We start from the raw sequence: 57,671 nt of genomic DNA on the forward strand, positions 1-57,671 counted from the left end.
ATACGCATCTCAAGAGGAACCCGTGAGTCTGGAATCAGGGTTAAATCCTGTGATGAGCGCTGAGAAATCTCCTGTGCCAAAGCACGGAGTGGATCTAAACTGCGCTTAATTCCAATCCATAGGTAAAAACTAATCATGAAAATTAGTAAAATCTGAGGTATGACTATCGACAAGATGATGTGTTTTATCATCGTATGTCGTTTATTAACGGTCTCAGCCACTACAACCAACACTTCTTCTGAGGTATGGGCTAGAGTTACCCCTATAGAAACGACTCTCACTTTTTCACCCCCCATCTGGCTATTGAAATAAAAAGGATGTTTTAAGCTCAATATTGAAAACGGAGGATTGGGTACTGCTTTATCTCCCGCTATAAAACCAGTACGCAGAGATTCTATTTTAAAAAAAGTCTTATCCACATTGTCCCACTGAAAAATTCTTAAGGCAGCAGGCGGTAGATCAAAAGCAATTTCTCCCTGTTGAGACTTAATTTCCTGAACTAAAGAATGGGCTGAATCCAAAAGCCAGTCATCATAGGTGGTACTCACATAATGTACCGTGACGTAATAAGAAATCAGGCCGTCCAAAATAACCATTAACAATAATGGAAGTATCAAACGTAGCAGGAGCTGAGATCGAAGGCTCTGAGTCTCATACACCGATTTTCTTCTCCAATAGATACCCCAATCCCCGTACAGTTCTAATCCCAATACCCCATGACTCAACTCGCCTACGCAATCGATATACGTAGATCTCGATCGCATTATCGCTTAATGTTTCTCCTCGCGTTGATAATCTCTGGGCAATTTTATCCTTACTCACCACTTTTCCTGAGCGAAGCAAGAGAATCTCAAGCACCGCATATTCCCGAGAGGAAAAATTAACGGGATCGTTATCTACGCGTATTTGGCGATTTAACGTATCGAGAGTCAGTCGACCTATCACAATATCATGGCTAAAACCTCCATAGCTACGGCGAATTAGGGCACGAATTCGCGCTTCTAACTCTCTTAGATTAAAGGGTTTAATCATATAATCATCTGCCCCGCACTCAAGGCTATTAACCCTATCATTAAGGCCATCACGGGCAGTCAACACCAAAACTGGCACTGGATTGTTCCGGCTTCTTAGTTTTTGCAAAACTTCACGACCATTCAACCCAGGTAAATTTAAATCAAGAATGACCAGCTCAAAATCTTGAGTGCGTAGGGCACAATCAGCGTAGATACCCGTCATCGCACAGGTTATTTCATAACCAGATTGGCTTAGCGTTTGTGTTAACCCATCTGCAAGAATGGCATCATCTTCCACGAGCAAAATCCTCATAAACCCTATCCTGAATGAAATTGAAAGGTTTTTGAAAGGTTCAAAGATTAAACTTTAGAATTAAGATTCTAATGGGCAAGAAATTTTTATTATCCCTTAATACTGATCTATCTATGGTTAAAGAAAATTTGGGACTACATTCTATTATTCCAGTGATTTTATGGATTTGGTTCACTACCTCTATCCTTAGCATTGCCTTAGCCGAGGAAGTGGTAATCACTGAGCAGCAAGCCATTGGCCTATTTTATCAGCGCAATTTAGATATCATCGCTGCAAAATATGACCTTGAGCAAGCTAAGGCAGAGGAAATTATCGCCGCCGCTATTCCCAATCCTACCCTTAACCTAAGTTCGCTAGAAATAGCTGATCACTATCCAGATCACGCAACACCTGCCGCTAACGTACAAATTGATCAGCTGATTGAATTAGGCGGAAAGCGTAGGTTGCGCAAAGAAAGCAGCCGATTAGGCACGCAAGCGGCAGAGAGCGATCTTCAAGATACTATCCGGATATTTAGTAATGCAGTGCGTCACGCCTTTTATGAACTTTTGCTAAGCCAAGAATCGGTAGCCATTGCCCAAGAGGCTATCAACAGTTATCAAAAAATACTACAGGCTAGTGAGCTGCGGTTAAAAGCAGGTGACATTGCCAAACGGGATTTTACCCGTATTGAAGTAGAAGCGCTTAACGCTCAATCAGATTTAGATAAAACATTAGCTCATCTTACTGAAGCTCGCACTAAACTTGCTGCACTTCTGAATTGGCCAGAAGAAGCGGGACGATTTGCCGCTGAAAATCGCTGGCCTGAAATTAAGAAATTTTATTACCCGCTTAACGATGAAGAAGCCCTCATTAACCAAGCTATTCTCCAACGCCCCGATATCAGAGCAGCACAGCTACGTATCGATCAGGCTAATAAGGATCTCAAACTCGCCCACAGTCTTCGGATTCCAGATATTACGGTAAGTGCGGGTTATGCCCATGATTTTGGAAATATTGTGGTCGATAGTGCCATGGTAGGTTTAAGTGTACCTCTACCTATATTTTATCAACACAAAGGTGAAATCGATAAAGCAAAAGTGGCGCTCAACAATACGGAGCTACAGATCCGTCAGGTAAGGCAAAAAATTCGTGGAGAGATTGTAAGCGCAGTAGCCACCTGGAATGCTACGACTACCATGGTAAAACGATACCAAAGCGGAGTTCTTCATCGGATTGCTCAAGTACAAGACTCAGCTGAATTTGCTTACAATCATGGTAGCACTGATATTATCGATTTGATAGAAGCTAGGCGCAACTACAAAGCAAAAATGCTTGAATATTACGATACATTAGCCAATCGAAGCTTTGCTTATGCCGATCTATTAAGCGCATTAGGCGAACATGTCATCGATCTTAATTCCACTCCCTCAGCTTCAACCACCCCGTTAGAGATTAGTAAGCGCTAACTCATGTTTACTATGAATAATACATTCATCCTAACTTTGTCTCCAATCTTATGGTGTTACCTCGCAAAAATGTATTTATGGCGAAAAATCTAGCTGGCTGGCTATTGGTAGTAGCTGTAGTACTGGTAGGCTGTCGTCACAATGCTCTACCGGATCAACCAGAGATTCGGCCGCAGGTTAAAGGTAGCCAAATTATCTTTCCTGAAGATAACGATACCCTTAAAGCCCTATCGACTGTTGCTGTTCTGGCAGATACCCAACGCTCTCTACAAATACCTGGGCGTTTAGTATGGAATGAGGATCAGACGGTAAGAATATTTAGCCCTTTTAACGGCCTAGTGATAGACATTTTAGTGAATACGGGACAACAGGTACAAACTGGGCAATCGCTTACGGCTATCCAATCACCGGATTTCAATGTGGTGCAATCAGAATACTATAAAGCGATAAGTGATATCGCCTTTGCCAAAAAGAAACTCGCGCGACAACAAGAACTCTATCAGCATGGAGTCTCTGCTCGGAAGGAGTTAGAAGAAGCAGAAGCCAATTATGCTAATGCCGAAGCTGATTTAAAACGGGCTCAAGCACGACTGAAACCTTACGGTAACCCGGATAAACCCACGGAATTGTTTTATCTGAAAAGTCCTTTAACTGGCGTGGTAGTTCAAAAAGCTATCAACCCTGGCCAAGAACTTGCTTTTGGGCAAGATACCGGACCTTTATTTATCATCACTAACCCCTCCTCTTTATGGGCACAACTAGATGCCGCTGAGGACGATCTAGCTAATTTAAGCCCAAATGAAACCTTCAAAATCATTAGTCATTCCTATCCTAAAGAAAATTTTCCTGGCACCATTACCCATATATCTGATTATGTGGATCCGGTCACCAGAACAGTAAAAGTACTTGCTGAAGTACCTAACTCTGAACGAAAACTTAAGGCCCAGATGTATATCACCGCAAACTTCTCGCTCTATGCAAAACCGCAATTACGAGTACCTAGCAAAGCTGTCATATTAGATAAAGACAATTTCTATGTGTTTATCAGTAAAGGCAACAGAACTTATATACGCACTCAAATTGAAGTGGGCGCTGAAAATCAAGGTATGGTACCCGTACTCTCTGGCTTAAACCTAGAAGATAAAGTAGTCGTTGAAGGCGCAATCTATCTCAATCATCTTATCCAAGCTGCCCGCCATCAGTCATGATTAAACGTATTGTTTCTTTTAGTCTTAACGAGCCTGTTTTTATCTGGCTAGGATTGATTCTTTTTATCGGTAGCGGGTTAGCCGCCTTTCATTCTTTGTCTATTGAGGCATTCCCTGATGTCTCTGATACTCAAGTTTCTGTGATCACCCTTTATCCTGGGCAAGCGGCTGAGGAAATTGAGAAGCAAGTGACCATCCCCCTAGAAATTGGGTTGGCTGGATTACCCAGCGCTGTTCGTATGTTCTCCCATACAATGTTCGGGCTCTCTTACCTGATCATCACTTTTGATGATAGGGTTGATCCCTATTTTGCTCGCCAGCGGGTATTAGAGCGACTGCAAACTATCGATATGCCGTTAGGCGTAAATCCAGAAATGGGACCCTTAGCCACAGCTATTGGCGAAATTTATCGCTATAAACTAGAGGCCAAAGATATGAGCGCCATGGATTTACGTATTCTTCAAGATTGGGTGGTATCACGCCAGCTCAAACAAATACCTGGGGTTGCAGAAGTCGCCTCCATAGGGGGGCCCATCAAAGAGTATCAAGTTCATCCTAATTTAGCCAAAATGCGTGATTATCAGGTAAGCCTCGATGATTTATTTAGTGCTATTGAGCGAGCCAATGCCAATGCAGGCGGAGGCCCAGTAGAACTAGGGAGTCAACGGTTCCTGCTACGGGGAATCGGCTTACTTAAGTCTAGCGCTGATATTGGTAAAATCGTTGTTGCAGAAAATCAAGGGGTTCCCGTTCTAGTACAGAATATAGCAGAGATTGAGATCAGTAGTCCCCCTCGTCAAGGCATTATAGGGGAGAGAGAGAATGATGATGTTATCTCTGGAATCATTATGATGCGGAAAGGAGAAAATCCTTCGGTAGTACTAGCTGCCATTAAAGAAAAAGTAACCGCCCTTAACCAATCTGGGCTACCTAAAGGGGTTACTATTGTCCCCTACTATGATCGCTCCTGGCTGATTGGTAAGACTCTCCATACAGTATTTGGTAATCTCTTAGAAGGGGCGATACTGGTGACTGGGGTATTATTTTTATTTCTAGGTAATTTGCGCGCTGCTAGCATTGTAGCCATTATTATTCCACTCGCATTACTCGCTACCTTTCTTGGTCTAACTTGGATAGGCATTCCAGCAAATCTATTATCTCTTGGAGGTATGGATTTTGGTATGATTGTGGATGGTGCAGTTATCGTAGTAGAAAATGTTTTTCGCAAACTGGGGGAAAATAAACATACTTATACTGCTAACGAGCGGCGACAGAAGGTTTTAGAAGCGGTTACCGAAGTCGGGCGTCCCACTTTATTTTCCATGCTCATTATTATCTGCGCTCATATCCCTATTTTCACCCTACAACGCCATGAAGGTCGGATTTTTTCCCCTATGGCCTATTCAGTAACCTCTGCACTAACTGGCGCACTGATTCTCTCACTTACTTTAGTGCCCCTACTCTGCTACTACCTGCTCCGTAAAGATCTACCTCACAAAGATAATTGGCTGCTTATTGGATGCAAAGCAATGTACCAGCCTCTGCTGCTATGGTCGCTGCAACATAAAAAAACCGTCATTATGATTGCCCTAACTGCTTTACTGAGTAGCCTTGGGGTCGCGCGACACTTGGGCACTGAGTTTCTTCCTGAGTTAGATGAAGGCACCATCTGGATTAATATACCCTTACCTCCCGGTATTTCCACATCTGAGACTCAAGCAGCCACCAGACGAATCCGTGCCGCGATTCAGGCCATACCGGAAATTGATTCAGTGATTTCCAAAGCCGGTCGAGATGATGAGGGGACCGACCCCAAGCTCTTAAATAATACCGAGTACCTCATCAACCTAAAACCTGAATCTAAATGGCGCCAAGGCTATACTAAAGAAAGGCTTATTAAGGAGATGGATCGTATTTTATCATCTATGCCTGGGATAGAACCGTCTTTCTCTCAGCCGATACGGGATAACGTATTAGAAAGTATTTCTCAAATTAAAGGGCAAATTGTCATTAAAATATTTGGTGAGGATCCGCAAGTGCTTAAAACACAAGCACGGCAAGTACTCCAGTTGATCAATGATGTTCCTGGGGTAGCTCAGGCGTTCATTGATCAAGAAGGAGAGTTACCACAATACTTGATTGAAATAGATCGAGAAGCGGCAGCTCGGTACGGATTAAATGTCGCTGATCTACAGGACCTCGTGGAAATTGCATTAGGCGGTAAGGCTGCCACTGAGTTCTGGGATGGTGAGCGTCATTTTAGTATTGTAGTACGGCTTAAGGAATCGAAACGATCCCCAGCACAATTGAAAAATACCTTAATCAATACTCCCCACGGAGGACCCATCCCTATTTCTGAAGTAGTAGAATTTCGTGCAGTCAGCGGTGCGTTGGATATTAGCCGAGAAAATGGACGACCTGTTAAAGCAATTAGTATTTTTATTCGTGACCGGGATATGGGTAGTGTAGTTTCTGATATGCAACAACGTGTAGAGGAAAACATCACTCTACCCGAGCGTTATGAGATCACTTGGTCTGGGGAGTTTGAAAGCCAAGAACGCGCTATGAAACGGCTGATACTCGTCGTACCTCTGTCAATTTTGCTCATTTTTATTTTATTATTCAATGCCTTTAACTCATTTAAGGATTCCTTTTTAATCATTGCCGATATTCCGTTTGCTTTAATCGGAGGAGTCTTAGCCCTTTATTTTACGGGGTTTCCCCTTTCAGTTTCTGCAGCTGTCGGTTTTATCTCCCTATTTGGCCTATCAGTTTTAGATGGGGTGGTTATGCTGACCTATTTTAACCAACTGCGTAGCGAGGGAAAAACCCCCTTAGAAGCCGCTATTGAAGGATCCCTATTGCGCCTTCGCCCCGTACTCATGACCGCGCTATTAGCTATGCTGGGTCTATTGCCTATGGCCTTATCTACCGATATTGGCGCTCAAGTCCAGCGCCCTCTAGCCATAGTCATTATTGGTGGGTTAATTTCAGCCACACTACTGACATTAATTGTTCTACCCACCCTTTACTTAATTTTTTCAACTTCCGGTTCTCTATTAAATCAAGAAAATAAGATTCTCTCTCAATAGAAACAAAACCCATGATAATCCCTGCTGATCACCCGAAACGAATACTTGTAAACCATGAGCTCCATGCTCGGCTACCAGAGCCTTTGGTACCCCCGGAGCAAGTCTCTCACCTATTACTCACTTCGGATATTAGCATGGGGCCGCTGGAGCGAAAAAAGCTTACCGAGCTATGCGCTCAATTCGGCCACACAATCTATATCCCGGAAGAGAATCATTTTCGCATTGATCTGGGGCCATTTCGCCTCAAGTGGGAAAAACATACTGAGGTCAGTAGTTACACCTTTTTTCGACAAGGTCCCTTCCGTGAGCCTTTCGTCGATACCATCATCAAAGGCATACCCCAGCGCTGGCTAGCAGAGTTACCTGGAAAAACCTTAGCAGCTACCCATCTTGCTATTTACTCTACACCTGAAAGGCTATACAACCCCAACGAATTAGCTACACTATTTGAAGGAGATGCCTTAACCGGTGCCTATATTGGTGAGGGATCAGGAATTGCCTATGCCGATTTTCATATTCATGGAGACGGCTTTAGTCGATTCATCGTTAAAGATATAAGCCTGAACTCACGTCAGGCTGGAAGGGTAGTCCAACGACTATTGGAGATTGAATCTTACCTCATTCAGGCACTGCTCACCTATCCTGAAGCCCGTAAAGTAATGCCAATGCTAAAGCAGGCTGAACAAGATTTAGCCAAGATTACCGAATCAATCTCATCCGCGACTACTGAAGAAGAACCCGCATTACTTCATGAGCTTACGAAATTAGCCGCTACTATTGAAAGCGTGGCATCCTTAATTCAATATCGAGTTACTGCCGCTCAAGCCTATTACAAGCTAGTACGGCAGCGTATTATCGAGCTACGGGAATTACGGATCGAAGGCACGCAGACTTTTCACGAGTTCTGCGAACGGCGTGCCGGACCTGCAATAAGTACTTGCGAAACAGTACTTCAATTACAGGAGAGCTTATCTCAGCGTATCAGTCGTGCCAGCGAATTATTACGTACGCGAGTAGATATATCTCTTGAGCATCAGAATCAGCAAATTCTCTCCTCCATGGCAAAACGCGCTGAGATTCAGCTTCGCTTACAAGAAACAGTAGAAGGATTATCAGTCGCTGCCATTACCTATTACTTAGTGGGTCTTATAGGATATCTTGCTAAGGCTGCGAAAGCGATTGATTTACCGCTTAATCCTGATCTTATTATTGGTGCTGCAATCCCGGTAACTGCTGTATTAGTGGCACTGGGAGTACGGCAGGTGAGACGCTTGGTTTCTGAAGAGCAGCAGAAGCTAGACTAATGAATAATCTTATTTCCCTGATTTTCTACGGTTATCTTCACGGCAAAGTATTTGGCAATTATTCAGCTCTGTTTTTCCCCCTTCACACCATGGGGTGATAAGGTTAAAAGGCTAGGGTTATTATAGAGGAACTAAGGCGTAACCCTGCTGTTGTAAATCAATAATGGTTGTTATTCCCGATAATGCAATTTTAACCTGAGGGTCAATCCAATCGTATTGATAGTGATTCCCAGCGACTGCTTGACCGCAGACAAGAATTTCAACGCCCGCCTCTGTTAGTTTTTTAATCATTGGCAAATTTGGGTTATCTATCCCGTATTGTTTTTTATAATGAACATTATCTAAGACGGTGGCAGTTGCAGGTCCAGAGATAATAGCAACAAATTTTAGCTGACCTAATGGAACTCCGGCGCTAGCATATAAGTTAACTGCCCGAGCTACACTTTCCAAAGCAAGATTCACTTGTTTAAGCTCTTTAGCTTTAGTTAACCAAAATATAGCTTTATGGGTTTCATTTTTGCTTGGCTGGTAACTAGACTGGGGTAAGGGGTGCATTTTACCAAACCCCTCAATAGCAGGTGTTTGCCAAAAATTATTATCATCCGCAATAACATTATGGTAAATAAAAACAAGACTTAATAAAGCTACTATGCTGCTATAATTCATACTACCTCCTCTTCACCCCACGCTATTGGGTATTTCTGGTATCTTCAAGACCCACTAACGCTACTTTCAAATAACCCGTAGCTTGCAGATTATTCATAACACCCATCAGCGTGCCATAAGCTACCGTCTTGTCAGCCCGTAAAAACACACGCTTTGTCTTATCTCCTCCGGTTGCTTGATTCAGCGTTAATTCAAGTAACTCAGGCGTAACCGACACGTCACCTACTAGCAGCGTAAGATCAGCCCGTATCGTTAGATAGAGCGGTTTATCAGATTGAGGCTGAGGTTTAGCGGTAGAAACAGGTAAATCAACGGGAATATTAACCGTTGTTAACGGTGCAACTACCATAAAAATAATGAGCAGTACCAACATCACATCAATAAAGGGCGTGACATTAATCTCATGCATCTCAGCAAGAGAATCTTCATCTAAATCAGATTGAATACCCATAGATTCCTACTCCACCATGTTCAGTAATAGCTGCTGTGACTGAGTTGATAGGGCACCTGAGGCGCATCGTTGATCTAAATCCCGACTGACTAATTGTAGTATTTCACTTGAAATGTCAGCTAATAGGGCACGATATCCAGCCACTGAGCGAGCAAAGAAATTGTATATTACTACCGCAGGAACTGCTGTAATTAAGCCAATCGCAGTCACCAAAAGGGATTCGGCAATGCCAGGAGAAACTACTGCAAGGCTAGTAATCTGAGCTTTAGAGATACCAATAAAACTATCCATAATCCCCCATACTGTCCCAAATAAACCAACAAAAGGCGCAGTTGATCCGATGCTGGCCAAAATACCAATACCCCTAGCCATGTCCCGTCCTACTGCCGCTTCAAGCCGTCCTAAACGTAGCGCAATACGCTCCTTAATGCCTTCTGGAGAAAAACTAGTTGATGACAAATAAAGCTCCCGCTCAAGGGCTTGAGCAAATAGCTCTGGGACACCTTGGCCATTATATAAATGTCGAATCCCTTCTGTTAGGGTACTCACCTCATTTAATCCCTCTAACGCCCTTTGCAAATTGCGTTTTTCCGTGCCCAGCTCTAAATTCTTGGCTAACCCAATAGCCCAAGTCATAATTGATGCAAAAATAAGGCCAATAATCACCACCTTTACCACAGGATCAGCATTTAAAAACATTCCCCATGGGGAAAAATTATAAGGTAATGTTGCGGTACCAATGATAGGCACCTCTGTAGAGGTATCCGCAAATACCTGTTTAGAAAAAAATATTTCTTGAAAGAAAAAAACGATAAACCCGCTCCAGACTACATAGCACCTATAAAACAGCGTACACACAATATTCGTAGCAATAGTCTTCATTTTATTGTTGAATTTACTAACAACCTTCTTTGTTAGAAAAACTATTAAATTTATTCAGCTGTAACATCATCCGGTCCAACGGGTAACGAACTCTTAGATATGGAGAGCTGGGGCGTAAATAAAGCATATAATACCGGAACTAATAATAAGGTCATTAAAGTAGCACTAAATAAACCCCACACAATTACAGTAGCCAGTGGGCGTTGCACGTCTGATCCTAATCCAGTGGCTAGGGAAGCGGGCACTAGACCTAAAATAGCGACTAATGAAGCAATTAGCACTGGGCGTAAACAACGCACAGCCCCATTTAAAATGGCCGCCTCTAGTCCTTTTCCTGTTAGTCGCAGATCAGTAATCGTTCGCACCATCAGCACTCCGTTCATGATCGACACCCCAAATACCGCCGCAAAACCTACTCCAGCAGGAACATTTAAATTCATACCTCGTAGATACAACGCACTTGCTCCTCCCGCTAAAGCAAATGGAATTGCCAGTAATAGGATCATCGCCGCCCGCTGTGAGGAAAACATAGCCAGAAGTAACAGGTAAATAATGCCAATAGTCACAGGTACTAGCAACGCAAAATGCTTGCCTACTCGCTCCAGATTCTCAAACATACCAATCCAAGTCACGTGATAACCTAGCGGAATTTTAATTTCTTGCGTCAATCGATGCTGAGCATCAGCGACAAATCCTCCTTGATCACGACCCACAATATCACTACGAACAGTTAGATGGCGACGCCCATCTGCTCGAGCAATCATGGTTTGGCCATCAATAATTTTAATCCAAGCCACTTGAGATAAAGGAATGGGGACTCCATCTGGATTATATACTGGTAATCGGCCAATCGCTTCAGGGGAACGTAAATACTCCGGGGCAAAGCGCGTTTTAATATCAAACCGACGTTCTCCCTCAAATAAGGTACCAATGGGCGCCCCCCCGATAGCTGTATCAATCAGATAAATAACATCCTCAATACGGACATTATAACGGGCACATAAGGAACGATCCGGCTGAATAACCAATTGTGGCTGAGGACCTTCTTGTTCAATATAAACATCAACTGCTCCAGGCACTTCTTTCAACAAAGACTCAGCACGCCGGGCTAGATCCAGCAAAATATCTAGGTCCGCGCCAGAAAACTCAATTGCCATACTGGCTGAGGTGCCATTACTATCTTCAGTAACACTGTCAATAATAGGCTGAGTAAAGTTAAAACGGACGGTAGGAAACTCATTCCGAAATCGATCCCCTAACGCAGCCACTAACTCAGATTTACGTTGGAACTGGATCCAAGTATCCCGAGGCTTTGGTCCTATCATCATCTCAAGACGGCTAGGGGGAAAGGGATCAGTACCACTATCACTACGCCCGGTTTGAACAGTCACAAATTGAATATCTGAGAACTCAAGGGCAATCCCCCGAAGATCTCGACCAAAGCGGGAAGCTTGCTGAAGAGACGTACCTTCAGGAAAATTAGCCCGTACCCAAATTACCCCCTCATCCATATAGGGGAGAAACTCTGTACCAAGACGGGGCATAATTAAAATAAGTAAACCGATGAGAGCGCCAGTAACACTTGTTATAACCAGATGACGATGGTGAATAAACCCACCCAGTAAAATTCCATAGTAGGTGGATAGCTTTTTTAATACAGGATTTTCCCACTCTCGATACCCCTTTTGAAATAATAGAGTGGCAAGTACCGGCACCACAAATAGAGCAAATAATGCCGCCCCCGCTAAAGAGAATATAATTGTCAGCGCCATAGGTCGAAACAGAAGACCTTCAATGTGGGTCAAGGTAAGCAGAGGAAAAAAAGCGCTAAAAATTATTAAAAAAGAAAAAAATACCGGCCGCTCCACCTCAAGAGTAGCGGCCAGTATAACTTGAGCTACACTTGATCCCTCCAGCCCTTGATGTCTTGCCTCATCCAATCGATGGGCAATGTTTTCCGCTATAATAACTACCCCATCCACAATGATACCAAAATCAATCGCCCCAATTGAAAGGAGCCCAATGGGAATCCCAACGCTATACATCATCACTAAAGCAAATAGTAGTGCAAAAGGAATAGTTAATGCTACTAAAAGTGCTAACGATACTCGTCCAAGCAAAGCAAGTAACACTAAAACCACAAAACCAATACCCAGCAAGACGCTATGACTCACGGTATGAAGGGTGCTCTCAATCAACTGAGTACGATCATAAAAAGGCACCACTTGCACACCTTCAGGCAATCCTTCCTCGTTGAGTTCATTCACTACAGCCTGTGCCCTAGCCAATACCTCGGATGGATTCTCACCTTTACGCATAAGCACAATACCTTCAACGGCCTCATCCGTTAAGTTTTTACTGAAGATTCCAGTAGGTGTTTTTGAATCCAGCTTTACCTTTGCGACATCATGGACATAAATAGGGGTACCACCAATGGATTTAATAAAAATTGAACCAATTTCATCCTTGTTCTGCAGTACACCCCGGCCTCGGATGACAAAAGACATACTCCCGCGCGAAAGCACATTACCACCGGCACTGGCGCTGTTAGTTTGAACAGCATTTACTACATCATTAAGGGATAACCCAAAACGTAGCAGCTGAGCTGGATCCAACAATATCGCGTACTGTTTAGCGTAGCCACCAAAATTAGCCACTTCTGCTACGCCAGCAGCGCGAAGAAGATGGGGGATCACTACCCAGTCATTAAGCGTACGTAACTCCATTAAGTCATAGGAACCATCTGACACCAGCTCATAGCGCAGCACTTCACCATAGGCCGTTGCTAAAGGCCCAAGCTCAGTTGCTGCGCCTACTGGCAAATCAAGGCTAGAGAGTTTTTCTTGCACTCGTTGCCGTGCCCAATAGCCCTCAGTACCTTCCTCAAAAATGAGCTGAGTTACGGAAAGACCAAAGATAGCTCGTGAACGAATAGTCGCTACCTTGGGTACATTTTGCATAGCGATTTCAATAGGGATGGTAATCTGTTGCTCTACCTCTTCAGGAGCACGCCCCGGATAGGTCGTGATCACTTGCACCATTTGCGCCGAGATATCTGGATAGGCATCAATTTTCATCTGGATAAAAGACCAAATACCCAACATCATCACTACAACAGTGGTGATCAATACCCCTACACGGTAGCGCAACGCCACCTGAATCAGCTTAGGAATCATTACAATTTTGCTTGGTTTTTTATTTTTTTAACGCTTGTACCAGCAAAGGTTTTAGCAGAATGGCTCCATTACCAATAAGGCGCTCCCCTTCGTCCACGCCATGTAGGATTTCCACCCGCTGATCTACCTGCTCTCCCACTTGAACCTTAGTAATTTTCCATAAGCCCTCACCACTATCAGTGAGCACATAATCCGACTCAGTGATATGTAATACCCCATCAGCGGGTACTAAGATAACCTGCCTTGGATCTGTACCTAAACCAATTTCCGCATACATACCAGGCTTTAATTGGTTATCTTGATCATCAAGTTCAAAGAAGACTCTTAGTGTTCTTCGCTCTGAAGATAACGCTGGGGCTAAGCTACTGACAACGCCATGAAATAGCTGGTTAGGCAAACCGTAAAACCGAGCTTCAAATCTCTGTCCTACGGCCACTAAACTGATTTTAGTCTCTGGAACATCAGCCATCACCAGCGCTGCATCAGCTGACGCTTTTTCCAGTTGGGCTGGATCAATTCCTGCTTGTAATAAATCCCGTTCCAGATTAGTACGGCTGTGAATAGCTTGAGTAAGCGCGCTCTCCACCTCAAAAACTGCCTTCTGACCCTCCAGCTGAATCTGCAGCAAACTTGCTTCAGCAGAAGCTAAATCTCGAGGCGCTTCAGTCCCAGTGGCTACTAGTTTCCTAAGTCGCTCCACAAGATGGCTGTGTGAATGAATTTGAGCAGCAGCAAGCTCTTTAGTTTTTTCTAGTTGTCGAGTGGCAAATTTTATCTCTGTACGTACTCGCTGCCAGTTGGTATAAATACCCGATAATTCAAGGCTACTGAACTGCCAACTCTCCTCTCTATCACCATGACCCGATCGAAGGCGCGCCATCACTGCCCCAGTGGCTGATAATAAGGGGGTCGTAAGAATCTCCTTGTGGGCTACCGAAAATTGCAGTTTTTGCTCTAAAAGACTCCCTAGCTGTATAAAAATAAGATCAGAGCCTGCTAAGGCCGTCACAGCCGTTTTTTCCGAAATAATAGGTATTGCACCTAAAGGTCGATATTTCCAAGCCGTAATAGCCAACAACGATATGACTATTATCAAAAATCCAAAAAATATCACTATACGTTTAGTAAGCCTTGACCGATCCCGCACCGATGGTGCTAAAGAGGAGGTAATCATTTCAGCACCTGTTTGCCAATGGCTGCGTTAAGCGCATACAAAGAATGCCAATAACCGGATCGGCTAGCAATATGAATCCGATAGGTTTCCAGATAGGTCCGTCGCGCATCCAAAACTTCAATAAGGGATTTACCTCCTAATTTATAAGAGGCTTGAATTTTATCACGCACATCCCGTGCTGCCTTAAGTTGGCCAGGATCCTCCGTCGTGATGATTTGATAAATAGTTCGGTAATTTCGTACAGATTGATCAATCTCGGCTCGCAGCGCCACAAGCTGAGCTTTGAAATTAAGCTTAGACTGTATTAAAGCCGATTTCATCTTCGCGATATTTCCCTGATTACGATCAAACAAGGGCATTTCCATTTGGATACCAAAATTCCAAGAATTAGCATCTGGAACCCCCATGGCCTGCTGTTGAAACTGTCGGCTATAGCCTAAAAATGGGGATATTTCTGGGTATGCCTGCTTCTTCTCAGATTTTACTTTAGCGGCTACCTCAACGATCTGCCGCTGCTTAGCTATGAAATCAGGACGATTTTCTTCCGCAAGTGCTATTGCCACTTCAGTGGAAATTGGAGCTGCCGGATGAGTAACTTTTAGATCCCCTCGTACCCTCAAGGGTATTGGATCTTCGAATCCTAGAAAAACACACAAACGATTACGAGCTGCCGCTAAAACTAGCCCTACTGCCTGAAGCTCCCGTTGGCTACTAAAAATAGATAAACGGATACGATCCAATTCAATGGTAGCGATACCCCCAATTTTAACTCGGTTAGTAATGATTGTTTTCATTTTGGAAAGATTACTTAAATCTTCCTTAGCTAACTCCACCATTGCTTCAGCCTCTAGCACATCATAGAAGGCAGTGATAGTCCCAGAAATACGCTGACGAATAAGCTCAGCAAAATCTGCAGCAGCCACATCCACTCCCCGTTGAGCGGCAACTACAGCAGCCGCACGTTTGCCAAATAAAAACCAATCAACTGGAAATTGTACTAATGCATTAAGCTGAGGAGGCCCGCCTTCATGTGTTGGGGAGAATGGTCGACTGAAAGGTACCGGAACAAGCTCCTCGTTAGCATAAAAGTTTGGATTAGGGACTAATCCTGCGGTCATAAGATCCGCTTTAGCTTGGTGGATATTTTCAAGACCTGCTTGAATTTGTGGATCGGCTTTAAGCGCCCACTGTATTGCGGTATCCAGCGTAAACTCTTGCCCTGCTATAGACTCTTCTTTATCTTCCTGAGCAGATGAAGCTTTTGATGTCACAGGATTCTCAATTGTAGTAGGCATTAATATAGAGTTCGAATCGGGTACAAACGCGGGTACGGGTGTTGGTAAATACTCCTGCACCGCACCACAATCCGCTAACGCTAATAGCACTATGCTACACACTAATATTCCAGAAATACCATTAACCATCATTCGTCTGTCTTCTAGATAACTGCTATAACATTAGTCTTTTGGTAAAACTGAAATTATAGTTGCCGAATCTTGCAAAAACCTTTCAACCTTATTCAAGCTGAGGCTTATAAGCGTTTTACTCAGATAGCCCGCATCATACCCTAATATATTTAATTATTAACCCCAGCAAATAAACTCAATGGGTTATACGGTAAAAATTAAGGCTAACCTTAAATAGCGTCACTATATTATTAGATTCTTAATAAACATAATCACTGTCATAATTAAAAATAAATTGACAAACTAATTTTTATCATTAATAATAATTAATATCATTATTATTAATGATATTTGCTTTAAATCACTTAATTGCTACCTTTAAATAGCAAAATTTTTCTCCACCTGGCGTATTGGCGTACGGCTCAATTTAACAATTGAGCCGTTTTTTTATTAATACTCCTTATTTTTAATTCCAAAATAAGGTGCATATACATAGTCCCACCCTAACTGATAGCATAAGCCAATAAAAACCAGCATCCAAGCAATGAATGCAATTACTATGGTGGAGCTTGAGATCCATACAAACAGTTTAATATCAATCACTTGTGCCAATTGAAACGTACAAGCAGTATACATCCCAAGGGGAAATACTATACTCCAGTACTGTATGTTATAGCGTAATATTGGAACTTGATGAACAATATGCCGCCAAACTCCAAGTAATAACAACAAAGGAAACCACCAATTACTTATTGCCCAGAAAGTTAATGTCATTCCCTTAAGAAAGGGTTTAATCTCCTCTAAAAATGACCAGCCTACTGTATTTATGATCAGAGTTGCTCCTGCTAAGGTAGCGATAGCTTCCACTCCCATGTTAATCCAATAGGGTGGAGATAACACAATTGGACTAAAAGGAAAAAAAAAGAACCGATAAAACATGAGTGTGATAATAAAAATATAAAGCATTGATCCCATTAAAAAGGCGGTTAGAGCAATAAATAACAATATTTTTCTCACTGCGGGTAGATGCACAGCCAGTAACGCGCTCAGTATAGCAATACCAAAGGTAGCCACTACTGGGATTGACCAAGTACCCGTCAATCCTTCACCAAGAGAGGGTTTAGAAGCGGCTATGGTCATAGCATAAAAGAAACCGTACATAATTATCATCCAACTAATAGTACTTATCCCCCATAGTATGACCCCGCCTTGAATAAACTTTGAAAGCAAAATTACTTGGCTGCCAAGGACGCAACTCCCAGCTGGGATAGTAAAAAAAGTTGGACCTAACTCATAAGAGCAAAAGTCTTTTAATAATGCGCTTGGAAAAAATACGATCCGCCCTAAAGTTAAAACCCACAACGCTCCGTAGGCCACAATATTGATTTTAAATAGCCCGTAGGCGATCTTATTAAAGTCTAAATAGTAAGCAGCAATAGAAACAATGCCCGTAGCCATGACTAAAGAAAAATAGCCAGGGTTAAGATGATGGATATCCTGCATCAGTCTAACGAAAAGCTTACTTCTCCTATCCATAATACCCTCTCTCTTTCGTGACTATTCTTATAGCAATAAAAATTGCTTGCCAATATGCTTAACAATATCCTAAGCTTTAAAAAAGTGCAGGAAGCACAACGACCTTCTAGCAACAATGCGCAATGTAATAGCGTACGAAGCACGAGGGCGGAGGAAGTGAGCAGCTTGGCAGAAACCAAGTCGGTGAATACACATAAGCCGATAATTGCAACACGTAAATAGTTAACTTCGAGCCACGGTGGATATCATCATGACCTATACTGTAACATTATTAATGGCTGAGTTTGTCACCCACGATGTCAAGCGTTTTATCATTGAAAAGCCATCGCTCCTTAATTACCAGCCGGGACAGGGGGTCGAGCTGATTATCAATCAGCCTCAATGGAAAGATAAAGGACGGGCTTTTACACCCACTTCCTTAAAAGAAGATAAGGTTTTAGAATTTATTATTAAAAAATACCCAGACCATCATGGTGTAACAGAAAAACTACACTCTTTACAACCCGGAGCAGAGTTACTTATCTCCGATCCCTTTGGTACTATTACCTATCAGGGGCCAGGGGTTTTCATTGCAGGTGGAGCCGGAATAACACCTTTTATGGCCATTATCCGTGAACTGGCTCGTAATCATCAGCTTGCCAAACACAGCCTAATTTTCTCCAACAAAACGCCTGCAGATATTATTTGCGAGCAAGAGTTTCGTTTTTATTTTGGTGAACGCTGCCTCCTCACTTGTACTGAAACCAGTGGGTCAAGCTATGATAACCGCCTTATCACTAAGGAATTTTTACAAGCAGAAATTAATGATTTTAATCAGCGCTTTTATACTTGTGGTCCACCCCAATTTGTAAGAGATATTAACCAAGCTTTAATAGCCCTTGGCGCTAAACCTAACACTTTAGTATTTGAGCAATAGATTTAATTTCCCAAGATCTCATAAAACACTGCTAGTAGTACTGATAACTATTAGCAGTGCCCCATTACCGCTAACCTTTGTTCTCTTTGCAAGACAAAATATAATCTAGCCACTGAGCGGCTAATCTATCTGGAAGGCGGTTTTGAACTTGACGAGCAGCTAAATTATCTAAATCAATCCAAGCTAAAGGCTGTTCCTGTTCAGCGCAAGAGAAAACTGCTCGCGTGCGTTTCCCTGTTTCTGGATCAATCTGCCACTGCAAACATTGGCCACAGACTCCCTTTAACATACATTGCATAGGACTTCCGACCATACCAATTGCTTTAAGATTGGAGTTAAAAACCCCTCTTAGCCTATCCTTCAGAGCTGATTGAAACCCGCGCAATAATCCGGTAGACCCCATGACAAGAAGCCTATCTACCGCGGCTAAAGAAATACGTATATGATTAGCACTATAGCCCTGTAATAGTGTAATCATATCTGTTTCAACCACGCTTAAATCCTGCAGTCGCTGCGGGGTAATTTTAGGCTCCTGAGACGTACACCAGATAATCTGATCAGTCGCCGCTTCAAGCTCCTCTCGATGATCCAGCTCAGAGGCTGAATTAAAGGCAGCCACATATAAAACCCGATTACCCGCTGCTTTTAAGGCTGGACCAATATCCAGCATTACAGCGGCTCCCCAGCGACCTGCGACTACTAATACAGTCTCCTCGCTAGGGATTTCAGTCGGTACCCCGGTCGGGCCCATTAATACCAAAGGATCTCCCAGTTTTAGCTGCTCTACTAAACGCGGTCCTGCCCCCCACTGTAATACCATTAGTCGAATTTGATCATCTCGCACCCCCGTGCCGCTTATAGTTAACAGAGGTATCTGTAAGCGTGTACCTTCTATCTGACGACTATTAGACTCAAAGCTTTGCAGGCGAAAAAATTGCCCTGGGCGAAAATTACGCGCTGCAAGCGGAGAGCGCACCCAAATCTCCACTATAGAGGGATTATTTCGATTAATACGACTAACTTGTGCAATTAATAAATCTCTCATCCGCTTTTGGAAAGCTTTATAATTATCACTAACAGATGAACGCAGCGTTAAAGCTGCCATCACCTGAGGATAGCTACGCTTACTTGAAGCAATCGCTTTAACCACACTGCCATGAAACGCAGGATGAGTATCCCCGACAAAAGTGACCATACGCCCCTCACGCTGATAAGAAGTAAAGGGGCCAAATTCCGGTGATTTACAATGCTCAGCTGCTTGGACAGGCTGAAGCCCATCAGGATGCTCTACATGGGGCAGAAAATGATTTGATTCTAACTCAAAGCTGTTCCCATGCTCATGAGCATAAATGGTATTAGGTTGAGTACCTGCAGCAATAAATACGGCACGGGCGGGTAGGGTTACCTCTCCATGAATCCCTAACCAACGCCCGCCTTCTAGTCGCATGCGCCGACATACCAAAGATTTGACGTGATCATAGTTATCCAACTCTACTCGCAACGGCTCTAGACCATCTGCATAATAAAGCCCCTCTTCCATGGCTTTAATAATTTCCTCATGGTTACGCTGATAAGCTGGCGAAGCATTCAACCCCTTACGATAAGCAATGGTTACCCCCCCCCAAGCTTGAAGTAGCGCAATAAAATTTGGGGCTTCTCCTTTTTGAGCAGCTCGCTGACGCTCATCCCTAACCAACCGTCCATGGGTCAAAAATTCTTCTAAAATCCCTTGATCTTCTTCATTAAAATCAGCCCACACGGCTTCCTTGCCTTGAACCTTCACTATCTTTTCATAACGATCAAGGGTTTTTTCTACTTGCTTAATATAATAAGCTTGAATTTCAGTCGCTGTATCAATAGCCGTTAAGCCCCCACCAATTACTACAGCAGGTAACCGTACTTGCAAACTAGCTAAACTGCTTTCTTTGCCCGCTCCGGTAAGCTGTAGCGCCATCAGAAAATCACTGGCTTGGCGCATTCCTCGAGCTAAACTATTACCCATAGGAATAACCCGAGGTAACCCAGCTCCAGTAGCCATACAGAGATGATCAAATCCTAGCTCCCAAGCTCCTTCTATAGTGATTGTCCCTCCTAGACGAACCCCACCGAAGGCTTGGAACAAAGGACGGCGAAGCAGGCTTAGGTAGATAAGCTTTAAAAAATTCTTATCCCAACGGACAGTAATACCGTACTCAGCGACCCCTCCAAATCCCAGCAAAATACGTTCATCTAGAGACTCCTGAAGATCTGACCAACCTTGAATAGGCTGCCGTAGAAGATCCTCTGGTAGAGGCTCCATCTTCAGGCCATCAATACCGACGACTATGCACCCTTCCATAGTTAAGTGGTGAGCCATGGTAAAACCAGCCGGCCCCATTCCTGCAACTAATACCTTATAACCATTATAAGGTTGAGGTAAAAATTGTCGCTGCCGCAAGGGGTTCCATCGGGTGAGTAAATCATAAATCTCTACTCCCCATGGTAAATCAAGGACATCGGTCAGTACCCGGGTTTCAATTTGAGGAATATTAACAGGCTCCTGCTTTTGATAAATACAGGATTTCATACAGTCATTACAGATACGATGCCCGGTAGCTGGTACCATAGGGTTATCCACCATAGCAACCGCTAAGGCGGCGATAGTACGCCCCGCTCGCTTTAGGGCGTGCATCTCAGAGATTTTTTCCTCTACGGGACATCCGGTCAGAATAACGCCCAAAGGATCGGTTTTAAAACCTAGCTCGGGTTGTTTTTTCTTCTCTGGGAAACCTTTGGAACAAAAATCCCCATTATGCTCATGGCAGTAAATACAATAATGGACTTCTCCTTGAACCGCCCGTGCCGACATTCTAGGATCCGTCAACTTAAATCCATCACGCTGACGAAACGTTGTAGGATCGGCCTGAAGACGATGAGATGATTCGCTTTTTTCATACTTTAGAGGAACTAACTGAGCATGATCAATCTTTTGCGGTAGATGAAAACTAGCCCAGCCAGATACTGCCCGTTGTCCCTCTGGGTCAATCAACGCTAAAACACACCATTGGGTGAGCGCTGTAATAAGATCTATATTAATCAATTCATCTTGCTGCAAATACTGCGCCCATTGAGCAGTAGCCAACTCTCGATCAACTGTTACCCATTGAGTCCCTGTTAACTGTCTACTCAACCAAGAGTCCAGTGCCGAAAAAGACTCATGAATAGGTTGTCGATAACGTCGAGCTCGACCTAATACCCACTCCTTTTTAAAAGCCAGTACCTCCTCATGGCTTAAGGTGGATTCACAGCTGGTAGCCAGCTCCGCTTCAATTCCAAATAATTGGGCTAAAAACTCCTCAAAATAAGGCGCTACAGTTAATAGCAGTTCGCTCTCTTCTACGGGGGGTAGAGAGTTATCCCCCTGGCGATAACTTATTATCCGATGATAAAGCGTAGGATTCTTATCTTTTACCTGAGTTAAAAATCGCTTATCCAGCGTTTTTAAACCCTCAATCTGAAACAGCTCAGAAAAACTGATATCTTTCAGTACCAGTCCACTACCTGATGCCATTATCTCTCCTGAAATTCATAGATTAGCTACCTTAGCCCTAGAGAATAATATATAAAAGCTGCAAACTTATCGCTTGCAGCTTCTCTACAACTCAGTCTTAAGTTAAGTAAAATAAATAGATAGGCGCAAGGCCATCAAAAGAAAATCCTACGATGATGAGGATCCAAGCTCAATTTCAACCTGTCTTTTTTGCTCACCCCGAAATACCTGAACTTTAATTCGCTCACCCGCTTTTCGCCGTTCTAGCGCCAATATTAAATCATTAGAGTCCCGTATAGGCTGGCCCTCCACCGCGGTAATAATATCCCCTAGATGAATTCTCCCCATAGAATCACGTTGAACTCCCCGTAAACCTGCCCGATCCGCGCCACTGCCTGGGACTACACGCAGAATGATGACTCCTTCCATTTGTATGTTGGCGGCAGCCTGTGCCGGCAATAGTATAATCCCTAGCGTAGGTTGAACTATTTTACCTTTGACAATCAACTCGGGTATGACCCAATTGACTGTATCTACAGGAATAGCAAAACCAATTCCAGCATAAGCGCCTGAAGGACTATAAATCGCCGTATTTACCCCAATTAAACGGCCACTACTATCTAATAAAGGCCCACCTGAATTCCCTGGATTAATCGCCGCGTCTGTTTGAATCACATTACGAATAGGTACTCTGGTCACTGATTCTATTTCTCGCCCTAAAGCACTGATTACCCCCGTAGTTAACGTTTGATCTAAACCAAAAGGATTACCTATGGCAAATGCTTTTTGCCCCACCCGAAGATCATCTGATCTTCCTATAGGGATAGGTTGAAGCTTATTGTGTGGGGCTTGAATCTGTAGCACTGCTAAATCTTCTTGAGGAGCCGTACCAATCAACTTGGCATCCCAAGTAGAGTGATCATATAGGGTTACTTTGGCCGCATTTGATCCTTGAATCACATGAAAATTAGTCACAATTCGACCTTTATCATCCCAAATAAAGCCCGATCCAGTGCCTTGGGGAATTTCTTGTACATTCAGGCTAAACCAATCTCTACGCAAAGATAAGGTAGTAATAAAAACTACCGAAGGAGAGGTTTCCCGAAAGAGGCGGATGGTAGCCTCCTCATCGGCGGCAAAATTTCCTCGTTCTAAAACAGGCCGCGGCCTAATTTCAGCCTCAGCTTCAAGTAATTGTTTTCCTGATCGTCCCCATCCTACACCGATAACAAATACAATTAATAATAGCAACGCTAGCAAAATGATAGAGGTATTATTTCGCTGTAACACAGTAACCCCACACTTAATCTATTTATACTGACAGCTATTATTCTACCTGTTTTTATCATTCATCTGAAAAACTAGCTTATTAAAAATGCTATAAAATTTTATTTTCTATTTGTAAATATAATCATTCGCATTATAATTAAATATTATAAATATTATTTAGGGGATCTTATTCATGGAAAAATACCGACGGCTTGCGCCGCTGGCGATAGGGCTTTGTTGTGCATGGGCATCGTGTGGCGTACTGGCCGATTCAGATCAGGAGCCTGTTAAAAGCACCTATAAAGATAAAAAAGATAAATATGAAGATAGACAGGAAGAAGAATCTCAACCGGCTAGACCAAGTGTTTTCTCTGGCTCTTACGGCCCCAATGCTACGGAATTAGGAACGGTCACGGTGACAGGGAATCAGCTATCCACCTATCATGTGGATAGTAACACAGCACTAGGAACTGAAACCCGGCTTCTCGATACCCCCTTCTCAATCACTCCTATTCCTAGAAAAGTTTTAACCGATCAAGCCTCCCAATCCCTAGAACAAGCCGTACGTAACTCTCCTGGCGTTACAGTGAATCTAGGTGAAGGTAACCAAGATCAGCTCGTCATTCGTGGGGTCAGTACAGCTTTTGATTTTTTCATGAATGGGATGCGGGATGATGCGCCATACTTTCGCCCTCTCTATAACGTGGATCATATTGACGTCCTAAAAGGCCCAGCCGCACTTCAGTTTGGTCGAGGGGGCGCGGGAGGTCTTGTCAATTTTGTTACTAAAAAAGCCGAACGTCGAGAAATCCGTCATATTATGGTAGAAGGCGGAGGGGGCGCAGATGGATCTCCTTGGGGTCATTTTCGGGGGCAAATGGATTTCGGTACCTCCATAAGTGATTTTGGTGCCTTCCGTTTTATGGGCATGGGTCAAGATTCAGGGACTTTCCGTGATTTTGGTTTTATTAGGCGCTATGCAGCTAATCCAGTATTTCACTTTGATATCAATGATCGCACCCAAATGGATCTGACCCTATCCTATCTAAATGATACCCGGCTTGCCGATCGGGGTATCCCTTCACAGAACGGTTTACCGGTGGATGTCGGTCGCAGTCAGTTCTTTGGCTCTCCGCAGCAAAACCGGTTTGATGCCCAAGTCACCACTGCCCAGCTGATGATCACCCATGAGGTTAACGATGACTTGAAGCTGATGGCTAACTTCCGCGCTTTCCAGAATAATCATCACTATGACAACCTCTATCCAGGGAGTTCCGTAAATAAGGATGATATGTTTGCATTTAAGGGCTACGATCATTCAAGCGAGCGGATAAATTATCAACAACGCCTTCAAGCTATTTTTGATTTCGATACCGGAAAAGTACATCATAAACTGCTAGGGGGCGGTGATTACACTTGGCAGCGGGACTTTGATATCCAATTTATTCCTGGAAAATCCAAGGATCTTCCTGGGTTGTTCGCCCTAGACAATTCAGTAGTTGGTCCAGTTGCAATGACCTCTTTAGATCGACATAACAATGTCCACGCCGATGAAATTGGGGTTTATCTTCAAGATCAAATTACCTTTGATGAACACTGGATGGCGCTAGCCGGTGTTCGCTTTGATCGGTTTGCTACCGATGCGCGCTATCTCAAAATAAATGCTAGAACCCAACGGATTGACGACACCTGGTCACCCCGAGCAGCGCTGATGTACAAACCGGTTGAAAATGATACCTTGTACTTTAGCTTTAGTCGAAACTTTATCCCATCAGGGGCCAATGTTGCCGCTTCCCTCAAAGACCCAAACGGCGCTAATCTTGCTCCAGAAAGATCTGATCAATATGAATTTGGTAATAAATTTGAGTTATTTGATGGCAATATGGTGTTTAATATTGCTTTCTTTCAAATTGATTTAACCAATATGCCGGCTGCTGATCCTAATGGGGATAGTCAGCTACTCACTATCGGTAGGCAACGAAATCGGGGAATCGAACTTTCTGCTAATGGCAGTATTACCGAAAAATGGAATATTTTTGCCAATTACACCTATATGATGGAAGCCAAAAATATGGTGGCGGTTCAAGGCACTGCAGCAGGGGCTCGAGCTGGGTTAGTCCCTCGCAACCAGTTCTCTGTTTGGTCTACTTATGACATTAACGAGCATTGGGGGTTTGGCGGCGGCGTTCACGGCCAATCCATGAGATACGCATCATTTACTGATAAAGTCCAGTTACCGGCCTACGCCATAGGCGATCTCATGGCCTATTACCAGCTGAAAGGATATCGCTTCCAAGTCAATCTTAATAACGTCTCAGATGAAACCTATTACGCGACTGCTTCAGGGGATAACCAGATCATGCCCGGAATTCCACGCAGTGTGTTTGCCAGCGTGAACATGGACTTTTAAAGCAGCCCAAGTTTCCATAAGCAAGCCGATAACCTCTCTTATCATTAATTGATAACTCGCTTAAATTAATAATAAGAATTATCTCTATTGATAAATAATAATTATTAGTATTAAAATTTATTAACATAATAATAATGAGATCATTAATTAATGAGAAAACATCAATGGCTTGCGCCACTGGCAATAGGGCTTTGTTGCGCATGGGCATCTTGGGGCGTGCTGGCCGATTCAGATCAGGAGTCACTTAAGGGCACCTATAAAGATAAAACAGATAGAAATGAAGACAAACAGGAAGAAGAATCTCAGTTCGCTATTCCAAGAGTTTTATCCAGTGCTAAAGCTACAGAATTAGGAACAGTCACAGTGACAGGAAGCCAGCTATCCGCCTATCATGTGGATAGTAACACGGCATTAGGAACCGATACCTCGGTGCTCGATACCCCTTTCTCTATCACCCCTATTCCTAGAAAAGTCTTAACCGATCAAGCCTCTCAATCCCTAGAGCAAGCCGTACGTAACAGCCCAGGGGTCTCAATTAGTCTGGGCGAGGGCAATCAAGATCAGCTCGTCATCCGGGGAGTTGTAACAAGTTCATCCTTTTTCATGAATGGGATGCGGGATGATGGCCTATACTTTCGCCCTCTCTATAACGTGGATCATATTGACGTCCTAAAAGGCCCAGCCGCACTTCAGTTTGGTCGAGGGGGCGCCGGAGGAGGTATTATCAATTTTGTCACTAAAAAAGCCGAACGTCGAGAAATCCGTCATATTATGGTAGAAGGCGGAGGGGGCGCAGATGGATCTCCTTGGGGTCATTTTCGGGGGCAAATGGATTTCGGTACCTCCATAAGTGATTTTGGTGCCTTCCGTTTTATGGGCATGGGTCAAGATTCAGGGACTTTCCGTGATTTTGGTTTTATTAGGCGCTATGCAGCTAATCCAGTATTTCACTTTGATATCAACGATCGCACCCAAATAGATTTGACCCTATCCTATCTAAATGATACCCGGCTTGCCGATCGGGGTATCCCTTCACAGAACGGCTTACCGGTGAATGTCAGTCGTAGTCAGTTTTTTGGCTCTCCCACACAGAACCGGTTTTATTCAGAAGTTACCACCGCCCAACTGATAATCAATCATGAAGTCAATGACGACTTAAAGCTAATAGCTAACTTCCGAACATTTCAGGATAATCACCATTATATCAACCTCTATCCAGGGAGTGCAGTAAGTGATGATGGAACCTTTGAATTTGCAGGCTATGATCACCCCTCCGAGCGAATAAGTTATCAACAACGTCTTCAAGCCATTTTTGATTTCGATACCGGTAAAGTACATCACAAAATGCTAGGGGGCGGTGATTACACTTGGCAACGGGATTTTGATACTGAACTTCGTCCTGGAGAATCCAAAAATATCCCTGGACTATTCACCCTAAACAATACGGCAATCGCCCCACTCCCAGTGGATACTATCGTATCTCGGCATAACAATATTCACGCCGATGAAATTGGGGTTTTCCTTCAAGATCAAATTACTTTCGATGAACATTGGATGGCGCTAGCCGGCGTTCGCTTTGATCGGTTCGCGACCGATGCGCGCTTTCTCGAAATAAATGCTAGAACCCTGCAAATTAACGATACTTGGTCGCCCCGGGCAGCGTTAATGTACAAACCCGTTACAAATGACACTATGTACTTTAGCTTCAGTCGCAACTACACACCAGCGGGCGCTCAGCTTGCGGAGTCTCTTGACGACCCAAATGGCGCTAATCTATCCCCAGAAAAAGTCGATCAATATGAATTTGGCAATAAGCTAGAGTTACTTGACGGCAATATGGCAATTAATATTGCTTTCTTTCAGATTGACTTAACAAACATACCCTCTGCTCAACCAAACGGTGATAGCCAACTGCTTTCCATTGGCAGGCAACGGAATCGGGGAATTGAGCTTTCTGCCAATGGCAGTATTACGGATAAATGGAATATTTTTGCCAATTACACCTATATGATGGAAGCTAAAAATCTAGTAGCCGTCCAAGATACTGCGGCAGGTTCTCAAGCTGGATTAGTTCCCCGCAACCAGTTCTCCGTCTGGTCCACTTATGACATTAATGAGCATTGGGGCTTTGGTGGCGGCGTTCACGGCCAATCCATGAGATACACCTCTTTTACTAATGAGGTCCAGCTGCCAGCTTTCGTTGTAGGCGATCTCATGGCCTATTACCAGCTGAAAGGATATCGCTTCCAAGTCAATCTTAATAACGTCTCAGATGAAACCTATTACGCGACTGCTTCAGGGGATAACCAGATCATGCCTGGCATGCCCCGTACTGTATATGCCAGTGTAAATATGGATTTTTGATATATCAATTGATAAATAATAATTATTAGTATTAAAATTTAAAAAGCTATTAAAATAATGAAAATCTTATCAATGCTTAAAAACAGTGAGATCTTTACCCATGAGAAGCTATCAATGGTTTGCGCCGCTGATTATAGGGTTTTGTTGCGTATGGACATCGCAGAGCGTATTAGCTGCTTCAGATCAGGAACCCATTAAAAGTACCTATAAAAATAAAAAAGATAGGCATGAAGGCAAAAAGACGGAGGAGAAGCAGTCGGCAACACCGGCTGCCTCCTTCAGCCCCAATACTATGGAATTAGGAACAGTCACCGTAACGGGTAATCGATTATCTGCATATAGAGTGGATACTGACACCGCACTGGGAACTGATACCTCAGTGCTCGATACTCCCTTTACCATCACCCCTATTCCTAGAAAAGTCTTAACCGATCAGGCTTCCCAATCCCTAGAGCAAGCCGTACGTAACTCTCCAGGGGTCACAGTTAATCTAGGTGAGGGTAACCGAGATCAGCTTATCATCCGGGGAGTTGTAACAAGCTCAGCCTTTTTCATGAACAGTATGCGAGATGATGCTCAATATTTTCGCCCCCTCTATAATGTCGATCACATAGACATCCTAAAAGGCCCCGCTGCAAGTCGGTTTGGTCGCGGCAATGCCAGCGGTATTGTCAATTTTGTCACTAAAAAAGCGGAACGCCGAGAGATACGCCATATCATGGTGGAAGGCGGTGGAGGCGACAATGGCTCCCCCTGGGGTCATTTCCGGGGCCAGCTTGATTTTGGCACCTCCATGGGGGATTCCAGCGCCTTTCGTTTTATGGGCATGGGAGAAAACACTGGAAGTTTTCGTAATTTCTACTTTCTCAATCGCTATGCAGTGAATCCAGTATTTCACTTTGAGCCTGATGATCGCACTAAAATCGATTTCACCCTCTCCTATCTCAATGATGCCCGTCTTGATGATCGAGGTATCCCCTCACAAAACGGTTTACCAGTAGATGTCAGTCGTAGTCAATTCTTTGGCTCTCCCACACAAAACCGATTTTATTCTCAAGTTACCGCAGGCTCTCTTTTTCTTGAGCATGAATTTGATGATCATTTAAAGCTGCGTAATAGATTTTATGTATTTGATAATATCCATAATTTTAATAATTTCGCTCCTGCTACTTCCGTCAATGAGGACGGTATGTTTCAACTTCTTGGCTATCAAAGTCTGACCCAGCGGATAAGTTATCAGGATCGGGTTGAAATTGTTGCTGATGTTAATACTGGGAGCGTGAATCATAAAATACTGGGGGGCGCGGGCTACACCTGGCAGCGGGATTGGGCTAGCGTAACCTCCCCCCAAGGAGGATTCGATCTCCCGCAATTCTTCTCTCTAAACAACTCACTGCTTACCACTCAGGTACCCTTTACTAGCTTAAGCCGAAATAACCATATTGTTGCGGATGAAATCGGCGTTTTCCTACAGGATCAAATTGCTTTTAATGAACACTGGTCCATATTATTAGGAGCCCGTTACGATCGATTTACGGTGAGTACTCAGTTTCTAGCAATAAACGCCAGCCAACAGCAAGTTAATGACACTTGGTCACCCCAAGCAGCACTGATGTATAAACCCGTTGAAAATGACACTATGTACTTCAGCTTCAGCCGCAACTATATTCCAACTGGTGCCAATCTTTCCTCTTCGATCTCAACCCCAGGAACTAACATAACACCAGAAAGATCCGATCAATATGAATTTGGTAATAAACTAAGCTTGCTTGACGATCAGCTACTGCTTGCGATTGCTTTTTTCCAGATCAATTTGACGGATATACCCGGCGAGCTTCCCAACGGTAGCCCCCAAGCGATCTCCATCGGCAAGCAACAGATGCGTGGAATTGAATGGTCTACTAACGGCAGTATTACTGACAAATGGAATATTTTTGCTAATTACACTTATATGCCAGAGGCCAATAATCTGGTAGCGGTTCTAGGTACTGCCGCCGGTGCCCGGGTGGGTCTAGTACCAAGAAACCAGTTTTCTATTTGGTCCACTTATGACATTAACGAGCATTGGGGGTTTGGCGCTGGCGTTCATGGCGAATCTAACCGATTTGCCACATTTACTGATCAGGTTGTACTCCCTACTTACGCCGTAGGTGATCTCATGGCTTACTATCAAATGAAGGGCTATCGTTTCCAAGTCAATCTTAATAATGTCTCAGATCAGACTTACTATGCAACGGCTCAATCCGATAACCAGATTATGCCTGGCCTGCCCCGTACTGTATTTGCTAGCGTAAATATAGATTTCTAACATATACATAAAAAATACAAAGGCTAAACGTCGTTACATTCTAGGGCTGAGGTTAGAAATGTTAGATTTAATTTATTTAAGCCAGATTACTCAGAAAGGTAATAACGGGCTGTTTGCTGAAAAGAATGATCTAATTCAAATATTAAAGGGATACCCGTTGGGATCTCAAGTTCCATGACCTCCTCATCAGATAACCCTCCAAGATGCTTACATAATGCACGTAGAGAATTACCATGGGCCACAATAATCAGCTCCTTACCTGCCGTAATATCAGGTAAGATCTCCCGTTGCCAGCAGGTAAGCACCCGATTAAGGGTTTTCTCAAGGGACTCTACTGCTGGAAGGTGCTCAGCCCCTAAATGAGCATAGCGTCTATCAAACCGGGGATGCCGTGGATCATCACTCTCTAAGGAAGGTGGCTCAATGGCATATCCACGGCGCCATTGGTGCACTAGTTCTTCGCCATATTTTTGAGCTATTTCTGCTTTATTTAGCCCCTGTAAGCTACCGTAATGACGTTCATTCAATTCCCAATGCTTCTCCACCGGTAGCCACATCAAATCCATCACCTCTTCAACAATCCAAAGCGTACGGATTGCTCGCTTTAGTACGGAAGTATAAGCTTTATCAAATTGATACCCCGTTTTTTTCAGCATTAAACCCGCATGGCGAGCCTCTTCGATACCATTAGCAGAGAGATCAACATCAGTCCAGCCAGTAAATCGATTTTCTGAATTCCATACACTCTCACCATGACGGAGTAAAGTCACTCTACTCATTCATAATCTCCTTTTCATCAAAACTTTTTAATCCCTACTTGGATAGCTAAATACTGTTTAGCATGTTAGAAGTATATTCTTAAAATCATGCTCATTTTTGCTATCATCCCTCTTTATTTATTTTAAAGATATCCGATAATACAGCAGCAGGAAATTTTCACATTTTCTGCTGTTACGCTAATACAATTACTATTAACAACCCTTTACTTGAGCCATGAATACACCACAGCTGGGATCTATTATTATTGGTGATGAACTACTCAACGGAAAGCGGCATGATAAACATTTTTCCCATCTTATTGAAGCTTTAGCTAAACGAGGACTAGAGTTAGCTTGGTGTAATATTATTGGTGATAATACCAGTATCATAACTAAAACCTTACGCTATAGCCTAAATTCTATTGACATTGTTTTTTGCTTTGGCGGAATTGGAGCCACCCCCGATGATCGCACCCGGCATTGCGCGGCAGAGGCCATAGGGGTTTCTCTTTATCCACACCCTGAGGCTATTGCAGAAATTAAAGCTCAATATGGAGAACGCGCTTATCCTTATCGTATCCGTATGGCTGATCTTCCTCAAGGAAGCCGTATTATCCCAAATCCACTTAATCGAGTCCCAGGGTTTTCCTTGAAATCACATTATTTTTTACCTGGGTTTCCAGAAATGGCTTGGCCCATGATGGAATGGGTATTGGATACTTATTATCCAAATTTACAGAATTTGGCCCCTGAAGCCGAGCAACAACTTCAAGTACTCGGGGTCGGTGAAAGTGATTTACTCCCTACTTTGGAAGATTTTGTATCTCGCTACCCGAGGATACGTCTCTCCTGTCTTCCTCAAATCAGCACTAGTAAGCCCGCCCTTGAGTTAGGGCTACGGGGAAATGCTCAAGAGGTTAACCAAGCTATGGACGAACTTAAACATAATTTAGATAACATAAATATACGCTGGTACTCGCTTTAAAAAACAAAACAATAATCGCCGATGATTATCTTATCTTAAATTAAAATAGGTCAGTTTAACTAAAGCCAAATGCCTATATTCAAAAACAATAGCCAATTCAATCACCATAACTCAAACCCGCTATCCGTTTAATACACTCCCTATGGCATTGGTAGTAATATTTCCGGCCGTCTTTTACATATTTAAGGATCCCTAATTATGGAATTTAAAGACTATCTAACAATATTTACGATTTATGATGGCTCCGATATTTATCTAAGCGCTGGAGCACCTCCTTGCGCTAAATTTCATGGTCATTTAAAGCCTATTGAAAACAAAACCATGACTCCTGATGAAATCAAAGAAATCGCTTATAGCCTAATGAATCAAGAGCAAATTGCTGAATTTGAGCGCAAGCTAGAAATGAATCTCGCTATTTCTAAACCAGGTATTGGGCGCTTTCGAGTGAATATCTTTAAACAACGTAGCACCATCTCAATGGTGATCCGAAATATTAAAACTGAAATTCCAGATATTGATCATCTTGGTTTACCCTCAATATTAAAAGAAATTGCGTTGGCTAAAAATGGGCTTATCCTATTTATAGGGGCTACTGGATCTGGTAAATCAACCTCCCTTGCGGCCTTTATTGATTACCGTAATCGTAATAGTGCCGGCCACATCATCACCATTGAAGATCCCATTGAGTATTTATATACCCATAAAAAATCCATCGTCAGCCAACGTGAAGTGGGGGTGGATACCAATAACTATGAAGATGCCCTTAAAAATGCCCTTCGCCAAGCCCCAGATGTTATTCTTATCGGAGAAATCCGCGATCGGAACACGATGGAACATGCGCTTACTTTTTCCGAAACAGGCCACTTATGCCTATCTACCTTACATGCTAATAATGCTAATCAAGCTCTTGACCGAATTATTAATTTTTTTCCTGAAGATCGTCGATCACAAATTTTATTGGATTTATCACTAAACTTACGTGCTTTTATTTCTCAACGCCTTATTCCTACTGTTGATGGTAAACGTATTGCAGCCATTGAAATCCTACTCGATACCCCGCTAGTTCGCGATCTTATCCAACGAGGTGAAATTTATGCCATTAAAGAAATCATGGAAAAGTCAGAAAATTTAGGGATGCAAACCTTTGATAACGCTTTATATAGGCTATATAAGGCAGGGCATATCCGCATTGAAGAGGCGCTACATTATGCCGACTCTCCCAATAATTTGCGGCTTAAAATTAACTTATCCAATAAAACGTTAGATCAGATTAATGAGGCCACTAAAAAAGAACTTTCTCTAGATAAAATCGCTGAAAAGAGCATAAAAACATCAAAATCAGATGATCTAACTCTCAATCTTGTAAAAGAGGGAAAATGAGTATCTTAAGTATCAGTTTGAGCCTATTTTTATGCTATTCTATAGTCTCTTGGGTTGATTAATATTAATTTTACACTAAGAGGCTAACCCCATAGCATATATGCAGAGAACTCAGGTTATCTATTCTATATTTATGGCTATAATTCCGCTTTATTAAGGAGCATACAGCCACTTACGAGGAATATAAAAATGCATGGCTGGCTACCTTTAATGCTTGCTATTTCGCTAGAAGTTACTGGAACCATCTGTATGAAATTGTCTATGGGTTTCTCGCGTCTAGTACCTTCAATATTTACCTTTATCTTTTACGGCCTTGCTTTCATCGCCTTAACCTTTAGTCTTAAAAAGGTAGATCTTAGTATTGCCTACGCCGTATGGTCAGGTATTGGAACAACCCTGATCGCTATTATTGGATTTATCTACTTCAATGAGCAAATGACATCCTTAAAGATTACCAGTATTGTACTTATTATCTTAGGAGTAATAGGGCTTAATCTAAGCAGCCTAAAGCATTAAACAATGAAGACGCTAATTAAATCACTCACGTGATTACTTTAGGCTTTTCTATCAAAATTTAATATTTTTACTGCTAGAGGAATACCATGACAGCGCTCAAAAAAAGACTCCTCACCTACCTATTTGGCCTTATATTTTGTATTAGTCCCATTAGTTTTCCTAATCTAGCTAATGCAGCTGGTTCTTCTATGCAAGACTATGACCAAACACTTGGCGTAGTACCTGATGCGCAAAAGGAAGAGCAAAATTTTTTTGCAATGATCGGAGATTTTTTAATTGCGCGCCCACTGTTAATAGGGGCAACTGCGGTAGGCACGGCTATGTTCGTTGCAAGCTTACCCTTTACCGCCTTAGGTGGAAATGTAAAAGAAGCTGAAAATGCGTTGGTTGCCAAGCCCTCTCAAGCCACATTTACACGCTGCTTGGGTTGTCGCATGAACGCTCCAAAATCTAAAAAACCTCCCAGAAAAAAACAAAAACCTGTAACAGCAAAGGAAAACACTAAAACAAAGCTATCATCAAACGACTAGTTACAACCCATTAAGATTTTTAATTTATTGATTTAATATTTAGTTAAATTATCTGTTTACAGGCCAATCTACTATGTGATCCTCCAGATCTTCAGCCTGAGATTCCATCATAGCGCGACCTCGTACCGAAATACCAGCTAAGTGCACCGTTTCAGCATTACCAGAAATTAATGGATGCCAATTAAATAGCGCTTTACCCTCGTTTATCAAACGATAGGCGCAAGTAGTAGGTAGCCATTTCAATGCCTCTTTTAACTCCTTTCGTAGCTTCAGACAATCTACTACCTTATAGGTGCGATTGTGATAATTCGAGCAGCGACAGCTATGTAAATCTAAAAGTCGACAAGCCACATTTGTATAGAAAATTTCTCCAGTATCTTCATCCTCTAGCTTATGCAAGCAACATTTACCGCAACCATCGCATAAAGCTTCCCACTCCTCTGTAGACATTTCTGCTAAATTCTTATATTTCCAAAAATCAGGATCAATCATTATTTTAAGATCAACCTAATCAGATAAGAGGAGCACAGCTTACAGATTCCTAGCTTCTACTAAACAATAACATAGCCAAACTCTATAGCCTTTATAGTAAAGACTATTAACTTAGAATCAGGATTTCTCATCCTTTTGTCCTTTCTCCTTCCATACTGTTGTTCCTAATATTGCTCCAAATGCTACATGAATCATCCCACCAGATGTTAGCGTTATTGGAGACCATTGTGTTAATGGCATCTTTAATTTTAACTGTACCAATATCCACGCAGTGGGAAAAATTATAAAATCAAAAACGCAGATTGTTAAATAGATTACTGCCGTTATAATTTTCCAATGCATTATTAAATTTATTTTTTGTTCTTCTAATTTTTGTTCTTCCGCTTTTTCTAAATCAGCCATCCCTATCTCCTAAAATTTAGTTTGCTTCTTAATTAAAGGCTAAACCTATTTAGTTCAAGATGTCTTTACTATCCCTGCGTATATCCCAATCCTGAAAAATAGAGCTAAGATTAATTATTAGGCCCTTAAAGTTAGAAAGCCTTATTAATATTATTTCCCATATGATCTAATTTAGAAGATAAAAAGGGCAAAACCTATCTAACTACTACCTGAGCTTTACCTCAAATTCTAACGTTTTATCTTTATCCTGATCCGCCTTACGGCTTGCTTTGACAAGAACCTGATCACCCGGTTTTTTATCCCACATAATTTTCTGAACATCAGACATTTTAGAGACGAAGTGGCCGTTTAAGGCAAGGATCTTGTCTTTTTCTTTCATACCGGCGACCTTAGCCGGACTATCTTCGGAAAAATCACTGATCTCAAGTGATCCGGTTGATATATCTAGTATCACCCCTAAAAAACCTGCCTTTGGTAGTTCTTTTTCTTTTGAAAGTAATAAATAATCGGCAATCTCTGGATTAATAGCCCTATCCCAGTCATTTAATATAATAACTGTGCTTATTTTACTAAGGCGGCGCTTAAATCGATCCGGGATACCCGCTCCATAAGCTAGATGGCCGTTACCTGCTAAAACAACCATATGAGTATTGGGATGGCTTTTAAGATAGCGAGCCGCGCTTTCAGCCATAGCTTCATCCCACACAAGCTGAGCCTCATAAAAAGTCTTAAATTTTCCAAAATACTGAGGATGATCTTTAAATACTTTTTTGAGGCGATCCTCATATCTCTTATTGGAGTAGTCAATATCAGCAGGAATTTGCGCTCTTTCTTTTTTAGAAAGTCCTTTTAACCCCTCTCGACCTACCTTTTCAATAATTTCAGTCGGCACATTAAGTGCAACTATTGGAATATGATTATTCCGGGCAAATTCTAAAATCGGAGCATACAAACGAAAATCATAACGCCAGCGATCATAGTATTCTGTTTTATCTAATAACCCATCCGTACTTAAGTTACCAGCAATATAGCGATCCAAATACTGCTGAAAAGGTTGTTGAAAAAATTCAACCCCAATCGCTAAGTTAGCATATCTGGCATAAAGACCCTGAATAATTGCAAGCTGATTTAAATGATGATCAAAACGGGGATGCTGCTCACCCACAAAAACGGCTTGATAATAAGATAATTCAGGAATAAGTTTTGCTATCTCAGGTAATTTTTTCAAATTTATGGCCTTAACGGATGAGTTAATTTCAAACCTACCCGGATCTTGACCCTCAACCCTTACCCCCTCAGCGGCCTGGACAACAGCGTGAAAAAAAACAGTAACCGTTAACAGCAAAAAAACGGGAATAGCCATTTTAGTTTGCATTTCTGGAGATCCAAAAATTAAGATGTTTTTATAAATAAAATTAACAGTATAGAAATATTTTCCATCATAGCTTTATTATAGCCTACTTACTCTTGTATTTATCTTTACAATCTTGCCACGATGGCAATAGTCAATATTTTAAGTAATCTACCCCAATCTCTATGGAAGCAGGCACCACAGTCAATTTACAGGTTATCTAAAAATCGAAAAACTACCTAGAAAAATCCCTATAAACTATTCTAAGGGAATATCAGCTACAATACTAAAAGAGATTATCAATCTACGGAAAGCGATAATATATAGAACGCTGAACTCTAATCCCAAGGCAGGTCTAATTAATGTCTAAAGTCTAGCGAGAATTAAATAGGTTTCTCTTATGGCTAATCAAGATTATTTACATCGTTTCTTGTTTGAAAATTCTAAGATTCGTGGAGAATGGGTGCAGCTTAATACAAGCTGGCAAACTGTCCTTGCCCGTCATAGCTATCCTGATGTCGTACAATCCCAGCTTGGACAAGCCTTAGCGGCTGCTGTTCTACTCTCGGCTACCATCAAATTTAAAGGATCTCTGATTTTTCAGATACAGAGCGAAGGCCCCCTAAAAACGCTAGTAGCCCAAGCCACTCACCAAAGAACTGTACGAGGATTAGCCCGCTGGCAAGGAGAAATTCCTCACGGGTCTTTGCCAGAGATTTATGGCTCTGGCCGTTTAATTTTAACTATCCAAACAGAAGGGAAACCTCCTTATCAAGGAATAGTTTCCTTAGAAGGAATCAATCTAGCTGAGGCTTTGCAAACTTATTTTTCTCATTCAGAGCAGCTCAAAACTCGGCTTTGGCTCACTGCCGACAAGCAACAAGCTGTGGGGCTATTTCTCCAAGAACTACCTTCTCAACAGATGGATGATACTGATTGGGAGCGTATTACCCTGCTGGCTAATACAGTTACGATGCAGGAGATGTTATCATTATCCAGCACTGGGTTACTTTATCGGTTATTCAATGAAGAACACGTCCGTTTATTTGCACCAGAGTCTATCTCTTTTCAGTGCAATTGTTCTCAAGAACGAATTGAGAATACCTTGCTTGCTTTAGGGGCAACCGAGATAAGAGCTATCCTAAAAGAACAAGGCTCAGTCGAAGTAGATTGCGAGTTTTGCAATCGCCACTACAGCTTTGACCCAGTAGATATAGAACAGCTATTAAGTAGTCAAGTAAAGGTTTCCCCATCTCCTACACGGCACTAAGCATGGCGATTACCCAACATATTAAATCAGCTCACTACTTACTAAAACCCAATTTATCACTGATAACTTTTGATCTTGATGAAACTGTTTGGCCCAGCGAGCAAGTCTTAAAAAAAGCCGAGCAGGCTCAATTTAATTGGCTCCAGCTACAAGCAGAACGCCTAGCAGCAGCCCATGATATTGAAAGCTTACGTGCCCATAGACGGCTTACCAAAAAACAATATACTGAAATTGCTCATGATATGACGGCTGTACGCAAAACTTCCCTAAGCTTATTATTGCAGGAGTTTAATTATCCAGTAAGCTTAGCGCATGAGGCTGTGACTGTTTTTCTTCAGGCTCGAAACCAAGTAACGCCTTACCCTGATGTCGTACCCGTACTTAAAAAACTCGCTAAGATCTACCCGCTTACTTCTATCACAAACGGCAATGCTGATGTTCAGTACACTCCATTAAATACCTATTTTCATTTTTCCCTAACCCCTGCCATAGTAGGCACAGCAAAACCCTCACCAGATATATTCCATAGAGCGCTAGATCAAGCTGGCGTTGAGCCCCATCAAGCGATCCATATAGGCGATCATCCAGAATGTGATGTTATGGCCGCTCAACAAGTAGGCATGCAGACTATCTGGATTAATCGATCAGGAATCCATTGGCCAGCGGATTTACCTCCTCCTGATGCCACTATTCAGGATTTCTACGGGCTTGAACACTTTCTTTCACGACAGACACAGAAACTAAAGACTAATTTATAATTTCCCATCTATTCGTAAGTAAAGAGCTTAACTTTATGCATAATACCTCTGATCATCTCCCTAAAGCTAAAGGGTTAACCCATCCTACCTTTGATTGGCTACGCAGCCAACGCATTGACTCACTTAATCTTACCGTAGAAGAATACTGTCATCGTAAAACAGGCGCTAAACACTTTCATCTAGCTGCAGATAACCCAGAGAATGGGTTTTTAGTCGCTTTCCGCACTGTACCCATGGACTCCACAGGCGTAGCTCATATCCTAGAGCACACTGTCCTGTGCGGAAGCCAAAGATATCCAGTACGAGATCCTTTCTTTATGATGCTTCGGCGCTCTTTAAATACTTTTATGAACGCCTTTACCAGCTCCGATTGGACGGCTTATCCTTTTGCGAGTAAAAATAAGAAAGACTTTAATAACCTACTAAAAGTTTATTTAGATGCGGTATTTTTTGCCCGCTTAGATCCCCTAGACTTTGCTCAAGAAGGCCATCGGGTAGAATTTGAAACTCCGAATGATCCCCAAACTGACCTTGTCTTTAAAGGGGTAGTCTTCAATGAAATGAAAGGGGCGATGAGTTCACCCATCTCTACTCTCTGGCAGTCTCTTTCAAGCTATTTATTCCCAACGACCACCTACCATTACAATAGCGGCGGAGATCCAAAGCATATCCCCGATCTGAGCTATGAACAGCTTAAGTCCTTCTATAGCACCCATTATCATCCTTCCAACGCGGTTTTCATGACTTTTGGCGATATCCCAGCACAAGAACATCATGAGCAATTTGAATCTTATGCCTTATCTTCGTTTGAGAAACGTAATATAAATCTCAGGGTTGCTGATGAAAAACGATATCCTACACCACTCCAAGTAGAAGAGAGTTATGCCCTTGAGGCCGAAGATAGCGCCCATAAGACTCATATTATACTGGGTTGGTTACTTGGCCAGAGTACTGATCTAGATCAACAGCTTAAAGCTCACTTACTGTCTGGTGTTTTACTTGATAACAGTGGCTCTCCACTTCGCTATGCCCTAGAAACCTGTGGGTTAGGGGCTGCCCCCTCCCCACTATGTGGATTAGAAGATAATAATCGGGAAATGAGCTTCATCTGCGGCCTTGAAGGATCTCAGCCAGAGCAGGCTGAAGCCCTTGAGCAACGGATATTAGAGGTGCTGCAAGAGGTCGCTAAGAAAGGGGTTCCTCAGGAGCAAATAGAAGCCGTATTACACCAACTAGAGCTACATCAAAGAGAGATTAGCGGCGGTAATATGCCCTATGGCCTTCAGCTCATGCTTCAAGGATTATCAAGCGCTATCCATCACGGGGATCCGGTCGCTTTACTCAATCTTGATCCTACCCTAGATAAATTACGCCAAGAAATAAAAGATCCCAATTTTATTCAACAGCTGGTAAAGGAAAATCTCCTCAATAACTCACATCGAGTACGTTTAGTCCTCCAGCCTGACCCTACCCTCAGCGCTCACCGCATCCAAGAAGAAAAAAGCTGCTTATCCGAGATGAAATCAGCTATGAGTGAGGCACAAAAAGCAGCTATAGTAAAATTAGCTGCCGATCTTGCGACCCGCCAGCAACAGCAAGATGACCCTGATATCCTGCCAAAAGTGGGAATTGAGGATATTCCGGCTACGCTCCCTATTCCTAAGGGCAAGCAAGATCTTATCGGCAAGCTACCTGCCGCGTTCTTTAATCAAGGCACCAATGGTTTGATATATCAGCAAATTATTATTGATCTGCCGCAGTTAGAGGACGAGCTACTGAATGTGTTACCCCACTATACTGCCTGCCTCACAGAACTCGGTGTTGGCAAGAAAGATTATCGCCAAACCCAAACTTGGCAAAGCACCATTAGCGGTGGAATCAACGCTAGCACGACCTTACGCGGGCGAATAGAGAATGTACAACAGGTTAATGGCCATTTTGTTCTTTCTGGTAAAGCCCTGAGCCGTAATCACAATCATCTGACTGAATTACTGCAAACAACACTCCATGAAATCCGGTTTGACGAACTTGATCACCTTCGAGAAATCATAGCCCAGTGTCGATCCGAATGGGAGGATCACATCACCGGTAGCGGCCATAACCTTGCCATGTCAGCCGCAGTCAGCGGCATGAGCCCAACCGCAGCCTTGACCCACCGGTTAAGCGGGCTTGCTGGGATTGTGTTTTTGCAGCAATTAGATGAAAGCTTAGCCCATAAAGCTAAGCTGGAAGAACTTACCCACAAATTTCACCTGATCCATGAACGTATTCTAGCCGCGCCACGCCAATTATTGATTATTAGCGAGCAAAAAGATCAAGTAGAAATTCAAAGCGCTTTAAATAAGCGTTGGGGCCATAATTTAAAAGCCACCAGTAAATTTACTTCACTCCAACTACCCCAAATACGCACTTCAGTACGCCAATCCTGGACAACCAATACTCAGGTGAATTTCTGTGCTAAAGCCTACCCTACAGTACCTATTAGCCACCCAGATGCAGCAGCTTTAACCGTACTTGGGGGATTTCTTCGTAATAATTATTTACATCGAGCTATCCGTGAGCAAGGAGGCGCTTATGGCGGCGGTGCGGGGCAAGACTCAGAAAGCGCCGCCTTCCGTTTTTTCTCCTACCGAGATCCCCGTCTTACAGCAACGCTAACGGATTTTAATCAGTCGGTACAGTGGCTACTAGAAAATGATCATCCATGGCGTTTAGTAGAGGAAGCCATTCTTGGCGTTATTAGTAGTATTGATAAACCCAAATCTCCAGCCGGTGAGGCCAAAAGCGCTTTTTACAATAATCTCTATGGCCGTACTCCTGAACAACAACGCCATTTTCGCAGCCAAATATTAGAGGTTCGCCTTAAGGGTTTAAAAACAGTGGCTGAAAGATACCTTACACTAGAAGACAACGCTAGTATCGCCGTACTCACCAACACTGCCCAGCTTACTCAGCTAGCTGATCTTCAACTCAATGCTTATAAAGTTTAAATAAAGCAATCAAATGCGAGCAGGCTTTATTGGTCTAGGAACCATGGGAAAACCCATGGCCTATAATTTGGCTAAAGGGGGCTTCCTCAGCAGTGTTTGGAATAGAACGCAGATAATTGCTAAAACCTTAGCACAAACATTAAACATAACTTATGCCCAAACACCTGCAGAGCTAGCCACAGCGGTAGAAGTCATATGCATATGTGTTACCGGTGATAAAGAGGTTTTAGTTATTACTGAGGCGCTTGCCCCTAATCTTAACCCTCAGAAAATTGTCATTGATTTTTCCACTGTCAGCGCAGAGACTGCACGCCAAGCCGCTGCTATTGTCCGTAGTCAAGGAGGTGACTTTCTAGACTGTCCCGTCTCTGGCGGCCTAGAAGGCGCTCGTAATAGTACCCTAACCATGATGGTAGGCGGTCATCAGGTAACCCTAGAGAAAATCCGACCACTACTCAACACTATGGGCAAATCTATTACCCACATGGGGGAAGTTGGTACCGGCCAAAGCACCAAAGCAGTCAATCAAATCATGGCAGCGGGAATCAACCAAGCAGTAACCGAGGCTTTGGCTTTTGGTGAGGCTCAAGGTTTAGATATGGACAAAGCCATTGAGGCTATTAGCCAAGGTGCAGCTGGAAACTGGTTTTTAGAGAAACGGGGTAAAACCATGGTGCAAGGTACATTTAATCTCGGTTTTAAAATTACCTTACACCATAAAGATCTCTCTATCTGCAAAGCGATGGCAGCTCAGCTTGGTTTTTCCCTCCCCCTTGCCGAGGGGATGCTTACTGACTATCAGCAGCTCATAGATCAGGGATTCGGCGAGGAAGACATCTCTGCTCTATACCGATTAAAACGACCAAACTAAACCACAAAACAACCCAGAGATAACTTTTATTTCTATTATTTCTATACTTATGCTCTTCCTAAGCTGGCTATTCCTGGCTTTCCCTAGCATTGATCTTACTGTCAGCAGCTGGTTCTATAGACCAGTACAAGGGTTTTTTCTAAAAAATGAAGCCTTATTTGTTTTTTTAGATGAGGGCACTTCCATCGTAGCTCATATTTTTGAGCTAACTTTTACGGCGATTTTATTATTAAGCTTTACTCATTCACTACAACGCTATTTGATTCCATTGCGTAAGCCTGTCATTTATCTTTCGCTAGTACTCCTATTAGGCCCAGGATGGCTAGTGAATAGTGTTCTTAAAAATCACTGGGATAGAGCACGACCCTATCAGGTTACTCAATTTGGCGGCAATAAAACCTTCTCTGCTGCCTGGATGCCTAGCGACCAATGTAGTCATAACTGCTCATTTACCTCTGGTCATGCTTCAATGGGTTTTTATTTTTTGAGCTTTGGCTATTTATTCCCGCGACAGTGGCGTTTATGGCTAGGAATCGGACTTGGCTTAGGTGAGCTTATCGGCTTAGCCCGTATTGCTCAAGGAGCGCATTTTCTGAGTGATATTGTATTTTCTTTCTTTATTATCTATTTCACTGCTCAAGGAGTCGCCAAATTGTTGCTAAAAAATAAGGCAATACCATCTAGTTAAAATAATATAAGGTATTCAATCTTAATTCCTCCGTAAACATTAGCTGTTCTTCCTCCAGTAGTATTTGTGTAGAAACCGGCTATTTTTAACTGAAATAAACGTATTTGCTACAAAGAATTATGGCTTAGAACGCGATGGCTAGCCACTAATTCAGCCCGAATACCTTCTCCAAGGTTACGTGTAATACCGGTGTAAATCTACCTTAAAGCTAATATTTTCTCGCACAACAGAGGGATCTCGATAAACACTCAGAGATAAACGTTGAGGTGCCTGCTCAGCAAAGCTTATCGTCTCCTCCCATCAATTTGTTTTTTACGCTACGATCATTATCTGCTCTAGTATGAATGGGGTTACCTGATCTGATCTAGGTAAAATTTAGTAAGTAAGCTGCCCGATCATATTGATCAAAAATCTAAACTTGATCGCCAAAAATTCCCCAAAAATACGCTCCTTGAGTTTGAATACGATCATAGCCACTCTTTAAAAACAAAAAGCCTCTTTCTAATTACCTGTGTGCCATAGCATTGATTTTGCTAGAATCTATCTTCATAAATAAATAGAAATAGGTTTAATTAAATGGATACTTATCTAGTCACTGGAGCCGCTGGGTTTATAGGAAGCCATAGCGTAGATTACCTGCTAGCTACGGGCCATAAGGTTATTGGTATAGACAATTTTTATACTGGGAATATAAAAAATTTAGACCAAGCCTTACGCTCATCAGAATTCCAATTTTTAGAGCTTGATGTCACGGATGAACATGGGCTAGCAGCATTATTTAGCGCGCATAAATTTGCAGGTGTCTTACACCTAGCTGCACTAGTTAGCGTACCGGAGAGTTTCAGTAAGCCCGCGCTTAACTTTAAAACTAACATAGCGGCTACTGATACTGTTGCTCGTTTGTGCATTGATAACCAATGCCCAAGAATTGTATTTGCCTCTTCGGCAGCGGTTTACGGTAACTCTGAGATTCTCCCTAATGTTGAAACAGCAAGGCCCAACCCTCAATCCCCTTATGCTGCTGCTAAACTGTCATCCGAAATTCTGCTTTTAACCTACACAAAAAGCTACCCATTAGAGGCGGTATGTTTCCGTTACTTTAATGTTTACGGGCCACGGCAAGATCCAAACTCCCCTTATTCAGGAGTGCTCTCAATTTTTGCTAAAAATTTTCAAGAAGGATCTCCCGTAACTGTCTATGGTGACGGCGAACAAACTCGTGACTTTATCTATGTCCAAGATGTAGCCCGCGCTAACTGTAACGCACTAACCGCAAAGAGGATTAGCAGTAATTACTATAACCTATGCACAAATCAGGCAATTTCCCTCAATCAGGTACTCACTTTACTTCATCAATATTACCCTAACGTCACTCCAGCCCAATATATAGCCAGCAGAGTAGGCGATATTCGCCACTCTCGTGGTGACGCTAGCCGGCTTCAGGAAACCTTTGGAATCAGCGCCCAAGTGCCATTCGATAAGGGCTTAAAGAAGCTTTTAGCAGCTAAAAGCCCCTAAAATCCTCGCCCCTATAATATATAATAGCAGGATTTAAAGATATGATGCCGTAGATCCCGATAATGTGGATGGCTATACTAATAAAACTGGCTTTCCTCTTAAATATCAAGATCAGATTAATTACAATGTAGCGCATTGCTAATGCTGCACATCTAAGGGGTTTGGCCATTAGCTTGAAAAATGATCTCGATCAAATCTCAGATCTTGTAGATCATTACGATTTTGCTACCAATGAGCAATGTTTTCAATATAATGAATGTAATATGCTACTTCCCTTTATTCAGTCAGGAAAGCCCGTATTAGAAATTGAATACAGTATCCCAACATCAAAGTTTTGCCCTCAAGCTAACAGTATGAACTTTGACGCTTTAGCAAAGAAATTAGAACTAGATGCTTGGCGAGAGGCTTGCAGATAAAATTAATTATTAATCTTAAAAGCAATAAGGCAATTGCCCCAGTCATATATATGGCTAGGGCAATTGTTTTTCTTTATTTAAGATAAGAGGTAACGATATGGCTAAATTTTTCATTAGTGCCGGCGCAATTTTCGCGGCTGTGGGAATCATTCTAGGGGCTTTTGGCGCTCATGGGCTTCGAGCTAAACTTGAGCCTCGTATGCTAGAGGTTTGGCAAACAGGCGTTCATTATCATATGTATCACGCCTTAGGTCTTATTTTAATTGGCATTCTCGCCCAGCAAGTAGGAACTAGCGCTGCACTTATTAAATGGTCAGGCAATTTGATGCTCATAGGTATCTTATTCTTCTCTGGCAGCCTTTATCTTATAGCCCTTACTAGTCTAAGCTGGTTAGGCGCTATCACTCCTTTTGGTGGAATAAGTTTTATGATTGCTTGGTTCTTACTTGCCTTGGCTTTTTTACGCATGGATGGTTAAAAAACTCACCTCTCTCACATTTTAGAATGATCCAGTTACAAGGGAGATTTAATATGATGTTTAAATTCCCTAAAATGCCTACTTCTCCTGAGCAGGCTTTAGCAGGCCGTAAGGAGAGGTTATCCCTATCAGAGCCTCATTACATCAGTGGCCATCCACTGATGCCTCCTTTTCCCGTAGGGATGCAACGAGCCTTATTTGCAATGGGATGTTTTTGGGGGGCAGAACGTAAATTTTGGTCTATAAAAGGTGTTTATATTACTGTGGTAGGTTATGCGGGTGGATACACCTCAAATCCTACCTATCAAGAAGTATGTACAGGTATGACGGGGCACGCTGAAGTAGTACTCATCGTTTTTAATCCACAAATCGTCAGCTATCAATCGCTACTCAAAATTTTCTGGGAGTCCCATAACCCTACTCAAGGGATGCGCCAAGGTAATGATGTGGGCACCCAGTACCGATCGGCTATCTACACTTACGATAACCAACAAAACCTAGCAGCAGAAATATCAAAAGGAATCTACGAAAAAGAACTAGAAATGGCAGGCCTTAATTCAATCTCCACCGAAATCCGTGCGGTAACAGCGTTTTATTATGCAGAATCTTATCATCAGCAGTATTTGGCTAAAAACCAAAATGGATACTGTGGGATAGAGAGTACAGGAATTAGCTTTCCTAGCTAAATTTAAAATATCACTGCAAAAAATGGAGTATCTAATTGCCTATTGCCGATCCGGGTTTGAAGGAGAGTGCGCAGCAGAGTTACTGGGGTGGACTACACAACAGCAATTAGCCGGCTATGCTCGCGCCAAACCCGATACCGCCTATGTGGTATTTGAACTATATGAGCCAAATACCGCACCGTTATTTGCCAAGCAAGTAGGCTTCCAGAATCTAATCTTTGCTCGCCAGCTTTTTATCTCTACTGGCTTGTTAAAAGAACTACCCATCACGGATCGAATAACGCCAATTATGGCCGCCTTAAAGGATCAAAGTAATCAATTCTCTGAAATCTGGGTAGAAACTGCTGATACTAACGAGTCTAAAGCTCTCTTAGGATTTTGTCGTAAATTTTCAAAAGCTTTGAATTGGGAATTAAAACAGCAAGAGATGATTAGCCTAGAAAATCAATTGGCTCCTCGCGCTCATGTTTTTTTTTAAACTCAACTACAGCTTATCCTGGCATTTCTATTCCTGCTAATTCCTCTCCTTGGTTTATGGGCATCCCACGACTAAAATGCCCACCTAACACCCCGAGCCGATCCGCAATGAAACTAGAAGAAGCATGGCATGTGTTCTTAACTTCAAAACAACGGGAAGAAACACTCCGCCCAAGAATGCAAGCGGTGGATTTGGGGGCTGCCCCTGGTGGCTGGACTTGGCAATTAGTACGCCGCGGAATCCAAGTAATAGCAGTGGATAATGGATCCATAGCACCCATGGTAATGGAATCCGGGTTAGTAAAGCACCAAACACTGGATGCCTTCGGCTATATCCCTCTACACCCCGTTGACTGGATGGTATGCGATATTGTAGAACAGCCGAGGCGTATTGCTCAACTTGCCGCACAATGGATAGCCAAGAAATGGTGCCAGCATTGTATTTTTAATTTAAAATTGCCCATGAAAAAGCGCTATGATGAAATACAGTTATGTAAAGCGCTAATCTTAGCAATTTTAGCTAAAACAAAGATTCCTTATAGGTTAGTCTTCAAACAACTTTATCATGATCGAGAGGAAGTTACGGGTTATTTATCTAGCAAGCAGCCCCTATAGATCATCCATATTGCTGCTAAAAAACAAGTACATGGAAGAAATGGCACCATATTCACAACCGAAGCGAATCCTAGTGAAGCCTCGCAGACGAGGTTCGAGCCCGTACGCTATGCAACGTATACACGTGCTAATGGCGTAATAACATGAGACTTTTAATTCTTAGTGGTATTGTTATATCGTATTAACCTTTTTATATTTTACTAGTAAGTCTTATCGATGTATGGATGTGAATATTGAGAATGCACAAAAGAGCGATCATGAATCATTGATAGAAATATGAGAGGCTTCTGTTAGAGCTACCCATGATTTCTTACAGGAGGTAAATATTGCCACCTTAAGACCGCTAGTCCTGAATAAATATTTCAATACTGTCGAATTAGTGTGCGCCAAAAATAGTAGTGGAAACATTTTGGGCTTTTGCGGAGTTCATGAAGGGAATATAGAAATGCTGTTCATTTCACCTGAGTCAAGAGGTTTAGGTGTTGGCTCTCTCTTAGTTGAGCACGCAGTAAAAAACCAAGGCGCGACAAAAGTTGATGTCAATGAACAAAACATTCAGGCCCTAGGATTTTATGAGCATGTAGGGTTCAGTGTAGTAGGACGCTCACATCAGGATGGCCAAGGAAAATCATATCCACTACTGCATATGGAGCTAACCGAGATTCAATACGTTTAGGCAAACAGAAGATTTATCCGTCTTCAGCTCTATCAAAAACTAATCATTAACACTTGGCTGATTATGCATCTATTCCCTAATAATATATGCGGGCAGCAGTTGCGTCCTGACCAATATCGAGAAGAAGACACTGCTTGATCTGCTGGCTACTCGCCGCCAAAAGGAAGATTGGAGCGATCTGTTCAGGGTTGTGGGTAACTGGCGCGAAGGGATCATGATCTACTTAGAGGCGGACATTCCCATCACCAACGCCTAAACCGACTGGCCAAGGACAAGAACCGTGAAGGCCGTGGCTACTCCTTCGAGGTAATGAGGGCATAAATGCTCTACACCGCAAAGCACAAAAAGAAGGCCCCGACTGCAAAAATCTCACCATTCTACAAGAAAACCATTTGCTAGACTTCGCAGAAGAACTCGATTCTATCAACCATCTGAAGGTGATAGCAAGTTGGTGAGATGAAGGTGCCACACCAACCATTAAATCCGTATACCCAAAAAAACTAGCGTATAATTTTAAAAAAACTAATGATGCTTACCTAAAATGAATAAGGTTATCAAGTGAACGGATTAGCCCATAAACTGCAATACAATGCCAACAAGCTCCAGAAGCGGCTACGCCGTCTCGTTGGTCAAGCGATCGAAGATTTCAATATGATTGAAGATGGAGATCGAATGATGGTTTGTCTTTCTGGCGGCAAAGACAGTTATACCTTACTGGATATACTACTTAATCTGAAAAAACACGCCCCAATCAGCTTTGAGCTTATTGCCGTAAACCTTGACCAGAAGCAGCCAGGTTTCCCCGAGCACCTACTGCCCCATTATTTAGAATCCATAGGTGTTCCTTATCATATTGTCGAACGGGATACTTATAGCGTCGTTAAGCGGGTGATTCCCGAAGGGAAAACTACCTGTTCTTTGTGCTCACGTCTACGACGGGGAATCTTATACGGTACTGCTGAAAAACTAGGCGCTACTAAAATTGCTCTTGGACATCATCGAGATGATATCCTAGCAACTCTCTTTCTGAATATGTTTCATGGCGGAACCCTTAAAGCAATGCCCCCCAAACTATTAAGCGATAATGGAAAACATATTGTCATCCGCCCCCTTGCTTATTGCCGAGAAAAGGATATAACGATTTACGCTAAAATTAAGGACTTTCCTATTATCCCCTGCAATCTATGCGGCTCTCAGCCTAATCTTCAGCGTCAAACTATTAAAGAGATGCTACAGACATGGGATAAAAGGTTTCCTGGTCGCCTTGAAACCATGTTCCGCGCCTTACAGAATGTTAAGCCCTCCCATCTAGCTGATCCAATCCTATATAACTTTAAAGACATTCAGTACCAAAATACCCCCTTTCCAGAGGGAGATAGAGCCTTTGATGAAGAATTATTGCTAGATTCTTCAATAGCACCGGCATTATTTTATAGCGATCAAGAAAGCTAAAAAATTATAACTATACTTCTAAGCGCACCATCGATAGTTTAAACTCTCACGCTTTAAAGAAAGGCATAGAAAACACTATTTGAGTACAGTTAATCTTAATCCATACTTACAAGGAAGTTATTGGCGACAAGCGCTCACTGAGGCACTCAGTGGTTCAATTCACGACTGGATCTTTATATTTAAAGCTTGTTTAGCTGTTATGGCCAGTGGCTGGATCGCTTTTCGCTTAGAACTTGACGCTCCGGGTACAGCCATGCTCACCTGCGCTATCGTCATCAACCCGAAAAGTGGCTTAGTACTGGCCAAAAGCTTTTACCGAATTATAGGTACGTTAATAGGATCGCTGGTTGCAGTATGCCTAGTCGCATCTTTTCCACAGCAACGAGAGCTACTCCTAGGAGGAATCTCTTTATGGCTAGGTTTATGTGCAGGAGGGGCAGCATTATTACGTAATTTTAAATCCTATGGATTTGTACTTGCTGGCTATACTACCGCTATCGTTATTATTCCAGTGGTAGATAACCCATTGGGTATTTTTGATTCGGCAGTAATGCGCACGATCACAGTTCTGCTAGGCATTCTAGTTACGGCTGTAGTTACGGACGCTATTCTGCCTCAAGGGTTAAGTAAAATCCTTAGAAATAGCATCTTTAAGCAGTTCACTGGATTTTTTACCTTTGTTCAAAACAGTCTACCCAACAATCTGAAGCGTTTAGACCTAGAACAAGCCCACTTTCACTTTGGACGCCAAGCCGTTGAGATTGAAAATTTACTGAGCTCAGCAGTGTTCGAAGATACTCACATACGTGCAGCTAGTCCCCATATACGCCAGCTTAATCAGCGTCTTATGAGGGTTTCTTCTACGTATTGCATGCTATTGATCTTAATGGATCGGTTACAACGAGCGAATACTGAAGTACATGGGGCAGTAGCACAGCTTTTTACCAGCGTTTCCTGGATATCCTCACAGGTAGATCTGGCAGCAGCCCCCGTAATACGGGCAAATACGCCTCTTTTTTTATTAAAATCTACCCGCATACAGCTTAAGGCACGGGCAGTCCAGTTACGAAAACGGCTAAATCAGGGTAGCCAACAACTAGAGTTCGACGCTGGAGCTGAATTAATCATGCGTTTCGTAGATGATCTTGAAACCTATACCAATGCCTATACGGGATTCATTAATCCAAACAACTCACCTATACCTCTTAATCCTGAAGAAACCACCTTCATCCATGGTGATGATTGGCTAGGTGCAGTGTTGGCAGCAGCCCTCAGCACTGGGGCTATATTAGTAGGTAGCCTGTTCTGGATTTTAACTGCATGGCCATCTGGCGGGGGCATGGTAGTCATTGCGGGTGTTCTTTGTGCCCTCATGGCTAGTAGTGTGCCTAATCTGAAAAAAGCACTTGGCCTGCTATGGATAGCATGGATCATTGGTAATCTACTAGCATTCCTATGCACGTTTTTAGTACTATCCCACATGGATGGATTCACGCTTCTTACTGCAGGTATGATCCCTTTCCTCATACCTATTTTTTATCTTTACACTCGCCCATCACTCGCTAGCCTAGGAGCATTCATTGCTTTATCATTCCTTCTCTTAGTAGAACCGGCGTTTACGCAAAACTTTGACGTGCCTCAATACATAAACCAAGCGATTGCGCTCTTACTTGGTCTCGGGCTGGTAAATGTTGCATTTATTCTATTTACCAATGCCTCAGAAAGCGATTTTTTCTATCGACGTTTAATTTACAAACTACGCAGTGAAGTTGTACGGGCTTGCTACAAACCACTGCAAAACGCCCACTACCGTCTAGAAAGCGCTACCCATGATCGATGCCGACAAGCCATCCTCTATACTGGGGAAAACACCCGGGCAGCCCAGCATTTTTTAGCTTGGGCGTTATCCGTACATGAAGTTGGCCGTATAATTATAGAGTTACGTACTAACCAACAACAGATATCAAAGTATCTACAGCAGCGATTAAATCGAGTAATCACGGCTATAGCGACCTTATATGAAACGCCGAAATCTAGGTATCTTCTCCATGCCCAACGAATCGTGGCCAGCACACTGCGCATGGCCAATAGTGCTCATGTATCTAACATAGCCCAATACCTATATCTATTACACCTAGCTTTAACGGATCAGGATTCGGTGCTAGCTAGTTATCTACCTAAACATACATCCAAAGCAGCTAAAGAGATTACTCATGCCGGCTGAACTATCATTATCCGGAGTGCTCATCCCAGGTTTATTGCTCATATTCCTTTTCAGTTTATTGATACTATGGCTACTTGATTGGCTAGCAGGTTATTACCACTGGTACCACTACGTCTGGCATCCTCCCCTATTTCGTCTGGCCGTATTTACTATTATTTTTAGTGTACTCGGCCTACTAACGATACGATAAAATTCCTATGAAAATCGTGCCTGCTATTCGGTTTTCCATTACCGCCATAGTCGTGATCATCGCTGCCGTAGTCGCGCGATTACTATGGAATCATTATATGTACTCACCTTGGACACGTGATGCTCGGGTACACGCTGAAGTGGTAAAAGTAGCACCAGATGTATCTGGGTTAATTACCTATGTAGGTGTTAAAGATAACCAAGAAGTACATCAAGGCGATCTTTTATTTGAAATTGATCCAGTACGATTTCATCACGCGCTAGAACACGCCCAAGCTAACCTAGATATGGCTAAAGCTGCCATAGCGGTAGCCGATGCTGATATCAAAGCTACGGAGGCTAACGCTACTGCTGCTCAAGCTACCTATCTCATGCGCCATCAAGAATCTAAACGGCGACGGGACATGAATCAGTATGCTACTCAAGAGGAGCAGATTAATACCGAAGCTATGGCCAAAACCGCCTATGCCCAATGGCAAGCCACACTCGCTGATCATGACCAAGCTAAAGCGGCCAAAGCCAAGGCGTTAGCCGATATGGAGAGTGCGCAAGTAGCGATTGCGGTGGCTAAACTTGATCTAGTACGCTCCAAAGTGCGTGCTCCTATAGATGGTTATATCACCAACCTAGATGTCTACGTTGGTGAGTATGCTCATACTGGGCAAGCTTATATGGCGCTGATCAGTCGCCATAATATTTGGATTTACGGATATTTCGAAGAAACCAAACTACTTGGCGTTAGAATAGGTGACAAAGTCAATGTCCGTCTAATGAACGGAGCGCGTTTTAAGGGCTACGTTGAAAGCATCGCCCGAGGAATCATTGACAATCAAAATAAAGCGGGGCCAAATCTATTAGCTGATGTTAGCCCCACCTTTAACTGGGTACGTTTAGCGCAACGGATTCCCGTTCGTATCAGCATCGACTATAATACTGTACCTCCGGATCTGTTACTAGCAGCCGGCCTAACAGCAACCGTCGTACTTCATCCAAAGATAAAAGATGAGAGGGTGCAAAATTGAAATCACCCTGCCCTTCTTTCTACCAAGAAAAATTTAGCACTTCCTTGTGCTACTCACTCTAAGCCCGTAGTTTTTGTGCTGCTGCTACCATAGTGCACAGTGCAGATTCTACTTCTGGCCAATCACGGGTTTTAAGACCACAGTCTGGATTTATCCAAAGCCGCTCAGGAGGAATATATTGGGTTGCCTTTTTAATGAGACCTACAATCTGGTTTACTGTGGGTAATGAAGGAGAATGAATATCATAAACTCCTGGCCCAATCTCGTTGGGGTAGTTAAAAGCCGCAAAGGCTGCTAGTAGCTCGCCATCGGATCGAGAGGTTTCTATGGTAATCACATCGGCATCCAATGCAGCAATTGCCTCAATAATATCGTTAAACTCCGAGTAACACATGTGTGTGTGGATTTGGGTTTCATCCTCTACTCCAGCAGCGGACACTTGAAAACAGCGAACTGCCCAGTCTAAATATTGCTTCCATTCTAGTCGCCGCAACGGCAACCCTTCCCGGAAAGCAGGCTCATCAATCTGAATAATTTTAATTCCTGCCTGCTCCAAATCTAGAACCTCATCCCGAAGCGCCAGTGCTATTTGAAGACAGGTATCGGCACGAGACTGGTCATCTCGTACAAAAGACCACTGTAAAATAGTCACCGGCCCCGTCAGCATCCCTTTCACCCATTTATCGGTCAATGATTGAGCGTAACGAATCCATTCCACCGTCATCGGTTGTGCTCGAGCCACATCTCCATAAATAATAGGAGGCTTAACGCAGCGAGAACCATAACTTTGAACCCAGCCGTTTTGAGTAAACGCAAACCCCTCCAGCTGCTCCCCAAAATATTCCACCATATCGTTGCGTTCTGCCTCTCCATGGACAAGCACATCTAGTCCGTACTTCTCCTGCTCTCGAATGGCTTTCTGGATCTCAGCCTTCATCTGCTCATCATATTCTTGTGCAGAAATTTGACCTTTCTTAAATTCCTGCCGCGCCTTACGAATATTAGCTGTCTGCGGAAAAGAGCCAATCGTAGTAGTCGGGTAAAGGGGTAATTTTAAATACTCTCGCTGGGCTTGAGCACGAGTAGAATAATCATGGCAACGCTGCGCTAGCTTTTCATTTACACTGGCTATGCGGGTTCTTACTTCAGGTCGATGGGTACGATTTGATTGGCGACGACTTGCTTGTGCTGCTGCTGAAGCTTTCAAGGTTGCAGCCACTGCTTCCCGCCCTTTTGTTAAAGCCTGTTTTAACGCCACTACCTCTTCTATTTTTTGTACTGCGAAGGCTAACCATGACTTTAACTCTTTATCTAGACCTAATTCCAGAGTCAAATCCATAGGACAATGAAGTAGAGAGCAGGAAGGTGCTACCCAGAGTCGATCGCCTAGACGCTTATGTACCGTCTCAAGCTGCTGCAAGCTAGCTTCTAAATCATTACGCCAGATGTTTCGTCCATCAACAATACCTACTGAGAGAATCTTATCCGAAGGAAGCCCATCTAATACTTTTATTAACTGCTCAGGGGCGCTAGTTAGATCAATATGCAAACCTGCTGTAGGTAGCTGACAAGCTAGCTGAGTATTATCGCCCAAGGCACCAAAATAAGTTGTTAAAAGACACTTTAACCCTGAATTTGCTAAATAATCATAGGCTTTCTTAAAAGCTGCCTTCCAATCTGGAGGTAAATCCAGTACTAAAATGGGTTCATCAATTTGAACCCATTCTACTCCTTGTGTTTTAAGCTGCTGTAGCACCTGACTGTAAGCTGGTAGTAATCCCTCAAGTAAAGAGAGTTTATCAAACGCATCGCCTTTAACTTTACCCAGCCATAAAAAGCTTAATGGTCCTAATAATACTGGTTTCATAGGCATCCCAAGTTCTTGAGCAGCAGTTACCCGCTCAAATAAGATGTTACTGGATAAGGAAAAAATTTGCTGAGATTGGAACTCTGGAACAATATAATGGTAATTCGTATTAAACCATTTAGTCATTTCACAGGCGGCTGCTTCTTTACCCTGAATACTACGTCCTCTTGCCATACGGAAATAGGTATTCAAATCCACATTACCGCCTGTATGGCCAAATCGCGGTGGAATAACTCCGAGTAAAACTGACATATCCAGCACATGGTCATACCAGCTAAAATCCCCTACTGGGATTAAATCTAACCCCCCCTCTTTCTGTCTTTTCCAGTGAAGATTTTGTAGTTCATTGCCTACTTTTATCAGCTCCTCTTGGCTTAACTGACCTTTCCAGTAGCCTTCCAAAGCCCATTTTAATTCCCGCTTATCTCCCATTCTGGGAAATCCTAAATTATGTGCTAAAACCACAAATAAGCTCCTCTTTAATCCACCCTATACCACTAAATGACCCTCTTCAGCAATTGCCTGCACGCATATAATAGATAAAATATGCGGCTTTGCGCAGCTTGTCTAAGGGCTATCTGCTGAGATAAAACGATAGAAAAACATAAATTGCCAATCTCACCGTTTAAAACCGATTAGTTCGCCTGGCCTAGTAAAATTAGTGACCGCGCTTCAACTCTAATTTGCGACCCAGGTAAATAGGAGTCATCTCCCTTTTCTGAAAACACGTTATATGTGTTAAAAATTTTTACTGATGTATCAAATACTTTTATCCAGTTACAGCTTTTTTCACCTCCACACTCCTTTGGGAGGGTAAAATTTAAGTATTTATCAGAAGCATTAAATAGTAAGTAAAAACTATCATCAATTACCCGTTCTCCGTGCCTATCCGTAGCCATTATCCCTTTTCCATTTAAAAAAACACCCAAAGATTTGGCATAACCGGTATTCCAATCTTCTTCTGACATCTCTTTACCTTTAACGGTAAACCATTCAATATCAAAAATATTACTGCCGTGGATAGGCCGTCCATGGAACCAATGTCGGCGGCGGAAAATGGGATGTTTTTTTCGAAACTGTATAAGCTGCTGAGTAAACTCTAATAACGTCCAGTCTGTACGAGACCAATCTAGCCAAGAGATCTCATTATCTTGGCAATACGCGTTATTGTTTCCTTTTTGGGTACGACCTCTCTCATCGCCACTAAGTAGCATCGGCACCCCTTGTGACAGAAATAAAGTGGCTAGAAAATTTCTCTTTTGGCGAGAGCGCAGCTCATTAATTTTAGGATCCTCTGTAGAACCTTCAACCCCACAATTCCAAGAGCGATTATAACTCTCCCCATCTCGGTTGTTTTCCCCATTCGCCTCATTATGTTTCTCGTTATAAGAAACTAAATCATGAAGAGTAAAACCATCATGGGCAGTAATAAAATTGATACTCGCAAAAGGCCGACGACCACTCCTCTCATAGAGATCAGAACTGCCAGTAAAACGATACGCTAATTCACCTAAAGTTTGATCTACCCCACGCCAATAATCACGCACACAGTCTCGATATTTTCCATTCCATTCAGCCCAACCCGGCGGAAAATTCCCAATTTGATATCCCCCCTCACCTAAATCCCAAGGCTCAGCAATTAACTTAACCTGAGAAATAACGGGATCTTGATGAATAATGTCAAAGAAGGATCCGAGTCGATCAACATCATGTAATCCTCTTGCCAGAGCCGCCGCCAAATCGAATCGAAACCCATCTACATGCATTTCAAGAATCCAATAACGGAGGCTATCCATAAGCAGCTGAAGAGCACGAGGATGGGTCATATTCAGGGTATTACCGCAACCCGTATAATCGGTATAGTAACGGAGATTGTGCGGTTGTAGTCGATAATAACTTGCATTATCTATCCCTCGAAAACAAAGCGTTGGCCCTAGCTGGTTTCCTTCAGCAGTATGGTTATAAACCACATCTAAAATAACCTCAATTCCAGCTTGATGTAATGCTTTGACCATAGCTTTAAATTCAATCACATGGCCAGGTTCTGAGCTGCTGGCATAACGGGAATCTGGGGCAAAATAGCCAATAGAATTATAGCCCCAATAATTATTTAATCCTTGAGCAACGAGGTGACGCTCCGAAACATGGTGATGAATAGGCATTAGCTCAACAGCAGTTACGCCCAAAGAAAGAAAATAATCAATAGCTGCTGGAGAGGCCAATCCTGCGTATGTTCCACGTAAATACTTGGGGATTTCTGGATGAAGGGCAGTAAAACCCTTAACAGAGAGTTCATAGATAATCGTCTCGCTCCAAGGGATTCTAAGCTGCTGATCTCCATCCCAGTGAAAAGCAGGATCTACTACAACACATTTAGGCATAAACACGGCACTATCCCGATCATCTTGGCTAAGATCAGCGTTATTATCTCCAGCACAATAGCCATGAAGGGCATCATCCCATTTAACCGATCCCTCAATAGCCTTAGCATAAGGATCAAGTAGTAATTTAGCTGGGTTAAAGCGATGACCCGCAGGGGGATCATAGAGGCCATGGACTCGAAAACCATAGCGTTGCCCTAACCCTATCCCAGGT

General features: G+C 42.8%; 46 protein-coding genes and 2 pseudogenes (2 of these 48 running past the window's edge). 30 read left to right on the top strand and 18 right to left on the bottom strand.

What is annotated here, in order from left to right:
* On the bottom strand, nucleotides 1-659 hold the 5' portion of the coding sequence (locus TAO_RS05720; protein ID WP_096527021.1) for a sensor histidine kinase. Its footprint begins 712 nt before the window's first position; only the first 659 of its 1,371 coding nucleotides appear in the window; its start codon is at nucleotides 657-659; its stop codon lies off the left edge, out of view.
* Nucleotides 652-1,326 carry a response regulator gene (locus TAO_RS05725; protein ID WP_096527022.1) on the bottom strand — a complete coding sequence of 225 codons (675 nt, stop codon included), beginning with the start codon at nucleotides 1,324-1,326 and terminating at the stop codon, nucleotides 652-654. Before TAO_RS05725 ends, TAO_RS05720 begins: the two co-directional genes overlap by 8 nt.
* A 71-nt stretch (nucleotides 1,327-1,397) precedes the next feature.
* Between TAO_RS05725 and TAO_RS05730 the strand changes: the two genes are divergently transcribed.
* From TAO_RS05730 to TAO_RS05745, 4 genes are all read left to right on the top strand, one after another.
* Nucleotides 1,398-2,774 carry a TolC family protein gene (locus TAO_RS05730; RefSeq protein ID WP_096527023.1) on the top strand — a complete coding sequence of 459 codons (1,377 nt, stop codon included), beginning with the start codon at nucleotides 1,398-1,400 and terminating at the stop codon, nucleotides 2,772-2,774.
* A gap of 77 nt (nucleotides 2,775-2,851) precedes the next feature.
* Nucleotides 2,852-3,982: an efflux RND transporter periplasmic adaptor subunit gene (locus tag TAO_RS05735; RefSeq protein ID WP_172419067.1), complete on the top strand. Its 1,131-nt coding sequence runs from the start codon at nucleotides 2,852-2,854 to the stop codon at nucleotides 3,980-3,982.
* Entirely contained in the window at nucleotides 3,979-7,074 is a 3,096-nt protein-coding gene (locus tag TAO_RS05740) for an efflux RND transporter permease subunit (RefSeq protein WP_096527025.1), read from the top strand. Before TAO_RS05735 ends, TAO_RS05740 begins: the two co-directional genes overlap by 4 nt.
* Before the next feature lie 11 nt (nucleotides 7,075-7,085).
* Nucleotides 7,086-8,378 (top strand): DUF3422 family protein, encoded by a 1,293-nt coding sequence (locus tag TAO_RS05745; protein WP_096527026.1) that lies wholly within the window; start codon nucleotides 7,086-7,088, stop codon nucleotides 8,376-8,378.
* Between the two features lie 9 nt (nucleotides 8,379-8,387).
* Here the strand turns inward: TAO_RS05745 and TAO_RS10075 are convergent, their stop codons facing one another.
* From TAO_RS10075 to TAO_RS05785, 8 genes are all read right to left on the bottom strand, one after another.
* Nucleotides 8,388-8,477, bottom strand: coding sequence for an HNH endonuclease signature motif containing protein (locus tag TAO_RS10075; RefSeq protein WP_096527774.1), 90 nt, complete (start codon nucleotides 8,475-8,477; stop codon nucleotides 8,388-8,390).
* 21 nt (nucleotides 8,478-8,498) lie between these two features.
* A complete protein-coding gene (locus TAO_RS05755) occupies nucleotides 8,499-9,044 on the bottom strand; it encodes a DsrE family protein (protein WP_096527027.1) in 546 nt (181 codons plus the stop codon).
* Nucleotides 9,045-9,066: 22 nt separating this feature from the next.
* On the bottom strand, nucleotides 9,067-9,495 hold the full coding sequence (gene exbD, locus TAO_RS05760; protein ID WP_096527028.1) for a TonB system transport protein ExbD: 429 nt from the start codon (nucleotides 9,493-9,495) through the stop codon (nucleotides 9,067-9,069).
* 6 nt (nucleotides 9,496-9,501) lie between these two features.
* On the bottom strand, nucleotides 9,502-10,377 hold the full coding sequence (gene exbB, locus TAO_RS05765) for a tonB-system energizer ExbB (RefSeq protein WP_096527029.1): 876 nt from the start codon (nucleotides 10,375-10,377) through the stop codon (nucleotides 9,502-9,504).
* A 50-nt stretch (nucleotides 10,378-10,427) separates the two neighbouring features.
* Complete coding sequence (locus TAO_RS05770) at nucleotides 10,428-13,553, bottom strand: efflux RND transporter permease subunit (protein ID WP_096527030.1); 3,126 nt, start codon at nucleotides 13,551-13,553, stop codon at nucleotides 10,428-10,430.
* A gap of 19 nt (nucleotides 13,554-13,572) precedes the next feature.
* A complete protein-coding gene (locus TAO_RS05775; protein WP_096527031.1) occupies nucleotides 13,573-14,727 on the bottom strand; it encodes an efflux RND transporter periplasmic adaptor subunit in 1,155 nt (384 codons plus the stop codon).
* Nucleotides 14,724-16,154, bottom strand: a complete 1,431-nt coding sequence (locus TAO_RS05780) for a TolC family protein (protein ID WP_096527032.1) — start codon at nucleotides 16,152-16,154, stop codon at nucleotides 14,724-14,726. The genes TAO_RS05775 and TAO_RS05780 overlap by 4 nt, the downstream gene beginning before the upstream one ends.
* Before the next feature lie 429 nt (nucleotides 16,155-16,583).
* Nucleotides 16,584-17,669, bottom strand: coding sequence for a tellurite resistance/C4-dicarboxylate transporter family protein (locus TAO_RS05785; protein ID WP_096527033.1), 1,086 nt, complete (start codon nucleotides 17,667-17,669; stop codon nucleotides 16,584-16,586).
* 250 nt (nucleotides 17,670-17,919) lie between these two features.
* Between TAO_RS05785 and TAO_RS05790 the strand changes: the two genes are divergently transcribed.
* Entirely contained in the window at nucleotides 17,920-18,585 is a 666-nt protein-coding gene (locus TAO_RS05790) for an FAD-binding oxidoreductase (protein ID WP_096527034.1), read from the top strand.
* 70 nt (nucleotides 18,586-18,655) lie between these two features.
* Here TAO_RS05790 and TAO_RS05795 read toward each other — a convergent pair whose 3' ends face one another.
* Both TAO_RS05795 and TAO_RS05800 read right to left on the bottom strand, forming a co-directional pair.
* Entirely contained in the window at nucleotides 18,656-22,135 is a 3,480-nt protein-coding gene (locus TAO_RS05795) for a pyridine nucleotide-disulfide oxidoreductase (RefSeq protein ID WP_096527035.1), read from the bottom strand.
* Nucleotides 22,136-22,282: 147 nt separating this feature from the next.
* Nucleotides 22,283-23,404 carry a S1C family serine protease gene (locus TAO_RS05800; protein ID WP_096527036.1) on the bottom strand — a complete coding sequence of 374 codons (1,122 nt, stop codon included), beginning with the start codon at nucleotides 23,402-23,404 and terminating at the stop codon, nucleotides 22,283-22,285.
* A gap of 172 nt (nucleotides 23,405-23,576) precedes the next feature.
* On the opposite strand from TAO_RS05800, the gene TAO_RS05805 reads away from it, so the two are divergent.
* The 3 genes from TAO_RS05805 to TAO_RS05815 all read left to right on the top strand — a co-directional run bounded on the left by TAO_RS05805 (nucleotide 23,577) and on the right by TAO_RS05815 (nucleotide 30,465).
* The gene (locus TAO_RS05805) at nucleotides 23,577-25,793 is read left to right on the top strand and encodes a TonB-dependent receptor (protein WP_096527037.1); all 2,217 of its coding nucleotides are present in this window, start codon (nucleotides 23,577-23,579) and stop codon (nucleotides 25,791-25,793) included.
* A gap of 150 nt (nucleotides 25,794-25,943) precedes the next feature.
* Nucleotides 25,944-28,157 carry a TonB-dependent receptor gene (locus TAO_RS05810; RefSeq protein ID WP_096527038.1) on the top strand — a complete coding sequence of 738 codons (2,214 nt, stop codon included), beginning with the start codon at nucleotides 25,944-25,946 and terminating at the stop codon, nucleotides 28,155-28,157.
* Nucleotides 28,158-28,257: 100 nt separating this feature from the next.
* On the top strand, nucleotides 28,258-30,465 hold the full coding sequence (locus TAO_RS05815) for a TonB-dependent receptor (protein ID WP_096527039.1): 2,208 nt from the start codon (nucleotides 28,258-28,260) through the stop codon (nucleotides 30,463-30,465).
* Between the two features lie 86 nt (nucleotides 30,466-30,551).
* On the opposite strand, the gene gpmA is transcribed toward TAO_RS05815, so the two are convergent.
* A complete protein-coding gene (gpmA, locus tag TAO_RS05820; RefSeq protein WP_096527775.1) occupies nucleotides 30,552-31,235 on the bottom strand; it encodes a 2,3-diphosphoglycerate-dependent phosphoglycerate mutase in 684 nt (227 codons plus the stop codon).
* 223 nt (nucleotides 31,236-31,458) lie between these two features.
* On the opposite strand from gpmA, the gene TAO_RS05825 reads away from it, so the two are divergent.
* The 4 genes from TAO_RS05825 to TAO_RS09760 all read left to right on the top strand — a co-directional run bounded on the left by TAO_RS05825 (nucleotide 31,459) and on the right by TAO_RS09760 (nucleotide 34,634).
* Nucleotides 31,459-32,208: a competence/damage-inducible protein A gene (locus TAO_RS05825; RefSeq protein ID WP_096527040.1), complete on the top strand. Its 750-nt coding sequence runs from the start codon at nucleotides 31,459-31,461 to the stop codon at nucleotides 32,206-32,208.
* A gap of 198 nt (nucleotides 32,209-32,406) precedes the next feature.
* Nucleotides 32,407-33,588 carry a PilT/PilU family type 4a pilus ATPase gene (locus TAO_RS05830; RefSeq protein ID WP_096527041.1) on the top strand — a complete coding sequence of 394 codons (1,182 nt, stop codon included), beginning with the start codon at nucleotides 32,407-32,409 and terminating at the stop codon, nucleotides 33,586-33,588.
* 189 nt (nucleotides 33,589-33,777) lie between these two features.
* Nucleotides 33,778-34,104 carry a DMT family transporter gene (locus TAO_RS05835; protein ID WP_096527042.1) on the top strand — a complete coding sequence of 109 codons (327 nt, stop codon included), beginning with the start codon at nucleotides 33,778-33,780 and terminating at the stop codon, nucleotides 34,102-34,104.
* A gap of 86 nt (nucleotides 34,105-34,190) precedes the next feature.
* On the top strand, nucleotides 34,191-34,634 hold the full coding sequence (locus TAO_RS09760; protein ID WP_197702523.1) for a hypothetical protein: 444 nt from the start codon (nucleotides 34,191-34,193) through the stop codon (nucleotides 34,632-34,634).
* Nucleotides 34,635-34,682: 48 nt separating this feature from the next.
* Here TAO_RS09760 and TAO_RS05845 read toward each other — a convergent pair whose 3' ends face one another.
* From TAO_RS05845 to TAO_RS05855, 3 genes are all read right to left on the bottom strand, one after another.
* Nucleotides 34,683-35,126, bottom strand: coding sequence for a YcgN family cysteine cluster protein (locus TAO_RS05845; protein WP_096527043.1), 444 nt, complete (start codon nucleotides 35,124-35,126; stop codon nucleotides 34,683-34,685).
* A 117-nt stretch (nucleotides 35,127-35,243) separates the two neighbouring features.
* Complete coding sequence (locus TAO_RS05850) at nucleotides 35,244-35,528, bottom strand: hypothetical protein (RefSeq protein WP_096527044.1); 285 nt, start codon at nucleotides 35,526-35,528, stop codon at nucleotides 35,244-35,246.
* 205 nt (nucleotides 35,529-35,733) lie between these two features.
* Nucleotides 35,734-36,903: a ChaN family lipoprotein gene (locus TAO_RS05855; protein ID WP_096527045.1), complete on the bottom strand. Its 1,170-nt coding sequence runs from the start codon at nucleotides 36,901-36,903 to the stop codon at nucleotides 35,734-35,736.
* A gap of 376 nt (nucleotides 36,904-37,279) precedes the next feature.
* On the opposite strand from TAO_RS05855, the gene hslO reads away from it, so the two are divergent.
* From hslO to TAO_RS05935, 18 genes and pseudogenes are all read left to right on the top strand, one after another.
* On the top strand, nucleotides 37,280-38,149 hold the full coding sequence (hslO, locus tag TAO_RS05860; RefSeq protein WP_096527046.1) for an Hsp33 family molecular chaperone HslO: 870 nt from the start codon (nucleotides 37,280-37,282) through the stop codon (nucleotides 38,147-38,149).
* Between the two features lie 2 nt (nucleotides 38,150-38,151).
* Complete coding sequence (locus TAO_RS05865; protein ID WP_096527047.1) at nucleotides 38,152-38,907, top strand: HAD family hydrolase; 756 nt, start codon at nucleotides 38,152-38,154, stop codon at nucleotides 38,905-38,907.
* A 35-nt stretch (nucleotides 38,908-38,942) separates the two neighbouring features.
* Nucleotides 38,943-41,897, top strand: coding sequence for an insulinase family protein (locus TAO_RS05870; protein WP_096527048.1), 2,955 nt, complete (start codon nucleotides 38,943-38,945; stop codon nucleotides 41,895-41,897).
* Between the two features lie 13 nt (nucleotides 41,898-41,910).
* Nucleotides 41,911-42,768 (top strand): NAD(P)-dependent oxidoreductase, encoded by an 858-nt coding sequence (locus TAO_RS05875; protein ID WP_096527049.1) that lies wholly within the window; start codon nucleotides 41,911-41,913, stop codon nucleotides 42,766-42,768.
* 49 nt (nucleotides 42,769-42,817) lie between these two features.
* The gene (locus TAO_RS05880; RefSeq protein ID WP_096527050.1) at nucleotides 42,818-43,456 is read left to right on the top strand and encodes a phosphatase PAP2 family protein; all 639 of its coding nucleotides are present in this window, start codon (nucleotides 42,818-42,820) and stop codon (nucleotides 43,454-43,456) included.
* 576 nt (nucleotides 43,457-44,032) lie between these two features.
* Nucleotides 44,033-44,974: an NAD-dependent epimerase/dehydratase family protein gene (locus TAO_RS05885; RefSeq protein WP_096527051.1), complete on the top strand. Its 942-nt coding sequence runs from the start codon at nucleotides 44,033-44,035 to the stop codon at nucleotides 44,972-44,974.
* A gap of 52 nt (nucleotides 44,975-45,026) precedes the next feature.
* Nucleotides 45,027-45,116 (top strand): annotated as a pseudogene (locus TAO_RS10145) (endo alpha-1,4 polygalactosaminidase); the annotation flags it as partial.
* Complete coding sequence (locus tag TAO_RS05890; protein ID WP_269459396.1) at nucleotides 45,109-45,390, top strand: endo alpha-1,4 polygalactosaminidase; 282 nt, start codon at nucleotides 45,109-45,111, stop codon at nucleotides 45,388-45,390. The pseudogene TAO_RS10145 and the gene TAO_RS05890, both read left to right, overlap by 8 nt.
* A gap of 97 nt (nucleotides 45,391-45,487) precedes the next feature.
* Nucleotides 45,488-45,868 carry a DUF423 domain-containing protein gene (locus tag TAO_RS05895; RefSeq protein WP_096527052.1) on the top strand — a complete coding sequence of 127 codons (381 nt, stop codon included), beginning with the start codon at nucleotides 45,488-45,490 and terminating at the stop codon, nucleotides 45,866-45,868.
* A 56-nt stretch (nucleotides 45,869-45,924) separates the two neighbouring features.
* Nucleotides 45,925-46,554, top strand: a complete 630-nt coding sequence (gene msrA, locus TAO_RS05900; protein ID WP_096527776.1) for a peptide-methionine (S)-S-oxide reductase MsrA — start codon at nucleotides 45,925-45,927, stop codon at nucleotides 46,552-46,554.
* Between the two features lie 22 nt (nucleotides 46,555-46,576).
* Complete coding sequence (locus TAO_RS09925; protein WP_231910602.1) at nucleotides 46,577-47,032, top strand: P-loop NTPase family protein; 456 nt, start codon at nucleotides 46,577-46,579, stop codon at nucleotides 47,030-47,032.
* Between the two features lie 29 nt (nucleotides 47,033-47,061).
* The gene (gene rlmM, locus TAO_RS09930; RefSeq protein ID WP_231910663.1) at nucleotides 47,062-47,646 is read left to right on the top strand and encodes a 23S rRNA (cytidine(2498)-2'-O)-methyltransferase RlmM; all 585 of its coding nucleotides are present in this window, start codon (nucleotides 47,062-47,064) and stop codon (nucleotides 47,644-47,646) included.
* Nucleotides 47,647-48,025: 379 nt separating this feature from the next.
* Nucleotides 48,026-48,322 carry a GNAT family N-acetyltransferase gene (locus TAO_RS09770; protein WP_231910603.1) on the top strand — a complete coding sequence of 99 codons (297 nt, stop codon included), beginning with the start codon at nucleotides 48,026-48,028 and terminating at the stop codon, nucleotides 48,320-48,322.
* Between the two features lie 157 nt (nucleotides 48,323-48,479).
* A pseudogene (locus tag TAO_RS05915) lies at nucleotides 48,480-48,721 on the top strand (ISL3 family transposase); the annotation flags it as partial.
* Nucleotides 48,722-48,880: 159 nt separating this feature from the next.
* A complete protein-coding gene (gene ttcA / locus TAO_RS05920) occupies nucleotides 48,881-49,774 on the top strand; it encodes a tRNA 2-thiocytidine(32) synthetase TtcA (protein ID WP_096527053.1) in 894 nt (297 codons plus the stop codon).
* A gap of 79 nt (nucleotides 49,775-49,853) precedes the next feature.
* Complete coding sequence (locus TAO_RS05925; protein WP_096527054.1) at nucleotides 49,854-51,998, top strand: FUSC family protein; 2,145 nt, start codon at nucleotides 49,854-49,856, stop codon at nucleotides 51,996-51,998.
* A complete protein-coding gene (locus TAO_RS05930) occupies nucleotides 51,988-52,188 on the top strand; it encodes a DUF1656 domain-containing protein (RefSeq protein ID WP_096527055.1) in 201 nt (66 codons plus the stop codon). Before TAO_RS05925 ends, TAO_RS05930 begins: the two co-directional genes overlap by 11 nt.
* 7 nt (nucleotides 52,189-52,195) lie before the next feature.
* On the top strand, nucleotides 52,196-53,209 hold the full coding sequence (locus TAO_RS05935; RefSeq protein WP_096527056.1) for a biotin/lipoyl-binding protein: 1,014 nt from the start codon (nucleotides 52,196-52,198) through the stop codon (nucleotides 53,207-53,209).
* Nucleotides 53,210-53,267: 58 nt separating this feature from the next.
* On the opposite strand, the gene metE is transcribed toward TAO_RS05935, so the two are convergent.
* Together metE and glgX are read right to left on the bottom strand one after the other, a co-directional pair.
* Nucleotides 53,268-55,541 carry a 5-methyltetrahydropteroyltriglutamate--homocysteine S-methyltransferase gene (gene metE / locus TAO_RS05940; protein WP_096527057.1) on the bottom strand — a complete coding sequence of 758 codons (2,274 nt, stop codon included), beginning with the start codon at nucleotides 55,539-55,541 and terminating at the stop codon, nucleotides 53,268-53,270.
* 170 nt (nucleotides 55,542-55,711) lie between these two features.
* Nucleotides 55,712-57,671, bottom strand: the 3' portion of a protein-coding gene (glgX, locus tag TAO_RS05945; RefSeq protein ID WP_096527058.1) for a glycogen debranching protein GlgX. The gene runs 176 nt beyond the window's last position; 1,960 of the gene's 2,136 nt are visible here — the last part of the coding sequence; the start codon falls outside the window, past its right edge; the stop codon is at nucleotides 55,712-55,714.

It is taken from the genome of Candidatus Nitrosoglobus terrae (assembly GCF_002356115.1).
Classification (GTDB): Bacteria; Pseudomonadota; Gammaproteobacteria; order Nitrosococcales; family Nitrosococcaceae; genus Nitrosoglobus; species Nitrosoglobus terrae.

What these genes read in the sequence shown, in the direction of transcription:
- TAO_RS05735 (WP_172419067.1), top strand. Translation starts at nt 2,852, where the DNA reads ATGGCGAAAAATCTAGCTGGCTGGCTATTGGTAGTAGCTGTAGTACTG.
- TAO_RS05930 (WP_096527055.1), top strand. Translation starts at nt 51,988, where the DNA reads ATGCCGGCTGAACTATCATTATCCGGAGTGCTCATCCCAGGTTTATTG.
- TAO_RS05850 (WP_096527044.1), bottom strand. Translation starts at nt 35,528, where the DNA reads ATGGCTGATTTAGAAAAAGCGGAAGAACAAAAATTAGAAGAACAAAAA.
- msrA (WP_096527776.1), top strand. Translation starts at nt 45,925, where the DNA reads ATGTTTAAATTCCCTAAAATGCCTACTTCTCCTGAGCAGGCTTTAGCA.
- TAO_RS09925 (WP_231910602.1), top strand. Translation starts at nt 46,577, where the DNA reads ATGGAGTATCTAATTGCCTATTGCCGATCCGGGTTTGAAGGAGAGTGC.
- TAO_RS05835 (WP_096527042.1), top strand. Translation starts at nt 33,778, where the DNA reads ATGCATGGCTGGCTACCTTTAATGCTTGCTATTTCGCTAGAAGTTACT.
- TAO_RS05775 (WP_096527031.1), bottom strand. Translation starts at nt 14,727, where the DNA reads ATGATTACCTCCTCTTTAGCACCATCGGTGCGGGATCGGTCAAGGCTT.
- TAO_RS05830 (WP_096527041.1), top strand. Translation starts at nt 32,407, where the DNA reads ATGGAATTTAAAGACTATCTAACAATATTTACGATTTATGATGGCTCC.
- TAO_RS05865 (WP_096527047.1), top strand. Translation starts at nt 38,152, where the DNA reads ATGGCGATTACCCAACATATTAAATCAGCTCACTACTTACTAAAACCC.
- exbD (WP_096527028.1), bottom strand. Translation starts at nt 9,495, where the DNA reads ATGGGTATTCAATCTGATTTAGATGAAGATTCTCTTGCTGAGATGCAT.
- TAO_RS05870 (WP_096527048.1), top strand. Translation starts at nt 38,943, where the DNA reads ATGCATAATACCTCTGATCATCTCCCTAAAGCTAAAGGGTTAACCCAT.
- TAO_RS05790 (WP_096527034.1), top strand. Translation starts at nt 17,920, where the DNA reads ATGACCTATACTGTAACATTATTAATGGCTGAGTTTGTCACCCACGAT.
- TAO_RS05875 (WP_096527049.1), top strand. Translation starts at nt 41,911, where the DNA reads ATGCGAGCAGGCTTTATTGGTCTAGGAACCATGGGAAAACCCATGGCC.
- TAO_RS05755 (WP_096527027.1), bottom strand. Translation starts at nt 9,044, where the DNA reads ATGAATTATAGCAGCATAGTAGCTTTATTAAGTCTTGTTTTTATTTAC.
- TAO_RS05935 (WP_096527056.1), top strand. Translation starts at nt 52,196, where the DNA reads ATGAAAATCGTGCCTGCTATTCGGTTTTCCATTACCGCCATAGTCGTG.
- TAO_RS05815 (WP_096527039.1), top strand. Translation starts at nt 28,258, where the DNA reads ATGAGAAGCTATCAATGGTTTGCGCCGCTGATTATAGGGTTTTGTTGC.
- TAO_RS05725 (WP_096527022.1), bottom strand. Translation starts at nt 1,326, where the DNA reads ATGAGGATTTTGCTCGTGGAAGATGATGCCATTCTTGCAGATGGGTTA.
- TAO_RS05795 (WP_096527035.1), bottom strand. Translation starts at nt 22,135, where the DNA reads ATGGCATCAGGTAGTGGACTGGTACTGAAAGATATCAGTTTTTCTGAG.
- TAO_RS05730 (WP_096527023.1), top strand. Translation starts at nt 1,398, where the DNA reads ATGGGCAAGAAATTTTTATTATCCCTTAATACTGATCTATCTATGGTT.
- TAO_RS05810 (WP_096527038.1), top strand. Translation starts at nt 25,944, where the DNA reads ATGAGAAAACATCAATGGCTTGCGCCACTGGCAATAGGGCTTTGTTGC.
- TAO_RS09760 (WP_197702523.1), top strand. Translation starts at nt 34,191, where the DNA reads ATGACAGCGCTCAAAAAAAGACTCCTCACCTACCTATTTGGCCTTATA.
- exbB (WP_096527029.1), bottom strand. Translation starts at nt 10,377, where the DNA reads ATGAAGACTATTGCTACGAATATTGTGTGTACGCTGTTTTATAGGTGC.
- TAO_RS05805 (WP_096527037.1), top strand. Translation starts at nt 23,577, where the DNA reads ATGGAAAAATACCGACGGCTTGCGCCGCTGGCGATAGGGCTTTGTTGT.
- TAO_RS05895 (WP_096527052.1), top strand. Translation starts at nt 45,488, where the DNA reads ATGGCTAAATTTTTCATTAGTGCCGGCGCAATTTTCGCGGCTGTGGGA.
- TAO_RS05770 (WP_096527030.1), bottom strand. Translation starts at nt 13,553, where the DNA reads ATGATTCCTAAGCTGATTCAGGTGGCGTTGCGCTACCGTGTAGGGGTA.
- TAO_RS05780 (WP_096527032.1), bottom strand. Translation starts at nt 16,154, where the DNA reads ATGATGGTTAATGGTATTTCTGGAATATTAGTGTGTAGCATAGTGCTA.
- TAO_RS05855 (WP_096527045.1), bottom strand. Translation starts at nt 36,903, where the DNA reads ATGCAAACTAAAATGGCTATTCCCGTTTTTTTGCTGTTAACGGTTACT.
- TAO_RS05885 (WP_096527051.1), top strand. Translation starts at nt 44,033, where the DNA reads ATGGATACTTATCTAGTCACTGGAGCCGCTGGGTTTATAGGAAGCCAT.
- TAO_RS05825 (WP_096527040.1), top strand. Translation starts at nt 31,459, where the DNA reads ATGAATACACCACAGCTGGGATCTATTATTATTGGTGATGAACTACTC.
- TAO_RS05785 (WP_096527033.1), bottom strand. Translation starts at nt 17,669, where the DNA reads ATGGATAGGAGAAGTAAGCTTTTCGTTAGACTGATGCAGGATATCCAT.
- TAO_RS05845 (WP_096527043.1), bottom strand. Translation starts at nt 35,126, where the DNA reads ATGATTGATCCTGATTTTTGGAAATATAAGAATTTAGCAGAAATGTCT.
- TAO_RS05745 (WP_096527026.1), top strand. Translation starts at nt 7,086, where the DNA reads ATGATAATCCCTGCTGATCACCCGAAACGAATACTTGTAAACCATGAG.
- hslO (WP_096527046.1), top strand. Translation starts at nt 37,280, where the DNA reads ATGGCTAATCAAGATTATTTACATCGTTTCTTGTTTGAAAATTCTAAG.
- TAO_RS05880 (WP_096527050.1), top strand. Translation starts at nt 42,818, where the DNA reads ATGCTCTTCCTAAGCTGGCTATTCCTGGCTTTCCCTAGCATTGATCTT.
- TAO_RS05740 (WP_096527025.1), top strand. Translation starts at nt 3,979, where the DNA reads ATGATTAAACGTATTGTTTCTTTTAGTCTTAACGAGCCTGTTTTTATC.